General features: G+C 35.8%; 55 protein-coding genes (2 of these 55 cut by a window edge). 14 read left to right on the forward strand and 41 right to left on the reverse strand.

Features of this window, described 5'->3' with window-relative positions:
- A protein-coding gene (locus EYB29_RS10180) for a CDP-glycerol glycerophosphotransferase family protein (RefSeq protein WP_166627184.1) crosses the window boundary here: on the forward strand, positions 1–856 show its 3' portion. It extends 284 nt beyond the left edge of the window; the window shows 856 of its 1140 coding nt (coding positions 285–1140); its start codon lies off the left edge, out of view; its stop codon occupies positions 854–856.
- Between the two features lie 33 nt (positions 857–889).
- On the opposite strand, the gene EYB29_RS10185 is transcribed toward EYB29_RS10180, so the two are convergent.
- The 3 genes from EYB29_RS10185 to EYB29_RS10195 all read right to left on the reverse strand — a co-directional run bounded on the left by EYB29_RS10185 (position 890) and on the right by EYB29_RS10195 (position 6072).
- Complete coding sequence (locus tag EYB29_RS10185) at positions 890–3553, reverse strand: CDP-glycerol glycerophosphotransferase family protein (protein ID WP_166627185.1); 2664 nt, start codon at positions 3551–3553, stop codon at positions 890–892.
- A 117-nt stretch (positions 3554–3670) separates the two neighbouring features.
- Positions 3671–4846: a glycosyltransferase family 4 protein gene (locus EYB29_RS10190; protein WP_166627186.1), complete on the reverse strand. Its 1176-nt coding sequence runs from the start codon at positions 4844–4846 to the stop codon at positions 3671–3673.
- 62 nt (positions 4847–4908) lie between these two features.
- Positions 4909–6072, reverse strand: a complete 1164-nt coding sequence (locus EYB29_RS10195; RefSeq protein WP_166627187.1) for a glycosyltransferase family 4 protein — start codon at positions 6070–6072, stop codon at positions 4909–4911.
- A 104-nt stretch (positions 6073–6176) separates the two neighbouring features.
- Here EYB29_RS10195 and EYB29_RS10200 point away from each other — a divergent pair, with 104 nt between their 5' ends.
- From EYB29_RS10200 to EYB29_RS10210, 3 genes are read left to right on the forward strand one after another with little or no spacing between them, the layout of a single operon-like run.
- Positions 6177–7568 (forward strand): LCP family protein, encoded by a 1392-nt coding sequence (locus EYB29_RS10200; protein ID WP_166627188.1) that lies wholly within the window; start codon positions 6177–6179, stop codon positions 7566–7568.
- Between the two features lie 13 nt (positions 7569–7581).
- On the forward strand, positions 7582–8055 hold the full coding sequence (locus EYB29_RS10205) for a DUF2538 family protein (protein ID WP_240921865.1): 474 nt from the start codon (positions 7582–7584) through the stop codon (positions 8053–8055).
- Positions 8056–8063: 8 nt separating this feature from the next.
- Positions 8064–8495 carry a GNAT family N-acetyltransferase gene (locus EYB29_RS10210; protein WP_166627190.1) on the forward strand — a complete coding sequence of 144 codons (432 nt, stop codon included), beginning with the start codon at positions 8064–8066 and terminating at the stop codon, positions 8493–8495.
- 16 nt (positions 8496–8511) lie between these two features.
- Here the strand turns inward: EYB29_RS10210 and EYB29_RS10215 are convergent, their stop codons facing one another.
- The 12 genes from EYB29_RS10215 to EYB29_RS10270 all read right to left on the reverse strand — a co-directional run bounded on the left by EYB29_RS10215 (position 8512) and on the right by EYB29_RS10270 (position 20896).
- Positions 8512–10659, reverse strand: a complete 2148-nt coding sequence (locus tag EYB29_RS10215; RefSeq protein ID WP_166627191.1) for a glycosyltransferase family 2 protein — start codon at positions 10657–10659, stop codon at positions 8512–8514.
- Between the two features lie 9 nt (positions 10660–10668).
- Positions 10669–10878: a hypothetical protein gene (locus tag EYB29_RS10220; RefSeq protein ID WP_026867446.1), complete on the reverse strand. Its 210-nt coding sequence runs from the start codon at positions 10876–10878 to the stop codon at positions 10669–10671.
- A gap of 12 nt (positions 10879–10890) precedes the next feature.
- On the reverse strand, positions 10891–11799 hold the full coding sequence (locus EYB29_RS10225) for an ABC transporter ATP-binding protein (protein ID WP_026867445.1): 909 nt from the start codon (positions 11797–11799) through the stop codon (positions 10891–10893).
- 22 nt (positions 11800–11821) lie between these two features.
- A complete protein-coding gene (locus EYB29_RS10230) occupies positions 11822–13912 on the reverse strand; it encodes a hypothetical protein (RefSeq protein WP_051220565.1) in 2091 nt (696 codons plus the stop codon).
- Entirely contained in the window at positions 13912–14532 is a 621-nt protein-coding gene (locus EYB29_RS10235; RefSeq protein ID WP_026867444.1) for a hypothetical protein, read from the reverse strand. Before EYB29_RS10235 ends, EYB29_RS10230 begins: the two co-directional genes overlap by 1 nt.
- On the reverse strand, positions 14525–14902 hold the full coding sequence (locus EYB29_RS10240) for a hypothetical protein (RefSeq protein WP_026867443.1): 378 nt from the start codon (positions 14900–14902) through the stop codon (positions 14525–14527). Before EYB29_RS10240 ends, EYB29_RS10235 begins: the two co-directional genes overlap by 8 nt.
- Entirely contained in the window at positions 14889–16040 is a 1152-nt protein-coding gene (locus EYB29_RS10245) for a glycosyltransferase family 4 protein (RefSeq protein WP_166627192.1), read from the reverse strand. The genes EYB29_RS10240 and EYB29_RS10245 overlap by 14 nt, the downstream gene beginning before the upstream one ends.
- An 11-nt stretch (positions 16041–16051) precedes the next feature.
- Positions 16052–16861, reverse strand: a complete 810-nt coding sequence (locus EYB29_RS10250; RefSeq protein ID WP_026867441.1) for an ABC transporter permease — start codon at positions 16859–16861, stop codon at positions 16052–16054.
- Positions 16862–17029: 168 nt separating this feature from the next.
- On the reverse strand, positions 17030–17986 hold the full coding sequence (locus EYB29_RS10255; RefSeq protein WP_166627193.1) for an acyltransferase family protein: 957 nt from the start codon (positions 17984–17986) through the stop codon (positions 17030–17032).
- Between the two features lie 78 nt (positions 17987–18064).
- Positions 18065–18880: a hypothetical protein gene (locus tag EYB29_RS10260; protein ID WP_026867439.1), complete on the reverse strand. Its 816-nt coding sequence runs from the start codon at positions 18878–18880 to the stop codon at positions 18065–18067.
- Positions 18877–20400, reverse strand: coding sequence for a hypothetical protein (locus EYB29_RS10265; RefSeq protein WP_166627194.1), 1524 nt, complete (start codon positions 20398–20400; stop codon positions 18877–18879). The genes EYB29_RS10260 and EYB29_RS10265 overlap by 4 nt, the downstream gene beginning before the upstream one ends.
- A 4-nt stretch (positions 20401–20404) precedes the next feature.
- Positions 20405–20896: a competence protein ComK gene (locus EYB29_RS10270; RefSeq protein WP_166627195.1), complete on the reverse strand. Its 492-nt coding sequence runs from the start codon at positions 20894–20896 to the stop codon at positions 20405–20407.
- 211 nt (positions 20897–21107) lie between these two features.
- On the opposite strand from EYB29_RS10270, the gene EYB29_RS10275 reads away from it, so the two are divergent.
- The 3 genes from EYB29_RS10275 to EYB29_RS10285 all read left to right on the forward strand — a co-directional run bounded on the left by EYB29_RS10275 (position 21108) and on the right by EYB29_RS10285 (position 23106).
- Positions 21108–21569: a sigma-70 family RNA polymerase sigma factor gene (locus tag EYB29_RS10275; protein WP_166627196.1), complete on the forward strand. Its 462-nt coding sequence runs from the start codon at positions 21108–21110 to the stop codon at positions 21567–21569.
- 94 nt (positions 21570–21663) lie between these two features.
- A complete protein-coding gene (locus tag EYB29_RS10280) occupies positions 21664–21876 on the forward strand; it encodes a DUF2187 family protein (protein ID WP_035857234.1) in 213 nt (70 codons plus the stop codon).
- A 150-nt stretch (positions 21877–22026) separates the two neighbouring features.
- The gene (locus tag EYB29_RS10285) at positions 22027–23106 is read left to right on the forward strand and encodes an LCP family protein (RefSeq protein WP_166627197.1); all 1080 of its coding nucleotides are present in this window, start codon (positions 22027–22029) and stop codon (positions 23104–23106) included.
- Positions 23107–23148: 42 nt separating this feature from the next.
- Here EYB29_RS10285 and EYB29_RS10290 read toward each other — a convergent pair whose 3' ends face one another.
- The 10 genes from EYB29_RS10290 to EYB29_RS10335 all read right to left on the reverse strand — a co-directional run bounded on the left by EYB29_RS10290 (position 23149) and on the right by EYB29_RS10335 (position 34893).
- Positions 23149–24006, reverse strand: coding sequence for a bifunctional UDP-sugar hydrolase/5'-nucleotidase (locus EYB29_RS10290; protein WP_166627198.1), 858 nt, complete (start codon positions 24004–24006; stop codon positions 23149–23151).
- Positions 24007–24024: 18 nt separating this feature from the next.
- Complete coding sequence (locus EYB29_RS10295) at positions 24025–25320, reverse strand: TrkH family potassium uptake protein (protein ID WP_156889184.1); 1296 nt, start codon at positions 25318–25320, stop codon at positions 24025–24027.
- A gap of 225 nt (positions 25321–25545) precedes the next feature.
- The gene (locus tag EYB29_RS10300; RefSeq protein WP_084145826.1) at positions 25546–26997 is read right to left on the reverse strand and encodes a S1C family serine protease; all 1452 of its coding nucleotides are present in this window, start codon (positions 26995–26997) and stop codon (positions 25546–25548) included.
- 71 nt (positions 26998–27068) lie between these two features.
- Complete coding sequence (locus EYB29_RS10305) at positions 27069–27851, reverse strand: TerC family protein (protein WP_026867434.1); 783 nt, start codon at positions 27849–27851, stop codon at positions 27069–27071.
- Positions 27852–28098: 247 nt separating this feature from the next.
- A complete protein-coding gene (locus EYB29_RS10310; RefSeq protein ID WP_166627199.1) occupies positions 28099–29655 on the reverse strand; it encodes a peptide chain release factor 3 in 1557 nt (518 codons plus the stop codon).
- Positions 29656–29665: 10 nt separating this feature from the next.
- A complete protein-coding gene (locus EYB29_RS10315; RefSeq protein ID WP_026867432.1) occupies positions 29666–29899 on the reverse strand; it encodes a YueH family protein in 234 nt (77 codons plus the stop codon).
- Positions 29880–31373: a UDP-N-acetylmuramoyl-L-alanyl-D-glutamate--2,6-diaminopimelate ligase gene (locus tag EYB29_RS10320; protein WP_026867431.1), complete on the reverse strand. Its 1494-nt coding sequence runs from the start codon at positions 31371–31373 to the stop codon at positions 29880–29882. Before EYB29_RS10320 ends, EYB29_RS10315 begins: the two co-directional genes overlap by 20 nt.
- 131 nt (positions 31374–31504) lie before the next feature.
- Positions 31505–32323: a twin-arginine translocase subunit TatC gene (gene tatC / locus EYB29_RS10325; protein ID WP_026867430.1), complete on the reverse strand. Its 819-nt coding sequence runs from the start codon at positions 32321–32323 to the stop codon at positions 31505–31507.
- A gap of 17 nt (positions 32324–32340) precedes the next feature.
- Positions 32341–34065 (reverse strand): GMC family oxidoreductase, encoded by a 1725-nt coding sequence (locus tag EYB29_RS10330; RefSeq protein WP_026867429.1) that lies wholly within the window; start codon positions 34063–34065, stop codon positions 32341–32343.
- Positions 34066–34101: 36 nt separating this feature from the next.
- Complete coding sequence (locus tag EYB29_RS10335) at positions 34102–34893, reverse strand: gluconate 2-dehydrogenase subunit 3 family protein (RefSeq protein ID WP_026867428.1); 792 nt, start codon at positions 34891–34893, stop codon at positions 34102–34104.
- Between the two features lie 237 nt (positions 34894–35130).
- On the opposite strand from EYB29_RS10335, the gene EYB29_RS10340 reads away from it, so the two are divergent.
- A complete protein-coding gene (locus tag EYB29_RS10340; RefSeq protein WP_240921866.1) occupies positions 35131–35484 on the forward strand; it encodes a hypothetical protein in 354 nt (117 codons plus the stop codon).
- Between the two features lie 18 nt (positions 35485–35502).
- On the opposite strand, the gene EYB29_RS10345 is transcribed toward EYB29_RS10340, so the two are convergent.
- Together EYB29_RS10345 and EYB29_RS10350 are read right to left on the reverse strand one after the other, a co-directional pair.
- On the reverse strand, positions 35503–36279 hold the full coding sequence (locus EYB29_RS10345; RefSeq protein ID WP_166627200.1) for a M23 family metallopeptidase: 777 nt from the start codon (positions 36277–36279) through the stop codon (positions 35503–35505).
- Between the two features lie 104 nt (positions 36280–36383).
- A complete protein-coding gene (locus EYB29_RS10350) occupies positions 36384–37481 on the reverse strand; it encodes an AI-2E family transporter (RefSeq protein ID WP_026867425.1) in 1098 nt (365 codons plus the stop codon).
- Between the two features lie 140 nt (positions 37482–37621).
- On the opposite strand from EYB29_RS10350, the gene EYB29_RS10355 reads away from it, so the two are divergent.
- Both EYB29_RS10355 and EYB29_RS10360 read left to right on the forward strand, forming a co-directional pair.
- The gene (locus EYB29_RS10355; protein WP_166627201.1) at positions 37622–38347 is read left to right on the forward strand and encodes an alpha/beta hydrolase; all 726 of its coding nucleotides are present in this window, start codon (positions 37622–37624) and stop codon (positions 38345–38347) included.
- Positions 38348–38414: 67 nt separating this feature from the next.
- A complete protein-coding gene (locus EYB29_RS10360) occupies positions 38415–38924 on the forward strand; it encodes a 2'-5' RNA ligase family protein (RefSeq protein ID WP_166627202.1) in 510 nt (169 codons plus the stop codon).
- A gap of 51 nt (positions 38925–38975) precedes the next feature.
- On the opposite strand, the gene fabI is transcribed toward EYB29_RS10360, so the two are convergent.
- The 4 genes from fabI to yjbM all read right to left on the reverse strand — a co-directional run bounded on the left by fabI (position 38976) and on the right by yjbM (position 42658).
- Complete coding sequence (gene fabI, locus EYB29_RS10365; RefSeq protein WP_166627203.1) at positions 38976–39743, reverse strand: enoyl-ACP reductase FabI; 768 nt, start codon at positions 39741–39743, stop codon at positions 38976–38978.
- Positions 39744–39825: 82 nt separating this feature from the next.
- Positions 39826–41199, reverse strand: a complete 1374-nt coding sequence (gene mgtE, locus EYB29_RS10370; protein ID WP_026867421.1) for a magnesium transporter — start codon at positions 41197–41199, stop codon at positions 39826–39828.
- A gap of 26 nt (positions 41200–41225) precedes the next feature.
- Positions 41226–42020, reverse strand: a complete 795-nt coding sequence (locus tag EYB29_RS10375) for an NAD kinase (RefSeq protein ID WP_026867420.1) — start codon at positions 42018–42020, stop codon at positions 41226–41228.
- A gap of 17 nt (positions 42021–42037) precedes the next feature.
- Entirely contained in the window at positions 42038–42658 is a 621-nt protein-coding gene (gene yjbM / locus EYB29_RS10380) for a GTP diphosphokinase (protein WP_026867419.1), read from the reverse strand.
- A 149-nt stretch (positions 42659–42807) separates the two neighbouring features.
- Between yjbM and EYB29_RS10385 the strand changes: the two genes are divergently transcribed.
- Genes EYB29_RS10385 through EYB29_RS10395 form a run of 3 tightly spaced genes read left to right on the forward strand, consistent with a single transcriptional unit; the run spans position 42808 to position 44595 of the window.
- On the forward strand, positions 42808–43395 hold the full coding sequence (locus EYB29_RS10385) for a CYTH domain-containing protein (protein ID WP_026867418.1): 588 nt from the start codon (positions 42808–42810) through the stop codon (positions 43393–43395).
- Positions 43395–43763 carry a globin domain-containing protein gene (locus EYB29_RS10390; RefSeq protein ID WP_026867417.1) on the forward strand — a complete coding sequence of 123 codons (369 nt, stop codon included), beginning with the start codon at positions 43395–43397 and terminating at the stop codon, positions 43761–43763. Before EYB29_RS10385 ends, EYB29_RS10390 begins: the two co-directional genes overlap by 1 nt.
- 31 nt (positions 43764–43794) lie before the next feature.
- The gene (locus EYB29_RS10395; protein WP_026867416.1) at positions 43795–44595 is read left to right on the forward strand and encodes a DsbA family protein; all 801 of its coding nucleotides are present in this window, start codon (positions 43795–43797) and stop codon (positions 44593–44595) included.
- A 358-nt stretch (positions 44596–44953) separates the two neighbouring features.
- Here the strand turns inward: EYB29_RS10395 and pepF are convergent, their stop codons facing one another.
- From pepF to spxA, 4 genes are all read right to left on the reverse strand, one after another.
- Positions 44954–46759, reverse strand: coding sequence for an oligoendopeptidase F (gene pepF, locus EYB29_RS10400; RefSeq protein ID WP_166627204.1), 1806 nt, complete (start codon positions 46757–46759; stop codon positions 44954–44956).
- Positions 46760–46813: 54 nt separating this feature from the next.
- Positions 46814–47788, reverse strand: a complete 975-nt coding sequence (locus EYB29_RS10405; RefSeq protein ID WP_166627205.1) for a competence protein CoiA — start codon at positions 47786–47788, stop codon at positions 46814–46816.
- A 65-nt stretch (positions 47789–47853) separates the two neighbouring features.
- A complete protein-coding gene (gene mecA / locus EYB29_RS10410) occupies positions 47854–48531 on the reverse strand; it encodes an adaptor protein MecA (RefSeq protein ID WP_166627206.1) in 678 nt (225 codons plus the stop codon).
- A gap of 174 nt (positions 48532–48705) precedes the next feature.
- Positions 48706–49104: a transcriptional regulator SpxA gene (gene spxA / locus EYB29_RS10415; RefSeq protein WP_026867412.1), complete on the reverse strand. Its 399-nt coding sequence runs from the start codon at positions 49102–49104 to the stop codon at positions 48706–48708.
- 354 nt (positions 49105–49458) lie between these two features.
- Between spxA and trpS the strand changes: the two genes are divergently transcribed.
- Complete coding sequence (trpS, locus tag EYB29_RS10420; protein WP_026867411.1) at positions 49459–50457, forward strand: tryptophan--tRNA ligase; 999 nt, start codon at positions 49459–49461, stop codon at positions 50455–50457.
- A 150-nt stretch (positions 50458–50607) separates the two neighbouring features.
- Here the strand turns inward: trpS and fabF are convergent, their stop codons facing one another.
- From fabF to EYB29_RS10450, 6 genes are all read right to left on the reverse strand, one after another.
- Entirely contained in the window at positions 50608–51849 is a 1242-nt protein-coding gene (gene fabF, locus EYB29_RS10425) for a beta-ketoacyl-ACP synthase II (RefSeq protein ID WP_026867410.1), read from the reverse strand.
- A complete protein-coding gene (locus tag EYB29_RS10430) occupies positions 51849–52805 on the reverse strand; it encodes a beta-ketoacyl-ACP synthase III (RefSeq protein WP_026867409.1) in 957 nt (318 codons plus the stop codon). The genes fabF and EYB29_RS10430 overlap by 1 nt, the downstream gene beginning before the upstream one ends.
- A 127-nt stretch (positions 52806–52932) precedes the next feature.
- The gene (locus EYB29_RS10435) at positions 52933–54762 is read right to left on the reverse strand and encodes an oligopeptide ABC transporter substrate-binding protein (protein ID WP_166627207.1); all 1830 of its coding nucleotides are present in this window, start codon (positions 54760–54762) and stop codon (positions 52933–52935) included.
- 169 nt (positions 54763–54931) lie between these two features.
- Entirely contained in the window at positions 54932–55807 is an 876-nt protein-coding gene (locus EYB29_RS10440; protein WP_370545417.1) for an ABC transporter permease, read from the reverse strand.
- A 225-nt stretch (positions 55808–56032) separates the two neighbouring features.
- A complete protein-coding gene (locus tag EYB29_RS10445; protein WP_166627208.1) occupies positions 56033–56995 on the reverse strand; it encodes an ABC transporter permease in 963 nt (320 codons plus the stop codon).
- Between the two features lie 8 nt (positions 56996–57003).
- A protein-coding gene (locus EYB29_RS10450; RefSeq protein ID WP_026867405.1) for an ATP-binding cassette domain-containing protein crosses the window boundary here: on the reverse strand, positions 57004–57671 show its 3' portion. It continues 265 nt past the right edge of the window; 668 of the gene's 933 nt are visible here — the last part of the coding sequence; its start codon lies beyond the right edge, outside the window — the gene reads right to left on this strand; the stop codon is at positions 57004–57006.

Raw genomic sequence — 57671 nt, forward strand, 5'->3', positions numbered from 1 at the left:
ATATATATTTATCGATAACTATCAAGTGGTCCTTGCCGCCTGTGATTTTAGATCACAGGTCACCTGCACACAACTGTGGCATGCTAACGGAGCCGTAAAATATTTCGGGCTTAGGGACAAAACAATCAAGTCAAGACCACAAAGTGCCCATGACCGTTTTAGAGATGTATATAAAAGGTTTCATAAGGTGGTTGTATCTTCAGATGATATGGCTTATATCTTTAAAGAAGCCTTTGATTTAAAAGATGAAAATATCTTAAAGACGGGTTTACCGAGAACGGACTATTATTTTAATCAAGCACTCGTATCACAGCGACGTGAAGAATTAAGGTCAAAACTCAACATAGCCAAAGAGAAAAAGGTCGTGCTATATGCACCCACCTATCGAGATGGTCAGTTAGATGAATATAAATTACCACTCGATTTTAAGCAGCTTGAACAAGCATTACCAGACTATTACTTTTTAGTGAAGCTGCATCCGGCTGTACAAGAATGTAAGGTAGATGATTCTAATTTCGTTAAAAATGTCAGTCATGGCTATAAAATAGAAGACTTGATGGCAACATCAGACATACTAATCACAGACTATTCATCCATCCCATTTGAATATTCCATCTTTAACAAGCCGATGGTATTCTTTGTTGATGACATCGAAACATATGAAGAAGAAAAAGGAATCTGGTTCGATTATGAAAAATATATGCCAGGACCAGTTGTGAAAACAAACTCAGATTTAATATCCGTTTTAAAAGAAAACAAATTTAATCTTGAAGATGTTAAAATTTTCAACCATCGAGTAAATCAATATGCCGATGGTCAGGCAACAAAAAAACTTATCCAAACACTGTATAAATAAGGACAAGGGATCATATGACTCCTTGTCCTTATTTTAGTGAACCTCGTCGTCAGTTCGTTCTAATTCAGCAATCTTATCAACTACACTATGATATATTCTCTGTGAATTATTATGGTCTTGATAATCAAAGATGCCTGATATATCGATGTCACCTGGTTTAAAGTTCAAATTGATTTGCTGTTGAATCAGATCTACTAATTCATCTTCTGTTCTCGCAATACTACCAATAAAAGTTTGATATAAAGGTCTTAACTTACCTTGTCTAAAGAACTTTCTCACATCAAAATGATAGTAGATTACCGGCTTGTTCATCAGTGTAAAGTCGAAGCTCACACTTGAATAATCTGTTATCAATAAGGAATGTTCAATTAGCAAGTCCTGTACAGTCTTAGATCCCAACTGTATAAAGTTTATATTTTTACTTGGATTTAAGATTTCATCGTTAAAGTACATCTGTGCTCTATAGTGCGGGTAGAAGTTTAATCTTACATCATTTTCTTCTAAGAGCTTAATCAATCTTTCGTTGTGAATCAGATTGTTGTAGTTATTAAAATATTGACTTGAGAGGAACTGCTCATCTGTATTAATCCAGTCACGCCAAGTTGGCATGAGTAAGATATCTTTCGTCTTGTTTCCTCTAGGCAATGAATCAAAGCGTGCGAGTCCTGTCACTGCAACTTCATCTTCATAATAACCAAGCTTTTTCATGACAACCTGCTCTTTTTCTGGAGTACTTGAAACAATAAATAAATCAAATGGTAGATCATAGTACTTTCTGTGATATTCTACTCTCTTACGACCTAATACACCATGTTGTAAAAACACTTTTATAGTCTCTTCATAGTTAAAGAATCCTCTTGCTGGCTTGTACGGTAAGAGATTTTCTAAATCATGTGTCCCTAATAAGACGCCGGCCTTAAATGAGACCTGATAATGTTCATTTGAGCCGAAGGCCAGCACATGTGGGTCTGATGAAATACTCCTATAGTCAGGTGCAGTGTCTTCAATAACATAATAAGCATTGATATCTGTGTTTTCTCTTAAATATTTGTAAAAAGCATATCCGTTGTCTTGAGCTGTGTCATAACGCTCACCCACTAACCAAGTTGAATAATCTTTTTCAGGCTTTTCTATTGGCAATGGTACACCTTTTGGAATGACGAAACTTTCAACTTTTAGATTATTAAAGGGTGTAGTCGTCACTAAGAAATAATGTGTATTGCGTTCTTCATCTTTCTCTGTTTTTACACCATAGTAATTATCTTTCTTATAGTCTGAGTACTTATATTTAATCTTCTCTTTTCTAATAATTTCCCCGTTCTCATGCACCATACCAATAAAGATATCTATAATTGTCTTATCCTTACTTTTAAGTCCCTTTAAATCTACCTTGGATAGATCCATATTAAATTCTACATCGACTGGAACAAGCGATTGTTCTTTTGAATATCGATCTTCGAATATCATGAAAATACTTGATTCAGTAAAGTTCTCTCTACCTCTCGTATAACCTTTAAGGTGGAAGTTTTCTATTTCTGTGACTTGTCGCTTAATTCTTGGACGAGTCAAATAAAAACCTAAACCTTGATCCTTTCTTCTATATAACCATATCTTTATATTTTCATAGTGATATGAAATTAGGTGTCTTTCTCCGATTTTCGAACCTTCATAATCACTTAAATCAGGTTGCATAATAACTGGCTCATTGCCTCTACTTAAAATGCTAAATCTCTTTCTAGAAAAACCATCCATCAAGTCCTCAAAAGGAATATTTGTATAATACAGTCCGTTGTTGTCAACACTGACATCAAATGTTGTGACGTCATTCGTAACAGCGTCATTTAGAATAACAGAATCTACATCTTCTCTAATATCGCACTTAAAGATAAGCTGCATATAATCACTGGATACCTTACTTTGAACGTCAGTTAATATCACACTATGATTCTCGATAAAAACCAAGGATTCTCCATTGTGATTTTCTACTGCTAAATGATGCGATTTAGTTTTAAGAGTTTTCTTTAGCCCTGTATAAGAGACAGGTGTTAGCACCAAATCTTCTAAAATACATAAGGTCGCTCGTCCCATTGTTACATTTGTGAAATCGTCCGCTGTAATACATTGACCATTTGATTTTTCACCGAGTTCGACTATCTTATTGGGGTATAAAAGTGCAAGGCAAGCATTATTATAGAATTTCTCTTTAACTGTTACTGACAGTCTCTCATAGGCCACTGAAATATCTTTGACTTCTATGCTTTCTTCATTAAAAGTGTATTCATTAAATAGCTGTTCAAGAATGATTGTCCCATTAACAAGTAAATTGTAGTATTGTTGGTTCTTTAAAAATGAAGTTTTTGTCTGAAGATTATCACTCATGCGTATAATCATATTTTTGCCTTCAAAACTCATTTTAATAGTTGAGTTACCTTCTAAATGCTCAAAGATATCATTTGTCAAAATAAGAGAAACATTATTTTTATTTAATTCAAAGTCTAAGGGCACATTGTAAGCACCGTTAGACAAAGTGAAGACGACAGACTTACTAGAATTAATATTATAAAAGTGCCTTAATGATAAATTGATAACAATCATCTCTTCAAACACAGAGATTCCTTCTACAGACACCTTTTTAATTATTAATTCACGCATACTCTTTGGTAGCATAGTTCTCAATCTATTTTTCAATGAACTCATTTTTAAAACTCCTATATATTAATGAACACTATTGTTATTGATAAGTTCATTTTACATGAAAATATCTTTACATTACATTAATAAAAGAGCCTGAACAACAAGTAGTTGTTCAAACTCTTAATTCTCTAAGAAATTCTCTAATTTCTTAATGTTTCTTTCCCATAGAAAATCTGATTCTAATAGATTTCTCGCATTTGTTCTAAGTAAATTTTCATGAGCTTTATCATTCTTAATTTGTCTAATTGCTTGTACAAGCTCACTTGTCGTTGCATTTTCTTTAGCATAACCGACCAAATTACTATTTATGAGTGTGCTTGTATAACCGCCTAGATTAGTCACAACTGGTACGCCTGAAGCAATACCGTCGATAACCTTCCCTGGTAAGACCGTTAAAAAGACATCACTCTCTTTTAAGATAGACAGCTGAACATTAGATGAGCGAATATCTATTAGACACTCTTCCCTTGTTTTTTCCTCTTCAAAGGTCACATATTTAAAATCATTGTACTCTATATATGATTGAAAAAGATGTGCATTTACACCATACCCAATAATTTTAAAGTGAATTTTTTCCTTTTCAAGTTGATGGGCCATCTCCTGAAGCTTTTCATAACTTTGTGCAAATCCAATATTTCCTGTATAGATGACTCTGAAATTATCCGGAGCCACTTCGAATGCAACTTCTTCTTCTGTAAATGCATTAGGTAAGTATAGTTGAGGTTTTTTCGGCAAAATATTACTAATATAGGACCTAAACCCCTCATTATTAATGACGATTTTATCCGATTTTTTATAGAGCATCTTCTCCATAAATTTTAAAACTGGGTAGAATAAATCAATATTCATCTTATCGATATCTTTAACGCTATCTGGCCAGAGATCACGTACTTCTAATATTCGTTTTACTTGTTTGTTTTTCTTTTGGAAGAATGCTGCCCAAGGAATAAAGATATTAGGTGTTGTAACGTACACCACGTCATATAAATGCTGGTACTTCTTGACGTATACTCTCACCTTGTAGGCAAGCTCGAAATAATACAATAGGCGCATTGCCATCGATTTACTTTGCTTATCAGTACGCATTTTCAAGCGCATGATGTCACTTGACTCATTCATCTGGGCATTATTCCAATACTTATCCTCATCATACATTTTTTGATTAGGATATGAGGGATGTGTCGTCAACACTTCCACCTCATTATTTATAGATAGATATCGATATAAATTTTTCAGTCTATTGGCACCCGACCCGATTTCGGGGTAAAAGTTTTGTGTGATTAGTAAAATCTTCATAGGTCACCTATCGTCAATTTTTTATGTCTATTAATTATAACAAAGCTAAAGCCTTAATAAAATCAAAGTTTTTCATATAAGTCTTGTAAGATAGTTTTATCCACTTCCCAATTATACTTATATTTCGCTGCCTTTGTATTTTCTTTAAAATGCGTTCTTAAGTCGTCATCATCGATTAATTTCTGTAAGTTTTCACTTAGGTCTTTAGTATTACCTGCTTCAACAGTTAAACCAACGCCCTCTCCTTCAATCACCTTTTCTATTTCAGGCAATTTAGAACCCAGAACAGGTACATGTGCCATCAGGTACTCAAAGAGCTTATTTGATGACGCTGAATAGTGATTAAAATTGGTATTCTCTAGAAATTGAATACCAATGTCAGCAGCCTTTGTGTATTTTCTTAAATCAGCATACGGTACACGCTCGATGAAGATTACTTTTTCTTCTAAATTGAGTGCTTTCATCTTAGAGATAAGATTATTTCTTTCCTTACCGTCACCAATCATAAATAAGACCGCGCCCTCTAAATCTTTGAAGGATTCTAGAAGTTTAAACAGACCTCTTCCTTCTTGCATACCACCTTGGTAGAGGACAATTTTAGTCTCATCTGCCACATGATACTTTTCCCTTAGAGGATACGTTTCGTAGTCATCTATATTATAAAGTTCAGAATAGTTATGTATAGCCAGTGGTTTTTCCTTATAAAGATCATAATGATAATCACGACGCGTTTCATTTTCGACAATAACTTCGTCGACAAATTTTAAAAGAAATTTTTCGATTTTATATATCGTATTAAAGTTATAGTGTGTACGACTTGTTTGTACTTCATGTGAATCATAGATAAGTTTCTTTGGCTTAAGACGTAATTTCGCTGAGGCAATGCCTTGAATTAATGTATTAAGATCATGTGAATGATACACATCAGTCTTATAGCGTCGACCTAATATGATCATCTTAAACATCAAGAGTGCATTAGGAATATGCTTTGATAAGATAGATGACTTTAATTTAGACGTTAAAAATTGTGGTAACTCATACTTTAACGGACGATTGACCACTATGTTCTTTTCAATTTCTTCAACTGGTTTTAGTTTCATCTCAGTCAATTCTTTTTTTGCTATAATAGTTACAGTATAATCAAGCTCAGCGAGCGCTTTGGCTTCACGTAGCACACGCGCATCATTTATAAAATTATTCCAAACAAACATCGTTACACTTTTCATTTGATTCCCTCAATATTTTAAGATATTATTTTAACTTACGTTTATAACACATTATAATAGAGTTTAATCTATTTTAAAATCTAAAGCAGAAATGAGACTTTATTTTGACTAAAAAAATCTTTTGGACAATTGTCGTTGTCCTATTAATTGTACTAATTGGCGTCGGGATATACATTTTCAGTCTTTATAATACATTCGATAAAGGTGTCTCAAATTCTTATGAACCAACAGACAGGGAGCGTTCAGATTTAAGAGAGGAAGATGCTTCAGTAGAAGATAGTTTTACAGTGCTTATTTTAGGGACTGATGAAAACGAATCAAGGGCAGAAAAAGACAACCTTGAAGGTGATAATTTTAGAACTGATAGTATGATTCTAGCGACCTTCGATAAGAATGAAGACGATGTAAAACTTGTGAATATTCCGAGAGATACACTATCGTACCTTGATACAGAAGGCTACTTCGATAAAATCAACCATGCTCATATGTACGGTGGTCCGAGCGGCTCTATGGAATCAGTTGAGGATCTCCTGAATGTGCCTGTAGATTACTATGTGAGACTCAATATGGCTGGTGTCGTTGACATCGTCGACTCTGTCGGAGGAGTGGAGTTCGATGTTCCATTTGACATGAATGAACCAAACCAAAACGATACGGGTCGTGTCAAACTAGAAGCTGGCACTCAAGAATTAGATGGTGAAGAAGCACTTGCAGTTGTAAGAAGCCGTCGAGTCGACTCTGACCTAGGCCGTGGTAACAGACAGATTGAATTAATTGAAGCCGTTCTAAGTAAAGTTAAATCGTCCGGTGGTTTAAATAAAATCGATGACTTAATTGAAGTTGTAGAAGATAATACCCGTCACAGCTTTACGACTGGTGAAATAAGAAGTATCGCTTCTTATTATGCTTTTAATGATATTACTTTTGATTCGACACAATTAAGAGGAACTGACTATTGGGCCCAGAATGGTGGTTACTTCTATCAAGCAGATGAAGAACACCTATTTGTCCTATCAAACACTATCCGTTCTATTTTGGAAATGGACCCTTCTGCTCCTAACGATTTAATTAATATTAGACTAAGAGAATACCTCGTCCCTTATGAGTATTTTGATGACTATACTATGGAAGAATACGAGCCACAAGAATTGCCTTATTATGCCGAAGAAGGATATGAAAGTCCTTATGGCGATGGCTTTGATACTGAAGAATTCGACTATGAACAATCTGATGTCGAAGGTGAGACAGATTTAGAAGAAAATCCTGAAAATAACACCGAAGAAGAACAAAATACACCTGAACAAAATGGAGCAAACGAGGATAGTCAGGGTCAAGGGCAGTACGATGAAGGCCAATACGAGGAAGGTCAGAATAATGACAACGGTTATTATGATAATCCTAATCAAGGCCAAGAATCTGGTGGTTACTACGATAGCTACGGCAACTACATTGAAGGCGATCAAAACAACACTAATGAAAACGGGAATTACTATTAAATCATGATGTGAGGTGATTCGCTTGAGAAAATCACATGACAAAGTTACAAATATTAAAGAAATGATGGATAGTTTAGAAACACTCCTTAAGGATAGTAAAACACCAAAAATTGAAAATGAGTATTTCTATGTAAATCATAGACATAAGGAATTGTACCTTTCTCTCAGGAGTTATTTTTCTGAGAGTGAGGTCAATACAGAAGTTGACGCAGCATGTTATATAACAGCCCTGCCTGAAGTCTATGAGGTTGTTGATATCTTTGAATGTATTCATCCTATTGACTGGATTTCAGACAATGGACGTTTATCAGCACCTTTTAAGAAACTTAGACCCCATATTCAATACATTGCACTTGCAGCAGCGGAAGCGAGTAACATTAAGTTTAATACTCTCCCTGCCCTTTCACTCGGCTTAGAGTACTGGAACATCGAACAGTTAAAAGTATTTTGGCAGTATACGATTATAAGAAGAAAAAATGCGATGTAGGTGATTATATGGAATTAAAAATTAGTGATGACAACAAATATTACAATGATTGTTTAGAAATTAGAAAAGAAGTATTTATAGACGAACAAAATGTACCTTTAGAAATTGAAGTCGATGAATTCGAAAAAGAAAGCGTAAATATCATACTATTAATGGACGATCGTCCTCTAGGTACTGTAAGATACCGCGACATTGGTGATGATACCGCTAAAATTGAACGTATGGCAGTTAGAAAAATTGCTCGTGGCCTTCATCTAGGACAAGCACTGATGAACTTTGCTCATATTCATGCAGAAGAAAATGGGTTTAAAAAAACCAAGCTCGGTGCACAAGTTCATGCCTTAAATTTTTATGAAAAGATGGGATATGAAGTTACATCAGATGAATTTGACGATGCAGGGATCCCTCACAAATATATGGAAAAACAGCTGGAAGTATAAACTTCCAGCTGTTTTTTTATATATTAAATGATTTTAATATTTCTTCAATTTTTTCTGTATCACCTAACTCACTTCCAAATAATAAATTATCTTCCTCAATCAATTGTTGAAGTAGGCTACCTTTTTCATATAAACCCCAAATGCGACTACCTGAGGTAACATAATCACTATATTTAGATGGCAAGTAAGGATTAATTTTCTTATAATCTTTCGTGTTCGCATCACTTAATAACAGACAATCAAAGTCTTTTGTTACATTTAGAAATTCAAAATACTTTAGGTAAGTATAAACATTTACAATTTCTGATACACCTTCTTTAATAACCTCACTTCTAACTTTAGAAGTATTATTAGTGAAAATGTATAGTTTTGCTTTTAGATTTAATGTTTGTATCTGTTTGGCGATGCTTAATATATCGTTGGCACTTCTTGTTTCGTAGAAGTTACCAAAATATCCAATATTAAATTCATTCTGGTCTAGATTGACATAATGTTTTTCAATATTATAGTAATATTCATCTAATGATGGGTGTATTGAGATTGTCGATTTTGATTCAACCATTTCTCTAAAATTATCATCAAAACGCGCTAACATAGACTGTTGCTGATTCAAGTTTGTAAATACAATTTCATCTGCAAAAACAAAAGGTAAAACTTCGCACATGTTAAAAAGATTAGTATCAAAATACTTACCGTAATCTTCAGGTGCCTGTGCTTGTAGCTTTTTGACTTCTTTTAATGTAAAGTAAGTCCCTTTTCTTTCTTCATTTTTTATATCTTGGAGAATTGGGTCTGAAAATTCAGCAACCCAGCGTAAATTATTCCCCGCTTCTCTTAGATCAAATGCAGCCATATGAGATCCTGGCCAGAGTGCCCGTGAGTAAATTTCATCATATTTGTTTAAATCAGTTCGGTTAAGCGCCTTTTCTACAAAAGCTTTTATGTGCTGTGGATTAGAAAATGACGATACTGAATTAATCATGTGACTCGAATCAATATATGGATTTGCAATGAATTCAAGTGAAGGGTCCATACCGCGTACAGACGTCATATCATTGTAGATGACGTCTACCGGCTGTTTTTTTTCATTAATACGCTTAGCCATCACCACACCACTTGTATCAACAAATGGTGGGAAACAGTAAGATACATATAAGGTTTTACTAAGCTCCTTATTCACCTGTTGATATGGGTAAAATTCATCCTGTTTATAACGAATTAAGTCCGTCACCTTAGAATAATCGTCCATATTATTCACTAGATACTTGTTTATAAATAATGCTTGCGAACGCATTCTATCTATCAAGAGATTTCTAACATCTAAATCATCTTCATAACGTAACAATTCTTGCATTGCATCTATGACATGTATTCTATCTAGAACATTAAATTGGAAGGTTACCTTCGCACGTGATAAAGTACCCTGCCCTTTATATCGATAGTAGATTGCCTCTTTTTGATTAATCTTCACAATCGGTTTAAAGACAGTAACAATTTCAGCATATAGGGCAACATCTTCGCCATTATTTAATTCTTCATCGAATTGTGTATTCAATAAGAAACTTGTTGGTACAACTTTTGCACCGTTTAAAGATAAGTTCTTACCCACATCAAAATATTGATCTGGATATTGGTTTTTATTTTTAAGTTCTCTATTGATGACATTATTACCATGATCGTCTCTGCCATCTACAATCTCATGTAATTGATTAAGTACAATAGTATATGGTTCCGCTTCTTCTAAGGCATGTTTTAAATAGTCTACAGATAAGGTATCATCTACATCTAAAAAAGTAATATATGCAAATGATGCATTGTTAATTCCGAGATTTCTTGCACGTCCGACACCTTGTTTTGCATACAAGACTTTATGTTTAAAAGGCTTATCTAAACTGTTAAATATTTCTTCTGAAGCTTCGTATTCTCCATTGAAAATAAACAACACTTCGAAGTATCTACTATCAAGAGATTGTTTTGTAATGGATTCAATTAATTCTTTTATAAAATCTTCACCACGGTGGACAGGTATAATTACACTGACACCATGAGATAGGTCAACTACAGGGAAAGGTGATTGTTCCTCAGGTACTTGTTGGTCATTTAGTATGGAGTTTTTAATTTTTTTTATTTGTTTTAAACGCTCTCTAATTTTTAAATTAGACATACTCATACACTACTTTCCGACAAACTTTTTCATCTTCAAACCTAATTTAATAGGAAAAAAACTTTGATATTTTTTAATTTGACGATTTAACCTGTCATTTTCATTTTTTAATACTGATATTTGTCTATCAATATTTTTAAGTTCATTTAGTGCGCGTTCTTCTTTATTAAGTGACTCCAAAGCTAAGTTTTTTAATTCTTCATAAGTTAATTTTTCCATATCACATACACCTTATAAATATTGTAACGCTTGTAAGTATCCCATAATCACTATAATAACTGATAGAAGGCTTAAAAGCATGCCGTTACCTATACCAAACCTTGTGTCATTTTTCTCCATCGGTGCTTGTGAGGCACGTTGACCATCAACCATTGCTTTCTTATAGCGTTTTTGAACATGTTTTGGTTTTATGTTGTATCCTCTGACAAATCTAGCATATAGTCCGACTACTGGAATACAATCTCCATATTCTTTTAGTTCTCCAAAATGAATCCATGCTGCCTTATTACACATTTTCTGTATTTGAGGTATAGAGTGACTGACAAAAAAGATTGTTTTGCCTTCTTCTCTAAAGCTTTTCATCTTCTCAATGCACTTATTAGCAAAAGTATCATCACCGACTGACAGTGCCTCATCCACAATAAGTACATCTGGATCAGTATGCACTGCAATAGCAAAGCCCAGTCTTGACATCATCCCGCTTGAATAGTTCTTAATCGGTTGATCTAGGAAGTCCTCAAGTTCTGAGAACTGCACAATATCATCATAACGCTCTTCGATTTCTTTCTCACTCAAACCGTGCATCAAACACTTCATATGAATGTTTTCTTCACCTGTTAATTCAAAGTTTAAGCCCGCAGAAATTGCAATCAAAGACGGTTTACCATCGACATAAATATCTCCTGTTGAAGGTGATGTGACACCGCCTAGTAAGTTAGATAAGGTCGATTTCCCTGAACCATTAAGTCCAACAATACCGACAGAGTCTCCAGGTTCGACTTCAAATGATACATCTTTTAAAGCATAGTAATATGCTTCTTCTTTATTTAAAAATGGAAATAGAATCTTCCATAATTTCCTTTGCTTGCTCGTTGTATTAAATACTTTAGAGACATTATTTACTTTTACTTTATAAGTCATTTAATCACTTCCATCTCGAGTGTTATTTAGAACACTTGATGTTTTTTACTTGATAAGTCGCTTTATCTATATCGTTAGCGAGCTGTTTAAAGGTCGATGCATACTTTTGATAATCGTGTTGTCTTGTAATATACAGCTTCTCTTCATACGTCTGGTCTAAAATACTCTCTCTTTCAGTAAATGCCCAAATATTTGAAAGACTACCACGATAATCACTGAGTTTTGAAGGCACATATGGATTATATGGTTTAATGCCAACTGTTTCTGCATCAAATATTAATAATGCATCCATTAGGTCTGTTAAGTTTAAAAACTCGAAGTACGGTGCATATTGGTTCATCACAATGTAATCCTTAAAGGCGCTTTGATTGTAAAATCTCATCGTCTTACGGTTTAAGTTAGTAAACACGTGAATCGTAAAGTTATTAATATTGGCTTCGTATAGGTATTTCGCCACTAATTCGATTTGTCTAAAACCACGGGTATCGTAAAAATTACCAAAGTATGCAATATTGATCTTATCCTGTTCAACCTTATAGAAGGATTTCACGAGTTGATACATATCTCTAGGTAAGGTTGGGTGCTGACTAATAATTGCCTTGGATTTGACCAATTCTTGAATATCTTCATCATACCTTAAAAGCATATAATCTAGCTGATATTTGTTTGTAAAGATGAGTTCATCAGCATACAAGAAAGCAACAACTTCACAGACATTAAATGAATTGTCATCAATTAAATCACTATATTTTGGCCCAACAAAGGCTTTTAAATCTTCGATATAATCATCATCTTCAATAGGTGCATGCCTTAAATTAGAAGACACATCTGTTACCAAGGGATCTGAAAACTCTGCAACCCATTTAATTGATTGGTTAATTTTCTTTAATTCGAATGCTGCGAAGTGAGAATGTGGAAACATAACACGAGAGTACATTTCATCGTACTTGTCACTGTACATCTTGTATGCATGTAACACACCATCTATATAATCTTCGATACTTTGCCAACTACTAAAGGCCTGGGCACCATTTAAAACAATTTGCGAATCTAATAAGTGACTCATAATGTTCATGAGTTTTTGGTCTTTTTTTCTAATTCTACTCATGTCATTGGAAATCACATCCACGACTTGTTTGTCTTCAAAAATACGTTTTGCCATCACATTACCACTCGTGTCGTTAAACGGAGGGAAACAATAAGCCAAGACTAATTTTTTAGCATCGCCCTTATTTAAGGCTGCATAATAAATGCTCTTAATACCATAGGATTTCAATTTCTCAATTAATTCATCCTTTGAAATAAGACCCTTATCAATGTAGTTTCTTAAATGAGACGTAAACATCTTATTGAAGTGATTCAATACGCCTGCAACTTCATCATCAAAACGTTTTTGTAGTATGTTATCCACGTATTTAATTAGATTGATAATGCCATCTAAGTCATTTGTTAACCCACGAGATAACTTCCCTGAAACCTTTAGTGAATCACTTCTTCTAACATGACCATTAAGATTTACTAGAGCAAGTAAGTTTGTCATCCAAACATTGAATCTAAATGTAAAGTTCTCACTAAATTCATGGTAGAAAATTAAATCACTCGGTATTAGACAGTTGGTCTCTTTAATGATTTTATCGATGGTAAAGCCATCAAATTTATAGTCTTCAATATGATTGTCTGATAAAAATTTCTGATAGATTTTAGCATCGACTGATTCATTATTATCTACATCGATGAGATATAACTTATCCGCTTCTAATCGAAAGGCTTCATCACCTAGTTTAATGGATAACGATTCATCTAAAATCAGTACATGCGAAAGGCCAATATAGACTTTTGCATCTTCAACATTGCCCTTTAAAACAAGCTGGTTATCAGCTTTACAATGACTATTTAGAGACTCGTAAACTCTGTCATCTGAAGTGACCAAGATCATCTCAAGGTCAGATCTTCCTGCTACTTGTTCTAAATTTTTTAAAGCGAAATTCGTATTTGATACGACCTCTTGGATGATGGTCAGGCCTTGTTTATGTTTATGAGACAATGAAGAAATGACACTATTAATATATTCAGAATTAGCATCTTGAACGTTGACTCTATTAACTAACTCCATTAATATCCTCTTTTCTTGTTCCAGTATGCAACTTGAAGTTTGCCGAGCTTAGATTCACGGAGTTGTTCAAGTCGTTTTAAGGCTTGCTTATATTTTTCCATTAGATCTAAATAACGTGTTTCAAGTTCATCATCATTGATTGCACCTGATGATTGTTCAAGTAATTGCTTCTCTCTTTGTAACTGGGCAATTTTCTCATTGTTCTTACCCTGTTCTCTTAGCAAGCTTTCAACAATCTGAAGCTCATATGATTTATTTTTCTCTTGAATGTTAATGTTTAAACGCTGATATTTCTTCAGTATATGGTCACTTTTCTCACCAAGTGTGAACACAAAAGCATCAGATTTATAATCTATATCTGCAATGTTTACAGCTGAACTTAATAAGGTGTCATTTAGCTGGTCATCGTTGATGATGAGTTGCAGTTCACTATCAGTCTTTAATTCATTAATAATCGTCCAAACATCAATCACCATCAGAGGCCTTAAGTCAAGGTATCTCGTTGTGTCATATTGTTGTAGTTTTGACAATAGAGTCTGATATCCTTCTTTGGTATCTAAGACTAGAGTCGCTGACTTAGCAGTTTCATTGTCATCATATTCAAGGAGAAACCTACTCATTTGACGCCACCTTCTTAAAATTGACTGTGGATTTATCAAAGACACGAGAATTTTCTTTTTGACTTTCCTTAGCATATGCTGTAATCGTGTATCGGCCTTTTGGAATATCGAAGCTAAAGGTATTCGACTTTTGATAGCCGGTTTTTATCGTTTCAATCTTCCCTTTTCGGTCGATTAAATCAACTGCATATTCCATCTGTTCACCCGTTGCATCAATTATGATATCAAGCGTGTGACTTTGTTCAATATAGACATCGTTAAGCCTTAACTTTGGTGATGCATTATTTACGAGCTCACTTGTCTCTATTAGGATGCCTTCTATGTGCGCTTCTAAATCGTGATATGCTTTCTCCCAATTAACTCCAGCCATCTGTAATCACCTCAATTTCTTGATTTATAACGGTTTCTACCCCTGCTTGTTTACGGATACTTGCTGCAGCTTGTTGGCTAATCTTCTTAAATTCTTTAGTGTGTTTATAGAGATAGTCAATGGCATCGACCATGTCATCTAGATTATCTCTTTCTGCCAACATACCTGTCTTCTTATGTTCGATAAATTCCGGTATACCACCAATGGCATTCGTTACCGGAACTAAGCCACTACTCATCGCTTCTCCTAGTGAGACACCTTGTGAGTCGTGTCTAGATGGCCCTAAAAATATGCCATGTGCCTGATGGATTTCTGGAATGTCATCCTGTTTTACAAAACCTTTATGAAGATGAACGTTATCAAACTTCTTTAAAGGGTTAGTAATTACATTAAATAGCTTGCCATCACCATATAGATTAAATTCTAGCTTGTTGAAGTACCTTTTTGTACTTAACTTCTTAATGACATCAACTGTTATATCATTCGCATAGTTTTTTGCTGTGTAAGGTCGGATGCTGCATATATTTAAGCGGTCATCCTTAGTTTTCTTCTTGTAAGTAAATAGTGCATCATCAATGATGTTATGAATGACATAATTACGTTCTGGTACGACACCAACAAAAGGATCCACGTAAAGTTCTTTGAAACGCTTAGAGACATAGACGAACTTAATGTTTAATTCTTCTCTCGTCATGATATCTCTTAAAAACTCTCTTTGCGGTTCAAACACTATTTCTTTTCTTTGAAGTTGAGCATCTAATTGGCCAACGTCACTTAAGAAGTTATAGTAACGTCGGTGCCAGGCCTCAGCTTCAAAACCATGTAACCAGACAACAATATTCGGTTTTCTATGGCTAGGTAATTGATCTATGCCATAAAACATCTTTGGATTAATAAAGTGAAACAACACGGTCTTAAATGAATGTTCTTGTAAGTAGGATGCAATTTGATATTCATCCATGTATTTAATATGAACCCCATCGTAGAATTCATCTTTTTTTACTTTTGTTGTAATGACAACGACGTCTACAAATAAGCCCTTTTGTTGATAGGCTTTGACTCTTCTATGCAAAAAACTATTCGCATATAGATTGCCCATTGTTGGGTAGGCGTTACATATCATTAGGTAATTATGCATGGTTTACCACCTTATAAGTAATCGATTAGTTTGTAACGGAACTTTATGTGTAGATAAGCACCAATGACTAAGAGACTCAATGTAATGCCCCAGAAATAAATATGTTGCTCAAAACTACCATATAGAAGTCCGTCTCCATATATTAAAGCATTTCTAAAGTTCATCACTAGATATGCGAACGGGTTTAAATCAGAAATCATCTGTAATAATCCCCCACGTTCTCCTGGCTGCCAAAAAATGGGAGTTAGGAAAAAACCCATCCGAATGACATTTTGCAGCACATTTCTAAAATCTCGCACTAAAATAATAAGGGTGCTCATTATTAAGTTTATCGCAAAAATGATTAAAAAAGATGCGATTACAAAATATATTAGAGTTAAGAAATAAAGTGGATTCACATATCCTGAAAATAGCGATATTGCCATAATTATAAATGTCATAAAGGATAAGTTAATCAAACTATTTGTAAATGAAATTGACAGTAGGACACTCGATGGAAACCTCATTTTAGTAACCAATCCTAGCTGAGCATAGATTGCATTAGATCCACCACTAATTGCTTGTGATATAAATAACCAAGGGAACAGACCTGAAATTAAATACACAATAAATGGGATTCCTGCTTCAGGTGCAGTTGCACCCCTTAAACCTAAACCAAAGATTAAATAGTAAATCGCCGCTTGCATTAGCGGTTGTAATATATTCCAAAATAAGCCTAGGTAATGATTAGAATATTCACTTTTAACATTATAAATAGATAGTTTCCAGATAAGGTGAATATTTTGAAATTGTTCTCTAAATAATGCTATTACGTGGTTCATGGCTTTCCCTCTCATACATGAGTTTATATTTCTACATCTTGTTTATTATAATCGTTATCCACTAAGGTGTCATTTAAAACCCTAGCCTGGAAAAGTAAAAACTACGCCTCCTTACCACTAAATGGGTAAACGAAGCGCAGTTATAAAATTAAGTATATTAATGGCCTATTATTTTGCACTTAAAAATAATACCCTTGTTGTTTTTGTTAAGCTAAATAAATAACCGAGTATGACGGTGATCATTACACCAAAGGCTGTAAACTCGAAAACTGTGACATCATAGTTTAACACTGTTCTAATAAATATATTTACAGGAAGGTGTAAGTACATAATAACAATCGAGTATCTACCCACTGTTTTAAACACTTCTTTTATCGGGAACAGGGAAATTAAATGACTGATATAAATTACTGGCATAAAGAACAGTAATGGGATAATTAAATCAAGAATAACATAGTTATATGAACTCATTTTTAAATTTAAGTAAAAATCCATATAGCCAGATGCATTCAAATAAATGGCAGCAACGGCTAATACTAAGGAAATCAATGCTATCACTAAAGAGTCCTTATACTTTCTTATAAAATCTTTACAAAAAGTTCCTAATGAATAAAAGAACGATGAAATCATGACGACATTCGCATTCCAAGGCCAATTGTATGCGGTGATTACCTCACTATGTCCGAGTATGAATAAGCCTAGAACAATTATAAACTTCAACCAGTTGTTCAATTTACTGATGAGACCAAATAAAAGTTGAGTTAATAAGAGCACAGTTATAAACCAGAAGATACCGTATGGTCCTTGTAACTCACTTCCCCCATAAATGAGTGCTTGTAAATGCGGGAAGAATCCACTTAAATCATCATAGTTAAATAACAGAAAAATCGCGATGCCGTACACAAAGTAAGGTAAGATCATACGATAGGTCTTTTTACCAGCCCACATAGGAAATTTTTTCAGTTCGATTTCTTTAAACAGTATACCTGATAAGAAAAAGAATAATGGCATTCTAAACCAGCCCAAATATATATCTAAAAAAGCGTGGCCAGCATGTCCAAGTACGACCAGTGTAATACTAATTGCCTTAGCAATATCTATCCATTCAATTCTTTCTTTCTTCACTTAATCACTCTCTACACACTCTAATCTCCGAAGAAATTAAATTTTTCATGATACCTGGATTATACTACCACAATATTTTTATTTTGTACTTCTTTCTACTATACGTTCTAACTGACCCATATCTACAAAACCTATAGAGTTCTTTTCATTAAGCTGCACATATGATGGCAACTTATTCTCTTTTACGAAGTCTGTCTTATTTCTCTGGAATTTACCAATAACAACCATCACACGATGAACAAGTGTAGTTAATTCATCGATAATACCTTGATTCAACTTCGACACTTCTAGATGAATGATTGGATTAATTCTATCTTTTGCAGGAAACATAATCGTTCTAATCCACTTCAATTCACTTTTGGTGAGTTCTTCTTTGGTTTTCAATTCCAGTATTAAGAAAGGAAAACGGTCCTCATCTTTAAATGCATTTTCATACTGTAATTTGAAGTGATAGAACTCAAAGCCATGTTCTTCATAACGAACCAAGTATTGGTGTTTTTCCTGCTGAATAAAAAAGACAGTTCCATATAATGTTTCCGGGTCCTTTTCCTCAGCTTTAAATTTATCGATAACATTGACGAGCTGTGAGTAATCTAAGAGTAGCTGACCTGCCTTGTGTCCCGACTCATTGCGTTTTTGTGTTAATGTTAGTTCTACTCTGTCTGAAGCCATTACAACTTTTTCAAAACCGTGAAATAAACTATTTGTCTTTAATTTATGCATTTCCCCATATGAATAGCCATTGACTTTCATAGTCGGCAAATAGGATTCAAAGATTAATCCTTCTTGTAACAACTTTCCTAACAGAAAGTCTACTGTTGATTCTTCGGGGATATCAATCTTAGTTATAGAAACGCCAAGATCAAAATCCTTCACTTTAACTTTTAACTTCAAGATGCTCTCTCCTTCTCCAACTGCAGAAATGCTTCTAATATATTTACTCTCATAACAACCAAGTCATTATTCTCATACATAGATTGTACTTTAACATCTCTTAGTTGAGAACTATTAGAAGGAATTTTGTCTGTAATAAATTGCATAAAAGTAATCGCATAGTCTTCTTTCACATTAGTCGCTTGGTATGGTGTATAAAATGCAGTTACATTATTATTATAGAATCCTTCAATCTGGGCCTGACTTTTACCTGAGTTTTCATGCCACTGTTCATCGTATTGACTCCAAAATCGATCTCTAAAGTCATCGAGAATTGTGTTTTCTTTTAGACAGTTTAAATCTGTGGTATCACAATCACTCGTGAAATCATCAATTGGTAATGAGTACAAGTGCCCGAATTCGTGGATTAAATTTCTATATGTGGATGGTTTGTCTAAATTATCTCTGACATCTATGCCTAAGGTCGCTCCATCTCTTTCAATTGACACAAAAGCTGCAGTATTTCCTTCACCGTCAGAGAACAAACGATAAGTATGTATAGCGTCTAAATATTGCTCAGGAAATACCCTTGTCAATGTGTGCCACAGATCTATAAACTCACCTTCGTTACCAGCTGGTAAGTCCCCTTTCACCGTTATATCTGTTAACTCAGTACCTTCAACCTGATAATCTATAAAATATTCTCTTGAGCGATTTTCAAAGAATATGTGTGGTTCATCACCAAAATCAATATATGTACTGAGCTCATTTAGATATGAATCCCCGAGCGTTTTACATTCAAGTACTGTATGGCAGTCTGGATGATCAATGGATTGTGACCACTCTATATTGCTTTCAATATGGCTTTCTGTCCCACTCAAGCGGTCCATCAGTAAAAATCCTAAATATGCCATGAGAAATAGACTGAGACCTATAAAGATTAACTGTAAAATATTTTTCCCTGCCTTATTCACTTTAGTTGGTGGCAAGTTGCGCTGGTTCACGCGCTTAGTATCAATAATATTTTTATGCTGTAAGTACTCAATAATTTTTTCTTTGTGAAGATGATAATTCGGCAAGCCGGAACCATCAACTTCAACAATCGTCATATTTTCAGTATTTCTTATTTTAAATTCATTACATGTAAAGACAGTAATAGGCACCTTATGATTAATCGCAAAATTCGTAATCACTCTATAGTCGCGTTCATTGATATCAGTGGTCAGAATAATTTGGCTAATATTCTTTAAGTATTTTTCATTGTTCTTAAAAGTCTCAAACAAATTAGAACCAGCATTAAAAGTATCAGCATATAAAGTGCCGTAATCTACCGCAACGGATTTTGCATAATCTGTCATTATACCTTGCTGCCTCAAATGTTTTTTTAATATTTTCGTTTGATCATACTCAGTCGTACTAAAGTTTGTATGCAGATAAATGTCATCTTGAGTATACTGACTTAACAATTCAGCTATGGAATAACCTCCCACAAAACGGCCATCTTCTTGTTTATACAAGCCAGTTACCAGCAATAGACTCATCTTATCACTCCGTTGTTTTGTCAGTGAAATACTGCCGCATTATATCATTATGTTTAACCGTTCTATCTAATATATGTAAGGTGTTATCGTATTGCTTCATTGCACGTTTATAGTCATAATCCACTTTGACTTCCAATCCCGATACAAATTTAATCACTAAATGATGACCAGATTGTCTAAACTCTAATAGTTGTCTTAAATTTACCCAAAAAGGATTCTTAAAACGGCTACTGTTTAAAGGAAATAATACAAAATGAAACTTTTCATCAATCACTATAGGTTGTAACTTATGTATGTTATGTATTAGTTTAACATTTTTACGCTTAACTTTAAGATTAGAAGAATAAAAATAGATTAATATATCATCTATCCATTGTTCAGATGATTTTTTACTTAAAACTTTCCTATCCTGGTAGACCGCTTGACATAAATGATGGACATCTAAAATTGGCTCAATATATAAGACTTGGGGTGTCAGTTCTGGAACAGTAAGCATATAGTCACCTCGTTATCAAATTTAGAAGACATACTTATTGTAACCTGCAGAGCGCTTAATTAACATCATTAAACAATATACTTAACAAAATGTAACATAAGGTTGTTTTAACATTCTTTTTTTTACTTTAAGCTCTTATCTTTTTTCTATAAAAATTTATATATTGTAGCTATCCGGAAATAAGAAGGAATCGATTCAGATAGGACTTAAAGTGCTTGATGGAAAAATTTTAGCTTATGAACCAATGATACACAGTATTATATTCAAACTTAATATAAAATTCGAGCAGGATGAATATATGCAACTCGGTAGAATTGCAACTTTTGAGGCTTTAAAGAAGTTTGACTCATCTCGTACATCTTGTTCAGAAGCACAATTTGTCTATACGATTGTTAAACAAAGACTGATAGATCAGATTAGAAAAACATCACGGTATCAACACGCAGTACAAACGTTTCAGAGCCAAAGTACAAATGTGACTTATAATGATATATACGATTTTCTTTTCAGCTATAATAAAAACTTAAACAATAAAGAAAAACAATGGTTGGAAGATAGTTTATTAGGCTTTCCATTATCTCACACTGCAAGAAAATTAAATGTCAGCCTTTCTACTGCTAAAAATATTAGACGAACGACCAGAGAAAAAATTAGAAAGGAATTCTATTTGTGAAGAAACGACAACGATTTAACCCGACCTACTGGTTTTTTATCCAAAGTATGGTATAATGTCATACATTATATTCTAGAACAGTGGAGGAAATGACATGGACGCGAAAAAGAAAGACAAAGAAGAATTAGATGTAAAAGTAGGTAACATTGTTAAATTTGATGGTATGCTCGGTAAAGTTGAAAAGATTAATGACAACTCTGTAATAGTTGATATTACAATTAACGACAACTTTGACGAACATGAAATGTTCGAGAAAACAGTTGTTAACCATAGAAGATATGAAATTGTAGACGATACGACTGCATAAATCAAAATGTACCAGGGTTTGAATGAATCGTTCAAATCCTGGTTTTTTTATTGCTATTTTTGAATACTAACTACATGCTATGATTGACATTGAATGACCATAAATATATATTTACATTAACATTGAAAAAATTCTAAAGTGGGTAATTAAATGAAAAAAATTCTTTGGACTATATTTATTATTCTAGGTGTCGTCCTCCTAGCTGCTGTAATTTATATTCTTTACCTATTTAACATGTTTAACAGCGGGGTCTCTGATTCATATGAAGAGATTGACCGTGACCGCTCTGAACTGCGTGTAGATGACGTCGATGCTTCGAATGATAGCTTTACTGTACTCATTCTCGGTATTGATGCTGATGCAGAAAGAACCCAAGATGGACAAATCAATGCGGATAATTTCCGTTCCGACAGTATGATTTTAGCAACTTTCGACCGAGAAAATGACGATGTAAAAATGGTGAACGTTCCTCGTGATACTTTATCTTATATTAGTTCGGTAAACTATTTCGATAAAATCAACCATGCTCACGCATTTGCAGGTCCAACTGGTGCTATGGATTCTGTTGAGTCCCTATTGAATGTGCCTGTCGATTACTTTGTTCGAGTCGATATGAACGCAGTTGTTGAGATCGTAGATGCGATTGGTGGCGTTGACTTTAACGTGCCTTATGACATGAACGGTTTACAAGCAGGTGAGCAGCACCTTGATGGTGAACAAGCACTTGCTGTCATTAGAAACAGAAGTGTTGACTCCGACCTTGGTCGTGGTGTAAGACAAATGGAACTGATTGAAGCTGTTATTAAACAAGCACAATCACTTAGCTCACTGTCCCAAGTTGATGACTTAATTCAAATCTTTACGAGCAATACGAGTCACAACTTTGCAACAAGTGATATTCGTTCCCTTGCATCTCATTACTTATTTAACGATGTAGCTTTTGAATCAACACAACTCCAAGGTACAGGCTTTACAAGTGAATCAAATGGCATCTATTATGCATGGCCAGATGAGGAACATTTATTTGCACTCTCTAATTCAATTAGAGAAATGCTTGCATTAGATCCATCTGAACCAAATGATCTTATTAACATTAGATTGGGTGAACAAATCCAACCCGTTACGGAAGTCAGTACAGACTTACTTGAAAATTATGAATTAGAATCTAAGCCACCTTATGCTGAAGAAGGTGCTGAGAACCAGTACGGAGATGGTTTTGGAATTGAATAAGCAAGTAAAAAACTAGGCAATCAATTGATTGCCTAGTTTTTTTTATAGATAGCGATGAACTAAGTCCAAATATTCAATGTCTTCTCTTAACTTCGCAAACTCTTCATCACGCATTGCTAAACTATGTCCAAGATATTCAAATGTATTTACTCTAGTTTTAAATCTAATGTCCAGTTCCATAATATGACCATTGTGTACATGATGGAATAATGGAACAGCTTCACCATGTTTACGACTAATGGTCATACTTTCTGTTTGTTTTTTATAATCACTTTCATAGTCTGCCCCAGTAATTAATATACCTGCACCTTCGATACTATTTTTAAGTGCATCGATGTGTTGCTCGTCTATTAGATTGGAAACAAAGACGATCACATAGTCCGGATTTTCTAAACTATGTATATATCTCAGCCACTTTTTCAAGGAAATCTGTAAGTTTTCAATGGCTACTTGCTTTGTCTTCTCTTCCTCATACCCACCGTATGCCCCTAGTACAGCGATTTTCATTCTATTAACATTTAATATGCGGTAAGGTTGGCCAAAATATGGCTCATGCGTATGTTTCTGCACCACATTCGTACATACCCACGGGAAATATGTTGCCCGCATCGCCTTACTTGTACGATCCAAATAGTTCAAATCCATATCGTTTAAAGTTGCAAAGCGATACTTTAAATAATTCATACTCATGACCTGAGGATCCTGAGGCACTTTTATAGTCGAAGCACCACCTAGAGTTCCACCTAAGTCACAAAATACAGGTCGTTTTAAACCCTCAGTCAATTTCATACTGTTGACAGCACTAGATATTTTACTAAAGGTTACACCTTCTTTTTTTCCCAAACGATCATGCATATGCTGTGTGATATATAATTTGATATTAAAAAATTCCGACACCATAGAGGGTTCCTCCTCGTCTTATCCAACCATTAGTCTTTCTTCAGGATAGCGGTAAGTCAATTCTCTTTTCTTACCAGCAATAGATAACAGGAATGACACAAATCCAATTCTACCTATGAACATGAATAGAATAATAATTACCTTACTTAAAATTGATAAGTCTGGTGTAATCCCTGTTGATACTCCAACAGTCCCAAAGGCTGAGGTCACTTCAAAAATAATTTGAATGACCGTAAACTTGTCACCTTCAGTAATTAATATTGTTAAAACACCAAAGAAGACTAATATCATCGCTAGTATAAATACTGCAAAAGCTCTATGGATATCTATTTTAGCGATACGTTTCTTAAAGACATTTACATCCTGTCTTCCTTTTACAAAGCTAACCAAAAATAAAACTAATATTATAAATGTAGTCGTTCTTATACCACCACCCGCACTAGAAGGTGAAGCACCAATAAACATGAGCATACTCATAATAACTTGTGTAGGTTCAGCCAATTGATCAACAGGCACTGTCGTAATACCTCCACTTCTTGTCGTGGTAGATAAAAACAAACTGTCAACAATGGAATTTAAGATATTCTTGTCTTTAAAAAATCTTGGTAATTCTAACAGTAATATAAAAAACATACCTATAACTAAAAGTATTGCATGAGTGGACACTGTTACTTTAGTGAATAATGAAAAATTAAAACCAGGTGATTTCTTTCGAAAATAATGCTTCACCTCTATTAATACAGGGTATCCAATCGCACCTAGAATGATTTGACACATTACTGGAATCTGTATTATAAAGTTACCACTTTGATGGACTAGAGAATTACTGTATAAATCAAGCCCACCATTGGTAGTCGCTGAAACAGATAAAAATGTACCATGTAAAAGTGCATAAGCGAAATCACCTGTTGCATTATAAAAATAAGAAACATAAATTATCGCGCCTATAAATTCAACGAGTAACAAGACGGAAAAGATGTCTAAGACCATACGAACTGCTCCAGAAGTCTGATGACGCGCATTATCCGTCATAATTTGTCTTCTTTCCCTAACGCTGATCTTACGACCGATTAACAACCAAACCAAAGTCCCTACTGCCATAATCCCAATACCACCAAGGTTCATTAAAAACATAATGATGATATAACCTGCTTGGTTGAATGTTTCAACTAGAGTTACAGTACTCAAGCCTGTCACTGACAAGGCGGAAGCAGCTATAAATACTGTATCTATAAAGGGAATTGATCCATCAGAATAAATTACTGGGATACTTAATAGCCCTGTTGCCAATATTAAGGCAATCAAATAGTACATTAAAATTGCTCGCTGAGGGCTCAAACCATTAGTTTTTTTAGCATCTCTCAACAATTTACTATCCCCAATCCATTTCTAAATGTTTTATTACAGTCATATTATACACGAAATTATTCTTAGGAAAAGAGTGATAACGATAGTTCGTCAAATAAAACGGTGATTTCTGTAATGAACAGAAATCACCGTTTCTAATAAATATTGAAGTTTTTACAGCCTATTTTTCAACTATTCTAAAGTGACAGTTAATGATTCTTGTTGACCATCTCTATAAAAATCGATAACCATCTCTTCGCCAGATTGTTTTTCATAGTAAAGATGCTGACGTAACTCAACCATATTCTTAATTGGTTCACCATCTAATTGAGTAATGACATCGAGTTGTTGAAGACCTGCTTCTGAAGCAGGGGAGCCATCTTGGACACTCGTAACGATGACGCCACCTTTAACATCTTCAGGTAAGTTCAGTTGATCATATACTTGTGACGATGCAACATTTAGCAAGTCCTGTAAGGTAATGCCTAAGAATGGTCGAATCACTTCACCATTTTCTTCTAGTTGACTTGTTACTTCTTGTACCTCATTTACAGGAATTGCAAACCCAATTCCTTCAACAGAAGCAATACCGACTTTCATTGAATTAATTCCAATCAGTCGACCATTACTATCAATTAAGGCTCCACCAGAGTTACCTGGGTTGATGGCTGCATCGGTCTGTAATACACTCGCTTCCCAGTCGTTAGAGCCATCACCATCTAAATCTACTGGTACAGACCGGTCTAAGCCAGAAATAATACCTTGAGAGACAGAGCCAGAGAATATTTCACCGAGTGGCGAACCGATAGCAATTGCTGGTTCACCTACTAGTAAATCACTACTATCCCCAAACTCAATTGTACTCTCTACAACATCTGCTGGAATACTTAGGACAGCTAAATCCGTCCAAATATCAGTACCGACAATATCGGCATCGACAGAATCGCCACTTTCTAAGTTGATTTTGACTTGTTCAGCACCATCGACAACGTGGTGATTCGTTACAACATAGGCAAGGTCGCCATCTACCTTATAAATAACACCAGAACCACTACCCGCTTCTTCCGCTTCACCAGAGTCCGTCGTCATGCCTGGAATTATAGATTCCATTCTCTGCATATTAATGACTGAAACAACAGCAGGTTTTGCTTTTTGGACTGCTGCAGTTGTATCTGTGATAACCTTACCTTCATTATCAGCTTCCAATTGTTCTTTCACTTCAGAAACATCTTGGTTAGAATCGAGGTCAGCTGCAGTATTCTCGTCTGTACTTACTTCACTCTCTTCGTTGTCAGAAGTAAATAATGCGTACACACCTAAAACGAGTAAAGCACCGAGAATACCAGCAATTAAAGGTATTAAGAACGATTTAAAACCGAAACTACCTTTAGTCTTTTCTTTAGTATCATGTGAATCTCTCATTCTATTTTCTATCTTTACTGATTCTTCATTGACACTATCATCTTTAGCTTCTTCGTGAGTGACTGCTTCCTCACTTCCGCCAAACTCTCTGTCGTATTCTCTTTGTCTAGAGAATTCATAACGATCCTTATCTCTGGCATCGTCACTTTTTCTATCAGTGAAATTTCTCGCTGTACGTCTGTACTTATCACGGTCAATCGGACGTTCTCTTTCGTCTGACATTCATATCACTCCATCCTAATTACTTATCAATAATTATAAGACCTTTTAAAATGACATGCCAATTAAAACCATTAGGATTTAGGTTCTGTAACATTTTGTTCTTTTTTAGAACCACCGAACCAACCTGCTAGAACAATAATCAACATTACTACCCAGAAGATAATCTTCCAAGTTGTTGAGTGTGGGAAGTCGTGAGGAATAACACCAATCGCATCATGTGCAAGTGTTAAGACCGCAAGTTTTACACCTACCCAGCCAACTATGACAAAGGCTGCAACTTCAAGTGATGGTCTTTTTGCAAGTAATTCAACAAAGTAGTTCGCGAAGAATCTCATGATAATGACACCTATTAAACCACCGATTAACATGACTGTATACTGACCCGCATTAACACCAAAGAAGTCTCCACCAACAGCCGGTAAAGCAAGTGCAATTGCTGCAGCTGCTAATATAGAATCTACTGCAAAGGCAATATCGGCTAACTCAACTTTTAACACTGTCATCCAGAAACCAGATTCTTTCTTATCTTTCTGTTTCTCTGCAAGTTCTTCAGTTGAAGTATTTGATTTCTTCTTAATTTCGATTAAGTGTGAAATTGACACATAGAACAAGTAAAGCGCACCTAAAGCTTGTACCCACCACCATTGTACGAGCCAAACAAGTAATAAAATAGCAATAACACGGAAAACAAAGGCTCCTAAAAGGCCGTAGAACAAGGCTTTCTTACGTTTTACAGGCTCTAAATGTCTAACCATTACTGCAAGTACAACTGCATTATCCGCAGCAAGTAGTCCTTCTAAACCTACTAAGACGATTAAAACCCACAGGTATTCTAATAAAACCGCTGTATCCAAAATAATTCCTCCCATATTTAAATATTTCAAACACAAAAAGAGACCTATAACAGTGCCTAGACTTTGGCCTAAGCTCTGTTAAGGTCTCACGATACAATATTATATATTGCTCAGTACACCGGGATTACTCCGTAGTGACGACGCACTGATAGTTTCCTATTCGTTACTCCCCTTATAGAAGGTTCGTCTTATGTGTTTGTTAATTCTTTTATAATATATGCTATCTACTGTAAAAAGTAAAGTTATTTTATAAAAGACTATATAATTTAATCTCAGGATACTTCTCGCTGAACCAACGCATAGCAAAATCATTTTCAAAGAGGAAGACCTTATTGTCATAGCGATCATATACCAAGTTCGCTCTTGGTGAATGCATCGCATCTGTAATATCTTCTTCATTCTCTACCCAACGCGCAATTTTCTTACCGATTGGTTCCATAATTATATCCGTATTGTACTCATTCTTCATACGATGTTCGAAAACTTCAAACTGAAGCTGACCAACAGCACCAAGTATAGGCTGATTTGTATGCATTGATTTATAATATTGAATTGCACCTTCTTGAACGAGCTGTTCAATACCTTTATAGAAATGCTTTTGTTTCATCACGTTTTTAGCAGTGACTTTCATAAAGATTTCAGGCGTAAATTGTGGTAAATCTACATACTCACGTTTTTTGCCATTATATAAAGTATCACCAATTTGATAGTTACCAGTGTCATATAGGCCAATTATGTCACCTGCATAGGCTTCATTAATCGTTTCTTTATCATCAGCCATAAACATTGTGGCTCTGGTAATTTTAGATTTCTTTCCGGTACGTGCAAGCGTTCCGTCCATACCTCTGGTAAATTTCCCTGAGACAATTCGCATAAAGGCTAGGCGGTCACGGTGTCTCGGATCCATGTTCGCTTGAATTTTGAAGATAAAACCAGAAAACTCATCATCTTGAGGTTCTACTATCTGGCCTTCTGTCGTTTCACGTCCTGTAGGTGCTGGTGCAAAATCTACATAAGTGTCTAAAAACTCTTCAATACCAAATGTTGATAAGGCTGAACCAAAGAATACTGGTGTTAAATCCCCACTGGATATCTTAGCTGGGTCAAATTCATCACCGGCTTCTTCAACCAACATAAACTCTTCAAGTGAGGCTTTAAAGGCTGAGTCTTCTGATATATCGTGTGGTTCTGTTAACTCATAATCCTCATTTAGTGCTAATTGACCTTCTTCTCTAAATGGATTGATTGTCTTCGTCCGACGGTTGATAATACCAAAAAAGCTTTGACCCATACCAATTGGCCAAGTCATTGGGTACGTTTCTATATCCAATGTCGATTCAATTTCTTCTAACAACTCAAAAGGTTCTTTACCGACACGGTCGAGCTTGTTGATGAATGTGAAAATTGGAATACCACGCATTTTACAAACCTTAAATAGTTTTAAGGTTTGAGGTTCAATCCCTTTTGCTGCATCGATTACCATGACAGCCGAGTCTACTGCCATCAAAGTACGATACGTATCTTCTGAGAAGTCTTCGTGTCCTGGTGTATCAAGGATATTAATTTTATAACCATCAAAATCAAATTGCATGACAGAACTCGTCACACTGATACCACGCTCTTGTTCGACTTTCATCCAGTCACTTGTTGCAAATTTCCCTGTCTTTTTACCTTTTACAGTTCCGGCTTCTCTAATCGCACCACCAAAAAGTAATAACTTTTCTGTTAGCGTAGTTTTCCCCGCATCAGGGTGAGAAATGATTGCAAAAGTTTTTCTCTTATTAATTTCCGTTTTAATATCCATTTTAATCTCCTTAAATCTTACCGATTGCTAAGCCAATTTCATTGGCAATTTCACTACTCTCTCTTTCATCCATAAAAGAAAAAAGATGTAACATCGCTTCTTGTTCAACTTCATTGGTCGTCATACCTTTAGCAATTTTCATAGCAAAAGATAGATCCGGTATGCTCACGATATAATTCATTTCATCTAGGGCTACATATACACTCATTGTCACATCATTAATCTTAATCGAGTGTTTTTTCATAGTCATCGCCTTTGTATTTTCTATACGCTGCGTCTAGGGCAATAAGATCATCTCTATGAGGCATTTTTACATAATTTTCGACAATTTGATAAGGTTCTCTTCCTTTACATGCCAAGACAATAGTATCTCCGGGTTTAGCAATATCTACAGCGTGAATAATACCTGCTTCACGGTCTGTATAAGATACGAAGTTTTCATGCGTCGCACCTTCCTCTAAGAGCTTAACCAGCATTTTTGGATCATCATTAGCTGGATTATCAGGCGTAAAGATTGCATAGTCTGCTAAGGTTGCAATCTCACCCATTTCCTTAGCTTTTGTATAATCTCGTTCCCCTGTCATACCCACCAGACAGATCAACTTGCCATTTGCAAAAGGTTGAACTGTATTAATCACTTTTCTTAAGGCATCGGGTGTATGTGCAAAGTCAATGATGATATTGATTGGTAATGTCGGATCTAGCACTTCAAGGCGACCTTCAACAGGTTTCATTCCAGGCACTGCTTGTAGTATTTGTTCAAAAGAATAACCTTGTAACCATTCAGAAATAATCGCGCACATCAGATTTTGTATATTATAGTCACCGACAAATGGAGAGTTCACTTGATACTGTCCTTCGGGTGTATTCAAAGTAAAATTAAACCCTTCTAAACTCCCCTCTATATCAGTAGGGTAAAAATCTGCTGTGTCATGCATACCGTAAGTAATTGTTTCAAATGGCGTCATATCTTTATAGACATTTGACCAAGAATCATCATCGTTTAAAATGACATATTTATGTTTTTTTACATCTTGGCCAAGCTGTGAGAATAAAAGTCCTTTAACATAGCCATATTCGTCCATACTATGGTGAAAATCTAAGTGGTCTTGAGTCAGATTGGTAAACACTGCGATATCAAAATTGATTCCAAACGTTCGCCCGAGCTTTAAACCATGAGATGAAACTTCCATCGTAAATACTTCTGCGTCACTATCACTTGCATCTTTTAGACGTTTGTGTAATCTGGTTGTCTCTGGTGTAGTATTGACGGAATTCGTGTGGATATCGTTTATCATAAAACCGTTGGTTCCAAGATAAGCGCTTTTTTTACCTAAAGCCATGCTCAAATTATGAATCATCGTGGAGACTGTTGTCTTACCGTTGGTGCCTGTCACACCTATCATAGTCTGTGTTTCGTGCGGGAAGTCATAAATATATTCAGAGAACAAGGCCGCAGTTTTAGCTGGATCCTTTACAATTAATAATCCTACATTTTCTGGTAATTCAATATGGCGATCAGACACTATGAAACGACAGCCTTTGTCAATTGCATCCTCGACAAAAGATAAACCGTCCGTTACATGCCCCTTTAGCACAACAAAGACTGAGGTCTCATCCACTTCTCTTGAATCTGTTGTTATATCTCTTACAATATCAGGAAAAGTACCATGTGTTTGTTTAACTTTTATTAGAGATAGAAGCATTGTTGTTTTCATTTCCGCTTACCACCTTTCAACTTAAATTATTATACATGAAAATTGACGCTAATAGACAATATTATATAGATTTTAACAAAAAACAGGCTAAGCAAGATGCTTAGCCTATTCCAATCAGTGATCGTTTTCAATTATGCATTTTTTTGTGCCTTTTTCTCTTTTGCCGCGTCTCTTCTTTCCTTACGTCGAATCAAAATAATACTCACTTCATAGAGTAGTATCATTGGTATTAAGGTAACAAGATGGGTAAAGACATCAGGTGGTGCAATTAATGCCGTAATTACCATCAAGATAAAATAAGCATATTTACGCATAGATGTCATTACATCCACACTTAAGAGTTCAATATGATGAAGGAACATCGCAACAACTGGCAATTGGAAAACGAGTCCAAACGGTATTGTTGTAATAAGTAGAAACGACATATACTCATCAGCAGTCACAAGTACGTTAAAGTTTTGCTCTCCCATTTCAATTAAGAAAAAGTAACTTAAAGGATGTACAATAAAATATCCAAAGGCTAAACCAATACAAAATAAAATAAGCATGACTGGTAAGGAACCTTTTAGAAACTGCGTTTCCTTATCAACAAGGCCCGGTCTCATAAACTGCCATAAAAACCAGCAAATGAATGGTATTGAGAAACCAATACTGATTGCACCTGATGTTCTAAGATAAAATCGAATTACTTCAAATGGTCCTAAAACAACGATATCCGCACCTTTTGAAACGACCGGAAACCACCAACCAACAGTAGAGAATATGATTAAGAACATAGCAAATATAACTAAGGCTGACTTAATGAGCACACGTCTTAAGTCTTCAAGATGGTCAGTAAGCGGTGCATAAGGGTCTTCTTTAGTTACCTTTTTGCGTTTTCTGACTACCTCTTCTTCAGTATGTTCTGTCACTTCCCGCTTCTTTCGACTGTCCTTGTTTTTTGGTTCCATTTGACATCACCTAACTTCTATTCTAAGCGTCCGCCGTCTTCAGCATATCTAATTATACCTTCTGCACAACGATATGCCAATGCCCCAACAGTAGCTGTTGGATTATAACCACTATTATGTTGGAAATTACCGGCACCCACTACGAATAAATTGTCACGGTCCCAATGTTGTAAATAATTGTTTACAACACTGTTGTCAGGACTCGCACCCATAGTAGTACCACCTGTGTTGTGTGTCGATTGATAAGGGACAATATCGTAATCGCCTAATTCACCATCTTTAAGTATTTCTTTAGCGCCCATTTCTTCTAAAATTTCCGCACAACGTTCAACTAAAAATGCTGAGTTATTTTTATCTTGTTCTTTAAAGTTATAAGTCAAACGAACTAGTGGTACACCGTAGGCATCATTGTAATCTTCATCCATGGAGAGATAGTTATCTCTGTGCGGCAGTGTACATCCTTGTCCTTGAACACGTAGTGTACGAGTATAATTGTGTATTGAAGCTTCTTTAAATTCTTCGCCCCATGATGGAGTGCCTTCTGGCACAGTGTTACTCAATATTGGTCTCGCACCTGTTTGTGTAATGGCAATATTACCACCATGTAAGAAATCTAAATCAGAATGATCAAAGTTATCTCCATTGTAGTTGTCTAGAGCCATACCAAGTGAACCAGCACCCATAAATGTGTTGAACTGTTCATCGAAGAATCCAGATGCACCGCCGAAGATTTGATAACAGTAGTTACGACCCAGTGTACCTTCACCTGTTTCTGGATCATACTGTTCACCGATGTCTGACACTGCTAACAATTTATAATTGTTGAACACATAACTTGTTAATGCAACAACATCTGCAGGTTGAATAAATTCTTCCCCAGTGATAGTATCGACAAATTTCACACCAGAAACCTTGCTATCATCATCTTCATCAGTGATAATTTCAACAACATTTGCATTTAAGCGTAAGGTAAAATCATCACTCTCTTGTGCCTTTGGAATAACTGTAACTTCAGGAGAAGATTTAGCTCCATACTCACAACCGAAACGTTCACAGAAGGCACAATACTGACAGGCATTAATTGTTTGACCATCTGGGTTTTCATACTGTTCACTTAAGTTTGCTGAAGGCATCATGATTGGATCTAGTTCTAATCCTTTAGCCGCTTCTTCAAACATTTTTAATGTCTTAGACTTAAGCATTGGCGGTGTTGGATATGGTTCAGAGCGATGTCCACCAAGAGGGTTTTCTTCACCTGAGATACCAGCAGTTTTTTCAAAAGTATTGAAGTAAGGCTCTAACTCATCGTAAGTGATACCCCAGTCTTCAATTTGGTATCCTCTTTCATCTTTTAGTTTTTCTGCACCGTATCTTTCTTCAGTCATGGAACGAATTTCAAAGTCATAAGGTAAGAATCTCCATGTCTGACCATTCCAGTGCGTACCTGCCCCACCAAGATTTTCTCCTAATAAGAATGAACCTTGTTGACGCATTGGTAGTGCTTTTTCATCAGGACTGTTTCTAAATGTTAGTGTTTCTTTAGAAATGTCCTGCATTAACTCATAACGTACTGCATATTTTAGTTCATCATGCACGTGCTGGTAGTCTTCAGTACCACGTTTAACTCCACGTTCTAATCCAACTACGCTTAAGCCTGCTTTAGTCGCTTCTGCTGCAATAATACCACCAGTCCAGCCTACACCGACCGTTACTACATCTACTTTATCTAAAGTTGTTGCCATAATTTATCCCCCTATAAATCTATATATACTTAACTTTTAATGTCCCATACCATATACAGGTAATGGTTCAATTTCATGGAATTCATCATCTTCGATATATTGAATATATGACATTTGGTGGCCAGGGAATTGCTTCATCTTCCAGCCTGCCATATCTCTATTTCCTCTATAAACTGGATCTGCATAAGCACCTTCGATTGTGGCTGAGCGCAGCATAGTAAAGAAATAGCTACTTGTTGCTGTATGACTTGGTACATCTAAATCAACATTACCTTCTTGGAAGTCTGTTAAGATTTCATCCATTTGTCCAGCTTCTAAATCAGCAAAGTTTGCATCATGTCTACTGTTTGCTTCTTCATTTAACTTTCTAATACCTAGCATGAAATAGTCTCTTCGATTTAGATTAGATTGATAGCCTTGAGTCGGTAGGGCCTCTTCGAAAGGACCTTGCATGTATTCTTTTGAGTTAAATCCATATTGACCCATTAATTGTCCATCTAAATAGTAAGCACAACCTAGTTCTTCTGCACCTGGTCCTACGTCACTTTCCGGGAAGATTCTTTCCATTGCTGCTGTGACTGTATCAAAATCAGTGTCATTGTGGAAAAACATTCTTGCGTTGTCAGTCGTTCCACCGTTAGACCCTGATGATTCTTCCGAGGCTGTGTCTTCTGAAGTTTGACTCTCAGAACCTGAGGAATCATTTAAGTTAAATCCTACAAGCCCACCTAAAAGTGAACCTCCAATAATTCCACCTGTTGCTGCACCGGTTGTCTTTAAGAAGTCCCGTCTAGAGAATTCTTTTTCACTACCTTTTTTATTCGCCATTTTAATTCCTCCTCAAAATTCATGTACATCACTTAATACTTCTTATTAACAAAATTCTACTCCTCATTTACTGATAAGTCTAGAGTCTTTAAGAAAATAAAATAATTCCAATTTAAGCCATATTGATTAAAAAAATAATGTATAATAAGATTAAATCAATAGATTATTATCTATACTTAAAGAAGGCGGTGAAAATTTATGTCATTTTTTAATCTACTAACGTGGAAAAATAATCATATGGATCTGCGTTACGTCACAGATGAACTGCATGGAAATATTAAAATTAACAAGCTATATGTGGATGGTCGTGATATCGACATGAATAAGGTCAATGAAAAGTATGCTTCAAGACTAATGGATGCACAAAGAAAAATCACTTCTTATAGAATCCTCATGCTCGTATTATTTACTTTAGTCGTATTTATGCCTGCACTTCTACTTAGTGTCATTCAAGCGAATGTTTTACTTATTGGCGGTATCATTGTCTACACAATCGTTGCCTACTTCCTTGTTGAAGCAGTAAACCAAGTCGAAATTAACAAAGTGCTCTATGAAATTGATAACGATGAAGAAATCCATGTACAACACTAAGGTTGTACATGGATTATTTTATTCTTTCCCTTTTGCTGTATTTAAATGTGAAATCTCTCCATATAACTTGGTATCTGTAAAATTGACCTGAGATATTTTTTTACCTGCTGCAATAAACACAGTCTTCTTATTTAAAGTACATCGTAACCACCAGTAGCCATCATTCTCGTATAATTTATCGAAGTAGAACTTCATATTTTTTCTTGTAATTCCTAATCTTTTTGCCTTTACTGAAGGATAATCTCTTATGTTAATTGGATATTTAGTTAAAAATCCACCACTCCAGAGCCAAGCCTGCTTATAAATTTTTGGACTGACATTGATTGCTAGAGGATTAATTCCAGTGCAGACAAAATTTCTTTCCCCCACTATAAACCCATATTTTTGAAATTGGATATGAAGGTGACTCGCCATAGCTACGTTATCGTAATTCGTATTACTCTGATATCCTATAATGTCCCCTTCTTTAACTGACTGGCCTATTTTGACTGAAAGTGGTCGTTTTAGATGACCATAAATCACCTGGTAGCCAAGGTTCTTATTCGCAATCACTACGGTACCACCAAAATTTCCAAAATCACTCGTTCCTGAAGTGACTACACCATCAAAGACTGCGGGTATCGGTGCTCGGTCATATTTAGCTAAATCATAGGCTCTGTGGTACCCTCCACAAAATTGATCGTAATTGTAGCCCCTCACAGTGTAATTTCTCAACCCCCAAACACCACTTTGATAACGATTTGGATCAGATGTCACTGTAAAACCCTTATTGATAAGATATGCGATTGGATTCATTTGTTTGCCTCCTTATGTGTTCTATTACTTATATCGTTTGAACAAATAGAAAAGACAAAAAAGCAGGAAAATCTCTATAGAGACCTTCCTGCTTTTTAGTTAAGTTATGCTTTATTTGAGATGTCACTGAGCATTGTATCTTTAAGGTTCTGGCGATATCTCCAAATGTTTTGAATGATTGTTTTAATGACAGCATAGGTTGGAATCGCAACTAAGATTCCTATGAATCCAGCGATATTACCTGCTGCAAGGACAATTGTAATTACAGTTAATGGATGTAGAGCAAGTGACTGTCCCATGACATTCGGTGTTATCAAGTTACTTTCAATTTGTTGAGCCACAAGCGTAATTAGTGATACCCAAATAAACATGATCGGATCTTGGATTAAGGCGAGTAAACCAGCTGGTATAAATGCAACCCAAGGACCAACGAACGGTACGATGTTCATGAATAAGGCAAAAATTGCTAGTAGTAAAGCATAATCAAGACCGATTAGTGTATAACCGATATATAAAATTACACAGAGTATAGATGATACTAGCATCTGACCTTGGATGAATGAACGTAATGTTCTGTCGATGTCATATAAAAGTTCAATTAAGAACTGCTTAAATGTTCCAGAAAATGGTGAAGTAACTGATGGAATAAATTTTTGGTGATCCTTCAGCATAAAGAAGAAGAAGAACGGTCCAAGAACAAGCATCAATAGCACACTCACTGTACTTGAAACAATTGAAATCGCATTTGATACAAAACCACTTAGCATATTCGTACCAACATCTAATGCATCTTGAGTGATCGACTGTAGATCAATATCAAATGGCAAGCGATCTCGTTGACTGAGTAAATAATTTACTGTGTTTTCAACTTCACGTTGTAAAATAGGTAAACGTGAAACTAGATTTTGAATTTGTTCTGTAACCATCGGAATGACGGTTAGAGTTACTATTGCAATAACAATTAAAATAATGATGAATATAGAGAGGATGCTTACCAACCTATTGGCTTTCCTCTTCTCTAGAAATCGCTGTATTGGTTCAGTGATGTAGTATAGCATTCCCCCGATTAATACCGGGAAGAAGATCGTCATAATTATTGTTAAAAACGGCTCAAAAATGACTTGAACCTGCATAATTAATAAGATAATGACAAAAGTAATTATGAGTGCTATACCACTTTGGAACCAAAGTTTTTTAGTCATAAAGCGGCACCTCTAACCTTAGAATGTGTTCATATTGTATCACTGTTATATAATATTTCCTACTAAATTGAAAGCTTAAACTAAATACATGTTATCTTAATACATAAGTTGGTAATATACATGAGTAAGGAGGAAATTTTATGGATAAAACACCGGGAAAAGTTCATACGGTTTCTATCGAGTCTAGTGCTTGTAATGAAACTTTTGATGTACAGTACTACCTACCTAAGTCTTACTCTGACCTTTATAAGTATAATGTCATTATAACATTTGATTCACAAGATTTTTTTAAATATGGTCAGATTGAAAGATTGATTGAAAAACTAGAAAAAACGGAGGAAATTCAGCGTACAATTATTGTAGGCGTACCCTATCCTTCTGTCGAGTGGAGAAAACATTATTTCAACCCTAATGGAGAACACCATGAAAATTTTGTAACATTTGTTGGGCGAGAATTAAATAGTTTTATAGATAATAATTTCTCAACTTTAAAAATGGCAAACTCAAGACTGCTCATGGGTGAAAGTTTAGCAGGTAGCTTTAGTTTATCCACTGCTTTAACTTATCCGAATACCTTTGGCCAAGTGCTTGCCTTCAGTCCATTTGTAGATGACGAATTTATAAACCGTTTCAAAGATAATATGAATTTAATAAATTTAAATATCTATCATACTATCGGTTTAGAAGAAGATGATTTTACAACCATTATGGGCGAACAAGCTGACTTCTTAACACCGAATAGAAAGTTAAAGGCAGTCCTAGAAGAAGAGCCATTAGAATACGAGTATAAGGAACTCGAAGGTGGGCATATTTGGAAAACTTGGAAGCCAGAATTAAAAAATGTGCTGTTATATTTTTTTCAATAGAAAACGTATACAATTTTTTTTCTGAAAGTGATATACTTGAAACATATCGTTTAGGGAGGCATTTTAAATGAAATTTGGAATCGCACTTTTTCCTTCAAAAAAACTTCAAGACACTGTAAACCAATATCGTAAACGCTACGATTGCAGATATGCATATATCGCACCACATATTACAGTAAAAGAAGCTTTCGAAGCTGAAGAACATGAGAAACCGCAGATTGAATCATTTATTAAAAGCGTTGCGGCTCAACACAAACCAACTGAGATCGAGATTAAAAAAGTTTCTAGCTTTGCACCAACAGCTCAAGTAATTTATTTTAAGGTCGAGCCTAACGAAATACTAAATTCTATCCATGAAGCCTTTAATAATGGAGATTTTTATGGTGAAGCAACTCACCCATTTGTCCCACATTTCACATTGGCTCAAGAGGATACGACACAAAAATTCGAAGATGTATATAGTCACCTAAAAATGATTGGTATTGAGCACAGTGAAGTGCTAGATAAGATTAGTCTCTGTGTCCAACTTGACAACGGAATTTGGCATGTTACTGATACATTCAAACTTGGCGAGTAATTTATATATAAAAAATAACCTGGAAATCATTTAAGATTTCCAGGTTATTTTTTATGCCATGATGTGGTAACCACTATCAACATGTACGACTTCACCGGTAATACCACTAGATAAATCGCTTAGTAAGAAGGCAACCGTGTTACCCACTTCAAGCTGATCTACATTACGACGTAATGGTGCACGTTGTTCAATCTCTTTAAGGATTGTTTTAAATTCACCGACAGCTGATGAGCTGAGTGTACGTATTGGTCCAGCAGATACTGCGTTAACACGGAATCCTGACTCACCTAGGTCATAGGCTAAGTAACGAACGTTAGCATCTAAGGCAGCCTTAGCAACACCCATTACATTATAGTTAGGCATAGCACGCTCTCCACCAAGATAGGTCATTGTAACTAGACTCCCACCTTCATTAAGGATAGCTTTAGAATGTTTAGCTACACTTAATAGTGAATATGCACTAATATCTAAGGCAAGTTTAAAACCTTCTCTAGATGTTTCACTGATGCCACCTTGTAGTTCACCTTTATTTGCGAATGCGATAGCGTGAAGCACACCATCAATTCCACCTGTTTTTTCACCGATTTCCTTGAAAGCTTGTTCGACGTTTTCATCGTTTGATACATCACACTCAACGATGATATCGTGGTCACCTTCTAATTCAGTAAGTAATTTATCAATTTCTTTTCTAAAGCGTTCACCTAAAATAGTGAATACTAACTTTGCACCCATTTTGTCTAGTGCACGTGCAGCACCCCAAGCAATACTTCTCTTGTTGGCAACGCCCATGATTACATATGTTTTACCTGATAAGTCCATTAAGAACTCCTCCTAATTCATCCCTAGTATTAGTACCTACTACTAATCTACATTTTATTAGTACGGAATGCAAGAAATATCACTATAATAAACTTGCCATAAAGACATTTGCTAAAGCAAAGTAAATCAATAAACTTATAATATCGTTCGCTGTGGTAATGAATGGTCCACTTGCAATTGCTGGGTCAATACCCGCTTTGTTCATTACCAACGGTACAATCGTACCGATAATTGTCGCGACTGACATTGACGCGAGCAAACTACCACTTACAATAATCCCCAGTACAGGTTCCTGGTACATCACAATAATAATTAAGAAAATAACGACACCACAAACTAAACCTGTAAGAAAACCTGATCCTAATTCACGTCCGGCGAGCTTCATCTTACTGGATTCTTTAATTTCCCCTGTGGAAATACCACGTATCGCAACAGCGAGTGATTGTGTACCGGTGTTACCAGCCATACCAGAAATTACAGGTATAAAGGCACTTAGGAGTACAACCTTAGCGAGCGTATCTTCAAAGAAAGAAAGCATCCAAGCTGTAATCATACCCATAAAAGTAAGTCCTATAAGCCAAGGCAAACGTTTTTTAGCTGTCATTAATGCCGTGTCCGATGTACTTTCATTATCACTCATACCGGCAAGTCGAGAGTAGTCTTCTCCAGCTTCTTCGTGAATAACGTCCATGATGTCATCGGCTGTGATGATACCGACTAAATGATCTTGGAAATCCACAACTGGTACAGCAAGGAAGTCATAATCTCTCACAATTTGAGCAACTTCTTCTTGGTCATCAGAAATACGAACGGAAACGACACGTTCAGTCATGACATCACCAATGTAATCATCATCATCTGCGACAATCAATTCCCTTAAGGAGATAATACCGACTAAATGATTGTCTTGATCGACTACGAATAGATAGTAAATCATTTCTTTGTCGGGTGCCATTTCTTTGATGTGTTTCATAGCTTCTCTTACTGTCATCAAGGTATTTAAATTGATGATTTCAGTAGTCATGATACCACCGGCGGTATCTTCCTCGTAGTTCATTAAGCCCCTGATTTCTTTAGCATCATCTTTATTCATCAATGATAGATAGGTTGTCATTTTCTCACGAGAGATTTCATTTAAAATATCAACTGCGTTATCGTACTGCATAGCGCCAATGATATGGGCTGCATATCTTGCATCAATTTGGTCAAATAAATCTTCATACTCATCTGGTTCTAACTCCAGGTGATCGAAGAAATCCCCCACTTCTTCAGGGCTTAGGAATTTATAAAGGTTTTGCTGTTCTTCCTCGCTTAAGGTTTGAAAGATTTCACTTTGTTCATAATTGTGAAGATCTGTAAAAAGTTCTCTAAATCCATCTAAGTTCTCTTCACGAAGGTAAACCTCTATTTGTTCTCTTAGTTCTTCAAAATCAATATCCATTTCTTCTCTAGACATCTCTTATACCTACCCTCATTAATTCTTTAAGAAATAAATGAATCATGCACACGTTGCCAAAATGGAAATGGTCTAAAGCGTGCAAATTTTATTTTTTCTTCTGCAACAGAATATTGTATTGACTTTACACCTCGGTGTACGAGATTAATATGGTCAATCGTCATCTGGTATTCTTCACTATTCACTGGCCTTACATTGACAAAATGATGTTTTGGTAAGACAAGCGGTGAGCCCACCGTTCTGAATACCCGATTATTAATAGATGCAATCTCAGTCATTTGAACAGCTTCTATAGATGGATGAATAATTGCCCCACCTAAGGCCTTATTGTATGCAGTAGAACCAGAAGGCGTGGAAATACATAAGCCATCGCCTCTAAATCTTTCAAAATGACGATTTCTAATTTCTACGTCCATGACTAGAGTAGAACCATTCGTCATCCTTAAAGTCGCCTCATTTAGAGCGAGGTACTTAGTTTCCATACCGACTGTCTCATAATGGATTAATACTTCAACCAGTGGATATTCTACAGTTTCAAACTCATCATTCTTTAAAGCGACAATTAAGCGCTCTACTTCATCTTGACCCCAATCTGCATAAAAACCTAAATGTCCAGTATGAACACCGACAAATGATACATCACTGACAATATGTTGGTAGCGATGGAAAGCTTGTAAAAGTGTGCCATCGCCACCGACAGAAATGACAATTTCTGGTGATTCTTCATCGAATACCATATTCATACCAAGCATATAATTCATCATCTTATCAGTCAGTGCGTTTGATTTAGTATCTCCTTTAGAGACAATTGTAAATTTCATAAGGTCACCTGATTTCATTAGATATTCCGCTTTTTAGAAAAATATTTCTGTGCTTCTTGAACTTCTTCTCTGATTTCAGACATTTCTTTATCCAGTAAGTATGCCGCTTCTGCAGCATTCTGCAATCTATTTTTAATTTCAGGAGGATACTCCCCAGAATATTTGTAATTCAATGTATGTTCTATGGTTGCCCAAAAGTTCATCGCTAATGTACGAATTTGAATTTCAGCTAATATTTTAATACGTCCATTCACACTTTCGACTGGGTATTCAATTATTATATGGTAAGAACGATAACCGCTTTCCTTAGTGTTTTCGATATAATCTCTTTCCTCAATAACGCGCATATCGTTTCTCGAGCGAATATGTTCGGTAATCACGTTAATATCATCTACAAACTGACACATGATTCTTATACCTGCGATATCGTACATCTGAGCCCTTAAATTATCATAGGGTATGTTTCTTGTACTGGCTTTTTCGATAATACTTTGCACCGGTTTAACACGTGAAGTGACAAATTCAACAGGTGAAGATTGACTGGTAATCTGATAGTCTTTCCTGATTCCTTTTAACTTAATCTTTAGTTCTTCAACAGCCTGCCTATAGGGCGCTAAAAAAATACTCCATTCTTCCATTCATACCTTCCTCCTTACACCCGTTCATTCATACTTTTCTACTCTAACGGTATTAATTTTACCATATCAAACGAATTCTTCTATATGTAATCTGTTTGCTTTACACCTTAAATATAATTGAGCATAATACTGATTAAGGAGTGATTACTTTGTTTGAGAAAGAAATAGAGTTTAAGAATATACTTCTAGAAGAAGAATATAATAAAATTAGAGCATCACATTTTAACGATGAAACTCCACTTATACTAGATAATTACTATATAGATAATGATAAATTAACACTCATCAACAGCCATTTAATGCTGAGAATCAGAACACAAGACCATAATCAGGTCATGACTTTAAAAGTGCCAGAAAGTGCACATACTGTCTTAGAATATTCTGGGCACGTCAACTTTAATTTATTAGATGATTCACCGCTTAATCAAGATGACATTCCGGCCAACATAAAAGATAAACTAGAAGCTTTAAACATCAGCTTAGAAGGCCTTAGAATTCAAGGTAATTTAAGAACGGAGCGCCTAGAAAAACCATATCGTAGTGGCCTACTCGTCTTGGATAAGGCAGACTACCTCGGCCAAACGGACTATGAGCTGGAATTTGAAGCACCTGATACAGCGAGTGGCCAAGCAGATATTACACATATCCTTAACAAATATGGTATTGTACGACGAGAAGAATCTGTGAAGAGTGCACGTTTTTATGAGGTACTAAAACGTCAGAAAGAGGGAATTTAATGCCTTTAGTCTATAATATTATCGGTCAGGAGAAATTATATGAGATGATTGATGTCTTTTATAATTACGTTAGTAAAGATGACCGCATCAATCATCTCTTCCCGGATGACTTATCAGAAACAGCATATAAACAAAAGCTCTTTCAAACTCAATTTTTAGGGGGACCCAATCTCTACAATGAAACATATGGACATCCGATGATGAGAGCCCGCCACATGCCATTTAAAATCACACCGAAAGCGAGAGAAGCTTGGTTAGAGAATATGAATCAAGCAATTAAAGATGTCGGTATAGATGAAGAAATACGTGAGTATTTAATGGCCCGTTATTCACTAACAGCAAACCACATGGTAAATAGTGAAGACTGATTGAGTGCATATAATATAGAGGTGAAAAAGCGTGAGCAAAAATAATAGTGATGAGCTCTTCTTATTTGAGCAGTCGAATCACTCGGTCGAAATATTTTACTTTTTCGATCCGTTCTCAAATGAATGTATTGCGATGGAGCCGATAGTTAACAAATTACTTATAGAATATCGTGGTCACGTAACAATTAAAAAAATTCTCGCCCCGTCTCTGTCTGTGTTGACTAAATGCCAGGCACAGTCGACTTCTAGTGAGGATAATGTAGCGCTCGCCTATAAAGCTGCAGAAATCCAAGGACGCTCTAAAGCGCGTGCGTTTATACGTTATATCTTTAATCGAATCAATCCATCAAACACAATTTGCAGCAAAGAAATGATAGATGATTGTGCACGTCTATCCGGTATAGATTTATCTACTTTTCATGAAGATTTGCATTCACCCACACTAGATGCGATGTTGAAATATGATTTAGCAGTATTCAGAGAAATGGATATCGAATCCTTGCCTTCAATGGTATTCTTTTCAGGAGATGAGCACACAGAGGGTGTAAAAATTGAAGGCGCCTACCCTTACCATATTTACACATATATTATTAATGAACTGATAGATGTTGAGATTGAGAAGAAACAATTGCCAAGTATTATTGATTATATTCGTGCGCATGAACTTGTTAGTTTTGAAGAACTAAAAACAATTTTTGAATGGCGAGCAGGTTTGTTACTCAATGAATTGAAAAAATTAAGATTGCAGCGACTCATCGAAGAAATAAATGTAGACAGTCAATCTTATTACCAGATTAAATCACCAGTTAAATCCATTAAAACAAAGTCTTAATTCAATATTAAATTTAAATCCCGCTTACTTTGCTCTCAGTAGAGCTTGGTAGGCGGGATTTTTTGTATGTTTTGTATGTATGGAAGATTTTATAGTCTTTTTTGAATTGCTACCCTTCGATTCAATATCCCTCTCCCACATATCAAGGCCGTCTTAAAATTAGACACAAAAAAGCAGTACATCTTCTATAATGTACTGCTCAAACAAAGGGGATGGGAGAAATTTTATACTGTTAACAAAGGGGTATGTTTTTCAGTGATAAAATTTTCATGTGTTTAATATAACACGGTTATTGGGCTCGCACAACATTTTGAACAGTTTTTCACACTTTTGTCATAATGTAAACGAATTCACATAGTTATTGTTTTAATTTATCTAGTAATTCTTCAAATTGATCAAGTTGTGCTTCAAAAACAGCTAGGGCATTTTCAATTGGTTCTGCTGTCGTCATATCGACTCCTGCATTTTTTAGAATCTCAATTGGATAATTTGATGACCCTTTTTTCAGGAATTCGTTAATGTAACGTTCAGCTGTTTCTTGATCACCTTCTAGTACTTGTTTAGATAAACTTGCTGCTGCTGAATAACCAGTTGAATACTGATACACATAATAATTCATATAGAAGTGAGGAATTCTCGCCCACTCTACTGAAATGTAATCATCATAATCTACAGCTTCACCGAAGTATTTCTTGTTGAGATCACCATACACTTCGTTTAACTTACCTGCTGTTAATGGCTCACCTGACTCTTTTAATGTATGGATCTTGTGTTCAAATTCTGCAAACATTGTCTGACGGAACACTGTCCCTCTAAACCCTTCTAACTGCTCATTCAATAAGTAAAGCTTTTGTTTATCATCAGTTAAATTTTTAAACATATAGTCAGCTAAAAGTGCTTCATTAAATGTACTTGCGACTTCTGCTACAAAGATTGAATAACCACTCATGTTGGCAGGTTGATTTTTTCTTGAATAGTAACTGTGTACTGAATGCCCAAATTCATGTGCTAAAGTAAATAGATTATTCACATTATCTTGCCAGTTCATTAGGATGTATGGATTTGTTCCAAAAGTACCTGATGAGTATGCGCCTGTACGTTTACCTTTATTCTGATAAACGTCGACCCAACGGTTATTCAAACCTTCTTTAATAATGTCTACATACTCTTCACCTAGTGGGTGTAGGGCATTGACTAACCACTCTTTTGCATTTTCATAAGTCATATCAAAATCAACATCGTCGACTAATGATACATATAAATCATACATTTTAAGTTGGTCTAGACCTAAGAATTTTTTACGAATCTCTGTATAACGATGTAAAAGATGTAAATTATTATTCACTGTCTCGACTAAGTTATCATATACTGATTCTGGGATATGATTATTTGCTAGAGCTTGGTGACGACTTGATTCATAGCCTCTAATTGACGAGCTAAAGACGTGTGTATTTACTACTCCAGCTAGCGTTTGACTCAAAGTATTTTTGAAAGCATCGTAGGCTGTATATAAGCTCTTATAAGCTGATTCTCTTAAAATACGGTCAGATGACTTGAGTAATTCTATAAAATTACCTTGGCTTAATTCATGTTCGTTACCATCTTTGTCTACAGCAGGCTCAAAAGTAATATCAGCATTGTTAAACATACCGTATACTTGGGTTGGCGTATGCATTACTTCACCAGCTTGTGCCAGTAGCTGTTCTTCTTTGTCGCTTAAAACATAAGGGCGTTGTTTATTTAACTTTTCTAAGTCAAATTTGAATTCATTTAATCGCTCAGATTGAGCATATTCTTTTAGGGTTTCTTCAGGTATTTCCATAATGGCTGGTACTAAGAAGCTCCACGCTGCTGAATATTTAACAGCTAAAGAACGTGCACGACTTTCTAGCGCACTATAAGTATCGTTGGAAGTATCTTGATCATGTTTTAAGTGCGCGTATACAAATACTTTACCGAGCTCTACATCTAATTCCCTTTCAGTTTCTAAAGCATCCGCTAGCTCATCAGCTGAAGAAAATCCATTTTTAAATTTATCTGCTAGATCTAGCTTATTCTCTAAATCTTGATAAGCCTTGTCAAACTCTTCATCAGATTGGAAGATTGTTGTTAAATCCCATGTGTTTTCTAGTTGTTGTTCTTCTCTTGTGATTAATTTCCCCATTGTTAAAACCTCCATAGATTAATACTCCAATTTTCTCAATAATCATAATTTTGTTCAAGCAATATCTTCCGAATCCCGAAAAACTTTTAAGTAGTATCGAACTAGATTTTTAACGATTATATGCTTTTCGAGAATATTCCCATTGGTTCTCAACTTAATAAAATCCATAAAGATTTGAAGATTAAAAGTTCCCCTATTTAAGTGGTAGTGAATATATAGCTTCCATTCAAGCGGTGAATTCAAGATATCTCGCTCATCCAGACACGTCATAATAAACCGTTTTGGAATGTGTTGATGATGGATATCCAATTGATATAGATAAGTCAGAGTTGGATTTAACACAGATTTAGCTGACTTTTCATGGTATAGGATTTTTTTTACCATGCTTTGACTTAGCTTATAGTCATTCGGCCAGTCTACTCTTTGACTATATCCATAAAGGTCTTTAACCTGTATTTTTTCGCTTCTATAAATGAACCGGTTATTACCAACATGATGTCCTATGTGATATATATTGACTGATAAAGACTCAGTATTAATCGTAAACAACTTATGGTCAGTTGTCGTCGCATATTGAAAGTGATTAAGACTTAATAAACACTCGTCTTTCTTCACTTCAGCGTCGTTGATCAGCCAGATGACCTTCATACCTAATTTGTTATAACCCTTTGTCCTTATAGTAACCAAATCCGCACTAATTCGAGATAACTGTATTTCAATGGCGAGTTGATAATTGACAAGGACATCTGGAATCTGTTCAATTTCTTTTAGGTAATATTCCATTGCAGTCGCATATATTTTGTTTAATTCAGTATAAATATCATGTTTTAATTTCAAATGCATTAATGATTCTTTTTTATAGAGATACCGTGTACATTGTAAAATATGTTGGTGAGAAAAATGTGCAACTTTGACTTTACCCGCCTTCAGCCTTACCGGTGCTTCACAGACAGGACAAAAATAAGATTCATTTTTAACAGCTTGGTGGGCAAACACTTGACTACCATATTCATCTTGAGCTAAAAACATAAAAAAACCTCCTTATCCTATATATAGGAAATAAGGAGGGGAAATCTTTTTTTCAGACAAGTTAATTATTTTTCTTGAAAATAACGTCTAACTTGAGCTCTAACATTATTACTCATTATAATTTTACCGTATTCTTCCAGATATGCACTTGCAATTTGTGTAGGCTCGCTATATTCTAGCAGCTTTGTCTCAATACCTTCCATGTGATCAAAATGCGTTCTGTAGTCGAAGTACATTTGGTAATAATATCTACCGTCCAACACATAGAGTAGATCTTCATATGTTGTTTCATCATGTTCAGTTTCATACGTGTATTTAATCAAGTCTTCAAAGTCTCTAAAACGTACAGTTAATGGCTCTGAAATGACTGGTACATCTAATTCTCTATTTGGTTGTACTTGAGGCGGTCTATCCTGGATGGATTTGTCAATATAAGATTCGAGATCACGATTTTCAAAATTCATTGAATAAGACTCCATACCGTATGAATCTTGCTCTTGTTGAGATTTAGATACAACGACTTCTATTCCTTTGTCAAAAGCATGTACTTGAATCCATAATGGTCCATCCATGGAAAAATCTTCAGTCTGTTCACTGTTTACTTCGTCCATAATTGTCCAAAAGAATTCCTCTCCACGTTGGCGGTTCATCCAAAGATCTTCCTTGTTAAAACCTCGACTCTCAATGTCTGTATACGTTAGAAAGAACTTAATGGTCGAGTCGTTCACTCTTTCAATCCTCATTTTGCTCACTCCCTTACCATCATTTCTGCTTATTATACTAGGGTTCCATTCATATTACCAAACTTTAGATTTGTCTTTCTATTATAAGTGAAAAAACCTGTAGATGGCAAATCATCTACAGGTCAATCGGACTTTGTACATATATCAAATTATTGTATTACTTATCTATTATTCTTAAAGTTCTGCTAAGCGTTTCGCTTCAATTAAGTGAAGCGTTCTAATGCTTCTTGGTAAAAATCTTCTAATTTCATCTTCATTGTAGCCTACTTGCAGACGTTTCTCATCCATAATAATTGGACGTCTAAGCAATCCAGGGTTTTCCATAATCAAAGTATAGAGTTCTTTCATTGGGAGGCTATCGATATCTACATTCAATTTTTGGAAAGTTTTAGAGCGAGTTGAGATAATTTCTTCAGTCCCATACTCAGTCATTCTTAAAATAGATTTAACTTCGTCTAAAGTTAAAGGCTCAGAAAATACATTGCGCTCAGTATAAGGAATATCATTTTCCTGGAGCCATGCTTTTGCCTTACGACATGACGTACAACTTGGAGAAGTAAATAATACTACCATGTAACTCACACTCCAATTTTATATTTTAACAAGAGTCTATACCCATAAACAGTCGATACTAAACTTAAGTGAAGTATGTATCTTGTACTGCCGTCTCTTGTTGACAATTCTTAGTATAGAGGTCGAACATTAAAATAAAATGAGAATATTGTAATAATCTAAAAAATTATTTATTAATTTTTGTAAACCCTACCAATATTAATTTATTTAGCTTACCTCTTACTTACTTATTGTAACATCAATAATGGTCAAAGTATATAGGTAATTTGATTGACTTTTATCGTGTGGACTAATTGCAAGAGATGTAAAAGAGTATTACTATTATATTATTAACTAAATAATGAAGGTGAAGACATGAAAACATTATTCTCAGGCGTTCAACCGAGTGGAATTCCGACAATCGGTAACTATATCGGAGCTTATAAACAATTCGTAGAATTACAAGATCAATATGATTCTTACTTCTGTATTGTTGATCAACATGCTATTACTGTTCCACAAGATCGCTTAAAACTTCGTGAGAACTCAAGAAAACTTGCGGCAATTTACTTAGCAAGTGGATTAGACCCAGAAAAAATTACACTATTCATTCAAAGTGAAGTCTCAGCCCATGCTAAGGCTGCATGGATGCTACAATGTGTATCATATATTGGTGAGTTAGAACGAATGACTCAGTTTAAAGATAAGGCACGTAAACAGAATCAGCGTGACGGTATTTCAGTCGGTCTACTCACATATCCACCTTTAATGGCTGGTGACATTTTACTATATAAAGCAGATGTCGTCCCAGTTGGTGAAGACCAAACACAGCACATTGAATATACAAGAAACGTTGCAGAGCGCTTCAATTCAAAATTCAATGATATCTTTACCCTACCCGACATTAAATTACCTAAGGTCGGCGGTAGAATTATGAGCCTAAATGAACCAACTAAGAAGATGAGTAAGAGTGATGATAATCAAAAATCATTCATTACCTTATTAGATGACCCTGCTCAAGCGGCTAAGAAGATTCGTTCTGCAGTAACAGATTCAGGCAGTGAAATTAAATACGATAAAGAAAACAAGCCCGGTATTTCAAACTTACTTACAATTTATAGTTCATTAACTGACCGCAGTATTGAAGCACTAGAATCTCAATACGAAGGGTCAAGCTATGGTGAATTCAAAAAGGATTTAGGTGAAGTTGTCCAGGAATTCTTAACAGGCTTCCAAGAAAAATATAACTACTATTTAAATAGTGAAGAACTAGATAACATTTTAGATGCAGGCCGTGACAAAGCTGCCTTTAAAGCGGATAAGATGATCGAAAAAATGGAACGTGCCATGGGCCTAGGAAGAAAAAGAAGATAATAGGATTTATGAAGCGGGCTGGATATTTAATCCAGCCTTTTTTTGTGATTGATGATGGAAGGTGTGCTTCGTTTTCATTTCGAAGCTGGGCTCATTAACCTACGATACAAAAAAAGACTGAACCCCTTAAAAGGGATTCAGTCCATAATATTATGCCTCATACTTTTTGAATACTAAGGAAGCGTTGTGTCCACCAAACCCTAGGCTGTTTGACACTGCGTACTTAAGGTCCGCTTCTACTGCAGTGTTTGGAACATAGTTTAAGTCACATTCAGGTGCTGGATTCGTTAGATTAATTGTCGGGTGAACTTTACCTTCTTTAAGGCTCATCGCCGTAATGATAGCTTCCATGCCACCTGCACCACCAAGCATATGTCCTGTCATTGACTTAGTTGAGCTGATTAGTAAATTATCCGCATGTTCTTCAAATACTGTACGGATCGCTAATGTTTCAAATTCATCATTATAAGGTGTACTTGTACCGTGTGCATTAATGTATTGAACTTCATTTGGTTCAATACCTGCATCTTTAAGTGCTTCCTTCATGGCTCTCGCACCACCTTCTCCATTTGGTGCTGGTGCTGTGATATGGTGAGCATCTCCTGTAGATCCGTAACCAACAATCTCAGCGTAGATTGTTGCACCACGTGCAATTGCATGTTCTAATTCTTCAATCACAATGACACCTGAACCTTCAGCCATTACAAAGCCATCTCTATCTTTAGAAAATGGACGTGACGCGTAATTAGGATCATTTGAAGACGATAAAGCGCGGTTCGCTTGGAACCCTGCGACACCCATATTTGTAATAGGCGCTTCGGAACCACCTGTAATCATCACATCAGCTTGACCACGTTCTATAAACTTAAATGCGTCGCCGATTGAGTTTGTACCTGTCGCACATGCCGTAACAGTTGCACCATTAGGCCCTTTTGCACCTAGACGAATTGATACTTGTCCACTTGCCATATCCGGGATCATCATCGGTACGAAGAACGGGCTTACGCGTCTTGGTCCTTTTGTTGTTAAGGCAATAAAGCCATCTTCAAGTGACTGTATCCCCCCAATACCTGAACCAATCCAAACACCGACACGTTCACTATTGTCGTCATTGATAACTAAACCGGAATCTGTCACAGCTTCATCTGCTGCAATAATTGCAAATTGAGTAAACTTATCCATACGACGTGCTTCTTTTTTATCGATAAAATCTTCTATATTTAGGTTCTTTACTTCACCAGCAATATTGACATTGAATTGTTCAGTATCAATATTCGTTATTTCTGCTATACCATTTTTACCAGCTAAAGCATTAGTCCAAGTTTCTTTAGCTGTATTCCCTATCGGTGTTACTGCACCAAGTCCAGTGATAACAACCCTTCTTTTACTCATTAAGAGTCCTCCTTCTTTTTACCCCATGTTAAACATACTGCTCCCCAAGTTAATCCACCGCCAAAGCCAACAAGTACGATATTGTCCCCTGGCTTAATACGATTTCTCTTCACTTCGTAATCGATACTAAGTGGAATGGATGCCGCTGAAGTATTTCCGTATTTATCTACAGTTACACTCATTTTATCATAAGGGAGGTTCATGCGTTCTCTAGCGGCATTCATTATGCGAATATTTGCCTGATGAGGGATTAACATGTCAATATCATCCTTATTCAGACCAGCCTGTTCTGTTACATTCACACTCGACTCACCCATTTGTCGTACCGCGAATTTAAACACTTCACGACCATTCATTCGTATGTAGCCACCCTCTCGGTCGCCGTATAAGTATTTCCCACCAGAACCTTTACTACCTAGTTCAAATGATTTAATACCAAGTCCTTCATCTACTTCACCCACAACTGCAGCACCAGCACCATCACCGAATAGGACTGCTGTTGAACGATCTGTAAAATCAGTGATTTTAGTCAGCTTATCAACACCTACAACAAGGATTTTTTTATATCTTCCTGATTTAACGAACATTTCAGCTGTCGCTAGACCATAAATAAATCCAGAGCAAGCTGCAAGCTGGTCGACTGATGGTATGTTTTTAAGTTCTAATTTTTCTTGTAAGATATTTGCTACAGAGGGAAATCTATGTTCTCCTGTAGACGTCGCAACGATAACAAAATCGATTTCGTCCTTGTCCACACCGGAGTCCTCAATTGCATTTTTCGCAGCATAAAAAGCCATTTCACTCGTTTCCATGTCTTCAGCGAAACGTCTTTCTTCAATACCTGTCATTTCTCTAATCCATTCATCAGAAGTATCAAGAATTTTTTCGAAATCAAAGTTCGTAAAAACCTTTTCTGGTGCATATGAACCAATGCCGAGAATGCCTACATTTGTCATTATATTCACACCTTATAATCTCATTATATTACTAGGTACTAATTTATCATATTTTGACAAGTGATTCAATTTATTTATACGTAAAAAACACTCACACATCAAATGATGTGTGAGTGCACGATAAGCCTTATTCAGTTTCTTCAACACCAACACGGTACCAAAGTAGGTCCTCATTGTACTCGTAATCTTCAGAGTAATTGATTACTCTTTCGTTTACAGGTACAACAAACGCACGGTAAAGCGTTGGAATTACAGGAATATCTTGAGCCATTAACTCAGCCCATTCATTGTAAATTTCTTTTCTACGCTCAGTATCAAGTGCTTCTTCTGAGTTACCTTGTTCTAATAAAGCAGTTGATTCTTCAGATTCATATCTAGTGTAGTTAAATGGAGCAGTTGGTCCATATAAAGCTGATGGATCGACGTCAGAACCTACACCCCAAGCACCTTGGTAGATATCAATTTCTGGGTCATCGTTTTCAACCATGTCGTAGAATGAGTTAAACTCGATTAGACGACCATTTGTTAAGACAACGTTTAAGCCAACTTCTCTCCAAGATTGGATGTAGTAGTTTGCTAATGGTTCAGCGATGTCTCCACCAGACATAGAGGCAAATTTGATTTCTAATGGCTCACCGTCTGGATCTTCACGTAAACCGTCACCGTCTGTATCTTCGTAACCTGCTTCATCCAAGATGCGGTTCGCTTCTTCTGGATCATAACTAGGTACTTCGATTTCTTCATGCCAGTTAGCGTGATATGGAGTAATTAGAGATGATGCTTTCCAACGTAAGCCGTTGTAGAAACGTTCTCCAACTGTGTCATTATCAATAGCGTGCCACATAGCACGACGTAATTCTACGTCACCCATCTTCATTTCCTCTGGCTTGTAGTCTACTTTACCTTCATCAGCATTCCAAGAACCAAGTTTGAATCCGATGTAAGTGTATGATCCCTCAACATTTGATAACCATTCTACCCCTTCCATTTCTGCAACATCTGGGTATTGGTCAGTCGGGAAATTAATAGCATAATCAATTTCTCCAGATTCCATAGCGCTGGCAACAGAAGATGTCGCTACTACACGAGCATTAACTGCTTCAAGTCCTGGCTCACCTCGCCAGTAATCTTCAAATTTAGACATTGAGATTGATTCACCAGATACGATTGAATCCACTTTATATGGTCCAATACCGATTGGGTTCTCACGAGTTTGTGGAGCTTCCGGCATCTCTGCTACTTCAACACCTTCATAGTGATGTGTAGGAAAAGCATATGCCCAGAAACCACCAGCAGTTAGTGATGGAGCGAGTTCTTTATATGTGAATACCGCAGTTTGTTCGTCAACAATTTCAATACCAGAAATTTCATCTGCCTCACCAGCTTTATACTCATCAAAACCTTCAATTAATGTGAATCCATCAGTAGATCCACGAACACCATCGTAATCTGGGTGTCCAATTACTTCATATGAGGAAACATAATCCTGAATTGTTACAGGTTCCCCATCATGCCATTTTACACCATCGTTTAAAGTAAAAGTAACTGTATTGTCATCTTCATTCACTTCATATTGCATTGCACCATCATTTGTATATTGGAAATCTGCGTCCATTGTAAGTAATGGTTCATCAAATAATGAAATCATTTCAAAATCTGGATTTCCATTATAGAAGTTAAAGTTTAAGGTTCCTTCAAAAGGTGTATCTGAAGCTAATGCAACATTTAAAGTACCTTCACCTGATGGTTCTCCTGTATTAGATACGGTTTTAGGGAAATCTTCATAGTTGTAGATTTCGCCTCCCCCTTCAGCTGTTTCACCTTCAGAAGATGCATCGTCTCCTGACTCTTCGTCAGCAGTTTCTTCTTCAGATGAACCGCCTCCACATGCTGCAAGCGCTAATACTAACGCTAACATCATGAGGAATAAAAGCCTTGACCAAGAAATTTTAGTCATTGTTCTTCCTCCTTTGTTTGATTCTGTTGATATATATACAAAGCTCAGACCCTGAACTTATGTATCGAAGTAAATGTAAAGCCTTTGTAATTTTCTTAATATTCATATTAGCATAATTACTCATACTTACAATGAAATTTTTAGAAAATTGTGTTATTTTTATAAATTTTTATGCATTACGCTGTCTGGCATCTCCTGCACGTCTAAGTGCTTCACCAATGTTTCTTACACACAACATTAATACTAAGATTAATATTGCTGCAGGTGCCCAAATCCACCATCTGTTCTGTAAAGTTTGTGTTTGAATGGCATAAGCCATTAAAGTACCTAATGATGGTGTCGTTTCAGGGAAACCGAACCCAATGAATGATAAGCCTGACTCGATTCCGATATTTGCTGCAAGAGATAATGTGCCGTTAACAATGATAAGACCTACTAAGTTCGGCATCACCTGTTTAAAGATGATCTTAATATGTGAACTTCCTAATGTTCTCGATGCATTTACATAGTCCAATTCTCTTTCTTGCATTGCAACAGAACGAATCAGTCTAGCAGTACCAGTCCATAGGAACGCTGCCATAATGAGTGAGAATGTCCAAATATCATATGATGGCACGATTGTAACGAAAACAACGATGATCATAAGGAATGGTAATACCATAAAGAAGTCAACAACACGCATCATTGCGTTATCGATATGGCCACCAAAATATCCTGATACAACGCCGTAGACAATACCGAAGCCAACACTCAAGATAGTAACTAAAGCCCCAATTGCAAGTGAGTTTCTAGTACCAATAATCAATTGACCAAAAATATCACGACCACCATAATCTGTACCTAGTCTGAACGTGTCGTTAGGTGGCTGATTGATTGCAAATAGGTCAACTTTTACAATTTCTGAATGGTTCAAGAACATTGTTAAACCAAAAACATATGATGTAATTATCACAAGTATAATCAGTGAGAATAACGCTAATTTGTCGGAGATGACCTCTTCAAATAGAATTCTCCAACCGGGTTTACTCTTCGGTAGATTCTTCATATCTGATGCACCGTGACCCATAACGCCGTGTGGGAGATCAGCTTTGACGCTCATATCAAGCTCTCTGGATTCACTAGTATGTTGATTATCATCAAACTCAAAGCCGTCCCGCGCTTTGGTCGGGGTGTGGTCTTTATTATCCATATCTTCATCAAATTCATATGCTTTTGAATCATCTTTTAAATTTTTATTTTCTTTATTATTATTCGACATTTACACCCCTCCTTACTTAATACGGATACGTGGATCCACGATACTCAAGATAATATCTGACAGTAATGCACCGAGAATGGATAGCATACCAAAAACTAAAATCAAGACGTTCGCGACTGAGAAGTCACGGATTGAAATTGACTCTAGGAATAGACGTCCCATACCTGGATAACCATAGATGGTCTCAATGAATAATGATCCACCTAATAGTGAAGTAATTTCGTACCCAAAAAATGCTGCAATTGGTAAGATAGAGTTTCTAAAGATATGTTTCGTATATACTTTACCTTCGGAAACACCTTTAGCACGTGCAAGTGTTACGAAGTCTTTTTGCTTCGTTTCAATAATTCCACTCCTTAGGTACTGAACCGTTCCGACTAAACCGATTAAAGCAATTGAGAAACTCGGTAGTACTAGGTGTTGGAATTTACTTATTACATATTCTAAAGTACCTGGTGTGACACCCACTCCAACCGATCCACCTGTTGGGAACCAACCAAGTGTATAGCCAAATACAAGTAGCATCACTAAACCGAAAATAAATGTCGGTGTCGCAAAACCTAAGTAAGTATAACCTGTAATCGCACTGTCTAATAATGAGTCATTCCAACGTCCAGACACTAGGCCAAGTGGAATACCAATCAAGTAAATTAGCACTGAAGAAAAAAGTCCGAGCCATATAGTATTCATCATTCTATCTCCAATAACATCTAGAACAGGCTGTTGTTTAAAGAATGATTGCCCGAAGTCCCCCTGTAACATTGCTAAAACCCAATCTCTATATTGAATGTACCATGGATTATTTAATCCCATCTGTTCACGAAGTCTTTCAATTTGTTCAATTGGTACCGTTGGATCAATTAGGCCACTCAATGCATCCCCTGGCATTAATGATCCTAAGAAGAAAACTAAAATACTTAATAATAATATTTGCGGTAATGAAATAATTAAGCGTCGAATTGTAAATTTAATCATTCAGCCCGTCACCCCTTTGCAGGTAAAGCAGCTTTATGCGTCGATGTAATATCAACTAACGGCAAGGCTCTACCATCTTCATCTAAATATTCATGGAAATGTTCATTGTATTGTTCTTTAACTGATTGACGTATATTTAAGTTTTCATCAATCTTATCAACATCTGTATCAGGAATCGCAGCGATGAGTCGCTTCGTATACAAGTGTTGTGGGTTGTTGAAGATTTCTTCCGCTGTCCCTTCTTCAACTAATCTCCCTTGATACATAATCCCGATGTGCTGACACATATGCCTCACTACCCCTAAGTCATGGGCGATGAAAAGCATAGTCAAGTTCATTTCCTCTTGGATGTCTTGCATGAAGTTTAAAACTTGGGCTTGAACTGATACATCAAGTGCTGAAACTGGCTCGTCTGCAATAATCAATTTAGGATTTAATGCGATCGCTCTAGCCACCCCTATTCTCTGTCTTTGCCCACCGGAAAACTCATGTGGATACTTGTACAAAGAGCCAGGTGGTAAACCTACTTTTTGAAGCAGTCCTAAAACTTCTGCAATCAACTCATCTTTAGTACGCTTATGATAATTTTTAATTGGTTCTGCAACAATATCAAATACCCTTTTACGAACATTTAATGATGAGTATGGATCCTGAAAAATCATCTGAATCTCTTTAG

Origin of the sequence: Jeotgalicoccus sp. S0W5 (genome assembly GCF_011634875.1) — a bacterium.
GTDB lineage: Bacteria > Bacillota > Bacilli > Staphylococcales > Salinicoccaceae > Jeotgalicoccus > Jeotgalicoccus marinus.

Coding starts and splice junctions, on each gene's coding strand:
- EYB29_RS10250 (WP_026867441.1), bottom strand. CDS start 16,861: ATGAACCACGTAATAGCATTATTTAGAGAACAATTTCAAAATATTCAC.
- EYB29_RS10230 (WP_051220565.1), bottom strand. CDS start 13,912: ATGGAGTTAGTTAATAGAGTCAACGTTCAAGATGCTAATTCTGAATAT.
- EYB29_RS10360 (WP_166627202.1), top strand. CDS start 38,415: ATGAAATTTGGAATCGCACTTTTTCCTTCAAAAAAACTTCAAGACACT.
- tatC (WP_026867430.1), bottom strand. CDS start 32,323: ATGGAACCAAAAAACAAGGACAGTCGAAAGAAGCGGGAAGTGACAGAA.
- EYB29_RS10320 (WP_026867431.1), bottom strand. CDS start 31,373: ATGAAAACAACAATGCTTCTATCTCTAATAAAAGTTAAACAAACACAT.
- EYB29_RS10185 (WP_166627185.1), bottom strand. CDS start 3,553: ATGAGTTCATTGAAAAATAGATTGAGAACTATGCTACCAAAGAGTATG.
- EYB29_RS10190 (WP_166627186.1), bottom strand. CDS start 4,846: ATGAAGATTTTACTAATCACACAAAACTTTTACCCCGAAATCGGGTCG.
- EYB29_RS10405 (WP_166627205.1), bottom strand. CDS start 47,788: ATGTTTTTAGCTCAAGATGAATATGGTAGTCAAGTGTTTGCCCACCAA.
- EYB29_RS10330 (WP_026867429.1), bottom strand. CDS start 34,065: ATGGCAACAACTTTAGATAAAGTAGATGTAGTAACGGTCGGTGTAGGC.
- EYB29_RS10235 (WP_026867444.1), bottom strand. CDS start 14,532: ATGAGTAGGTTTCTCCTTGAATATGATGACAATGAAACTGCTAAGTCA.
- EYB29_RS10430 (WP_026867409.1), bottom strand. CDS start 52,805: ATGACAAATGTAGGCATTCTCGGCATTGGTTCATATGCACCAGAAAAG.
- mgtE (WP_026867421.1), bottom strand. CDS start 41,199: ATGTCTAGAGAAGAAATGGATATTGATTTTGAAGAACTAAGAGAACAA.
- EYB29_RS10440 (WP_370545417.1), bottom strand. CDS start 55,807: ATGAAGAATCTACCGAAGAGTAAACCCGGTTGGAGAATTCTATTTGAA.
- EYB29_RS10285 (WP_166627197.1), top strand. CDS start 22,027: ATGAAAAAAATTCTTTGGACTATATTTATTATTCTAGGTGTCGTCCTC.
- trpS (WP_026867411.1), top strand. CDS start 49,459: ATGAAAACATTATTCTCAGGCGTTCAACCGAGTGGAATTCCGACAATC.
- spxA (WP_026867412.1), bottom strand. CDS start 49,104: ATGGTAGTATTATTTACTTCTCCAAGTTGTACGTCATGTCGTAAGGCA.
- EYB29_RS10265 (WP_166627194.1), bottom strand. CDS start 20,400: ATGAGTCTATTGCTGGTAACTGGCTTGTATAAACAAGAAGATGGCCGT.
- EYB29_RS10315 (WP_026867432.1), bottom strand. CDS start 29,899: ATGAAAAAACACTCGATTAAGATTAATGATGTGACAATGAGTGTATAT.
- EYB29_RS10435 (WP_166627207.1), bottom strand. CDS start 54,762: ATGACTAAAATTTCTTGGTCAAGGCTTTTATTCCTCATGATGTTAGCG.
- EYB29_RS10220 (WP_026867446.1), bottom strand. CDS start 10,878: ATGGAAAAATTAACTTATGAAGAATTAAAAAACTTAGCTTTGGAGTCA.
- yjbM (WP_026867419.1), bottom strand. CDS start 42,658: ATGGAAGAATGGAGTATTTTTTTAGCGCCCTATAGGCAGGCTGTTGAA.
- EYB29_RS10335 (WP_026867428.1), bottom strand. CDS start 34,893: ATGGCGAATAAAAAAGGTAGTGAAAAAGAATTCTCTAGACGGGACTTC.
- EYB29_RS10345 (WP_166627200.1), bottom strand. CDS start 36,279: ATGAATCCAATCGCATATCTTATCAATAAGGGTTTTACAGTGACATCT.
- mecA (WP_166627206.1), bottom strand. CDS start 48,531: ATGAGGATTGAAAGAGTGAACGACTCGACCATTAAGTTCTTTCTAACG.
- EYB29_RS10295 (WP_156889184.1), bottom strand. CDS start 25,320: ATGTACTATTTGATTGCCTTAATATTGGCAACAGGGCTATTAAGTATC.
- pepF (WP_166627204.1), bottom strand. CDS start 46,759: ATGGGGAAATTAATCACAAGAGAAGAACAACAACTAGAAAACACATGG.
- EYB29_RS10300 (WP_084145826.1), bottom strand. CDS start 26,997: ATGTCAGACGAAAGAGAACGTCCGATTGACCGTGATAAGTACAGACGT.
- EYB29_RS10215 (WP_166627191.1), bottom strand. CDS start 10,659: ATGTCTAATTTAAAAATTAGAGAGCGTTTAAAACAAATAAAAAAAATT.
- EYB29_RS10210 (WP_166627190.1), top strand. CDS start 8,064: ATGGAATTAAAAATTAGTGATGACAACAAATATTACAATGATTGTTTA.
- fabI (WP_166627203.1), bottom strand. CDS start 39,743: ATGGACTTATCAGGTAAAACATATGTAATCATGGGCGTTGCCAACAAG.
- EYB29_RS10340 (WP_240921866.1), top strand. CDS start 35,131: ATGGATCTGCGTTACGTCACAGATGAACTGCATGGAAATATTAAAATT.
- EYB29_RS10195 (WP_166627187.1), bottom strand. CDS start 6,072: ATGAAAAGTGTAACGATGTTTGTTTGGAATAATTTTATAAATGATGCG.
- EYB29_RS10445 (WP_166627208.1), bottom strand. CDS start 56,995: ATGATTAAATTTACAATTCGACGCTTAATTATTTCATTACCGCAAATA.
- EYB29_RS10375 (WP_026867420.1), bottom strand. CDS start 42,020: ATGAAATTTACAATTGTCTCTAAAGGAGATACTAAATCAAACGCACTG.
- EYB29_RS10350 (WP_026867425.1), bottom strand. CDS start 37,481: ATGACTAAAAAACTTTGGTTCCAAAGTGGTATAGCACTCATAATTACT.
- EYB29_RS10390 (WP_026867417.1), top strand. CDS start 43,395: ATGCCTTTAGTCTATAATATTATCGGTCAGGAGAAATTATATGAGATG.
- EYB29_RS10290 (WP_166627198.1), bottom strand. CDS start 24,006: ATGGTGTCGGAATTTTTTAATATCAAATTATATATCACACAGCATATG.
- EYB29_RS10355 (WP_166627201.1), top strand. CDS start 37,622: ATGGATAAAACACCGGGAAAAGTTCATACGGTTTCTATCGAGTCTAGT.
- EYB29_RS10245 (WP_166627192.1), bottom strand. CDS start 16,040: ATGCATAATTACCTAATGATATGTAACGCCTACCCAACAATGGGCAAT.
- EYB29_RS10280 (WP_035857234.1), top strand. CDS start 21,664: ATGGACGCGAAAAAGAAAGACAAAGAAGAATTAGATGTAAAAGTAGGT.
- fabF (WP_026867410.1), bottom strand. CDS start 51,849: ATGAGTAAAAGAAGGGTTGTTATCACTGGACTTGGTGCAGTAACACCG.
- EYB29_RS10270 (WP_166627195.1), bottom strand. CDS start 20,896: ATGCTTACTGTTCCAGAACTGACACCCCAAGTCTTATATATTGAGCCA.
- EYB29_RS10310 (WP_166627199.1), bottom strand. CDS start 29,655: ATGGATATTAAAACGGAAATTAATAAGAGAAAAACTTTTGCAATCATT.
- EYB29_RS10240 (WP_026867443.1), bottom strand. CDS start 14,902: ATGGCTGGAGTTAATTGGGAGAAAGCATATCACGATTTAGAAGCGCAC.
- EYB29_RS10225 (WP_026867445.1), bottom strand. CDS start 11,799: ATGACTTATAAAGTAAAAGTAAATAATGTCTCTAAAGTATTTAATACA.